Origin of the sequence: Mycobacterium sp. SMC-8, from assembly GCF_025263565.1 — a bacterium.
Classification (GTDB): Bacteria; Actinomycetota; Actinomycetes; order Mycobacteriales; family Mycobacteriaceae; genus Mycobacterium.
This window is the reverse complement of sequence record NZ_CP079865.1, coordinates 4,580,361-4,635,797: the sequence shown is the minus strand read 5'-3', so window position 1 is coordinate 4,635,797 and position 55,437 is coordinate 4,580,361. Positions and strand designations below refer to the sequence as shown.

The 55,437-nt window shown below is 67.3% G+C and carries 53 protein-coding genes, 1 tRNA gene and 10 pseudogenes (2 of these 64 running past the window's edge); 21 read left to right on the top strand and 43 right to left on the bottom strand.

Translation table 11 applies throughout. The features are described from left to right. On the bottom strand, positions 1–109 hold the beginning of the coding sequence (locus KXD97_RS22480; protein WP_260752526.1) for an energy-coupling factor ABC transporter ATP-binding protein. 587 nt of this gene lie to the left of the window's left edge; 109 of the gene's 696 nt are visible here — the first part of the coding sequence; the start codon lies at positions 107–109; the stop codon falls past the left edge of the window. Further along, positions 102–711: pseudogene (locus KXD97_RS22475) on the bottom strand (biotin transporter BioY). Before KXD97_RS22475 ends, KXD97_RS22480 begins: the two are co-directional and overlap by 8 nt. Before the next feature lie 86 nt (positions 712–797). On the opposite strand from KXD97_RS22475, the gene KXD97_RS22470 reads away from it, so the two are divergent. The 4 genes and pseudogenes from KXD97_RS22470 (at position 798) to KXD97_RS22455 (ending at position 3,846) form a co-directional block, all read left to right on the top strand. Beyond that, positions 798–2,321, top strand: coding sequence for an HNH endonuclease signature motif containing protein (locus KXD97_RS22470; protein ID WP_260752525.1), 1,524 nt, complete (start codon positions 798–800; stop codon positions 2,319–2,321). 175 nt (positions 2,322–2,496) lie between these two features. Next, positions 2,497–2,820: a DUF2795 domain-containing protein gene (locus tag KXD97_RS22465; protein ID WP_260752524.1), complete on the top strand. Its 324-nt coding sequence runs from the start codon at positions 2,497–2,499 to the stop codon at positions 2,818–2,820. Positions 2,821–2,860: 40 nt separating this feature from the next. Further along, a pseudogene (locus tag KXD97_RS22460) lies at positions 2,861–3,083 on the top strand (IS481 family transposase); the annotation flags it as partial. Positions 3,084–3,159: 76 nt separating this feature from the next. Then, the gene (locus KXD97_RS22455; protein WP_260752523.1) at positions 3,160–3,846 is read left to right on the top strand and encodes a TetR/AcrR family transcriptional regulator; all 687 of its coding nucleotides are present in this window, start codon (positions 3,160–3,162) and stop codon (positions 3,844–3,846) included. Here KXD97_RS22455 and KXD97_RS22450 read toward each other — a convergent pair. Further along, positions 3,829–4,347 (bottom strand): annotated as a pseudogene (locus KXD97_RS22450) (thiolase C-terminal domain-containing protein); the annotation flags it as partial. The gene KXD97_RS22455 and the pseudogene KXD97_RS22450 sit on opposite strands and share 18 nt — an antisense overlap. A gap of 156 nt (positions 4,348–4,503) precedes the next feature. After that, positions 4,504–4,842, bottom strand: coding sequence for a DUF3024 domain-containing protein (locus tag KXD97_RS22445; RefSeq protein ID WP_073683274.1), 339 nt, complete (start codon positions 4,840–4,842; stop codon positions 4,504–4,506). A gap of 58 nt (positions 4,843–4,900) precedes the next feature. On the opposite strand from KXD97_RS22445, the gene KXD97_RS22440 reads away from it, so the two are divergent. After that, positions 4,901–5,152 carry a hypothetical protein gene (locus tag KXD97_RS22440; protein WP_260752518.1) on the top strand — a complete coding sequence of 84 codons (252 nt, stop codon included), beginning with the start codon at positions 4,901–4,903 and terminating at the stop codon, positions 5,150–5,152. A 318-nt stretch (positions 5,153–5,470) separates the two neighbouring features. Here KXD97_RS22440 and istB (KXD97_RS22435) read toward each other — a convergent pair whose 3' ends face one another. From istB (KXD97_RS22435) to KXD97_RS22395, 8 genes and pseudogenes are all read right to left on the bottom strand, one after another. Beyond that, positions 5,471–6,262 (bottom strand): IS21-like element helper ATPase IstB, encoded by a 792-nt coding sequence (istB, locus tag KXD97_RS22435; protein WP_073683276.1) that lies wholly within the window; start codon positions 6,260–6,262, stop codon positions 5,471–5,473. Continuing rightward, a pseudogene (gene istA / locus KXD97_RS22430) lies at positions 6,259–7,841 on the bottom strand (IS21 family transposase). Before istA (KXD97_RS22430) ends, istB (KXD97_RS22435) begins: the two are co-directional and overlap by 4 nt. A 170-nt stretch (positions 7,842–8,011) precedes the next feature. Then, positions 8,012–8,254 (bottom strand): annotated as a pseudogene (locus KXD97_RS22425) (transposase); the annotation flags it as partial. A 46-nt stretch (positions 8,255–8,300) separates the two neighbouring features. After that, positions 8,301–10,232 (bottom strand): annotated as a pseudogene (locus tag KXD97_RS33185) (tyrosine-type recombinase/integrase). 20 nt (positions 10,233–10,252) lie between these two features. Further along, positions 10,253–11,308, bottom strand: a complete 1,056-nt coding sequence (locus KXD97_RS22410; RefSeq protein WP_260751332.1) for a tyrosine-type recombinase/integrase — start codon at positions 11,306–11,308, stop codon at positions 10,253–10,255. A 102-nt stretch (positions 11,309–11,410) separates the two neighbouring features. Further along, positions 11,411–12,427: pseudogene (locus tag KXD97_RS22405) on the bottom strand (IS256 family transposase); the annotation flags it as partial. A gap of 66 nt (positions 12,428–12,493) precedes the next feature. Continuing rightward, positions 12,494–13,237 carry a hypothetical protein gene (locus tag KXD97_RS22400; protein WP_260752513.1) on the bottom strand — a complete coding sequence of 248 codons (744 nt, stop codon included), beginning with the start codon at positions 13,235–13,237 and terminating at the stop codon, positions 12,494–12,496. After that, positions 13,234–13,644, bottom strand: coding sequence for a Zn-ribbon domain-containing OB-fold protein (locus KXD97_RS22395; RefSeq protein ID WP_260752512.1), 411 nt, complete (start codon positions 13,642–13,644; stop codon positions 13,234–13,236). Before KXD97_RS22395 ends, KXD97_RS22400 begins: the two co-directional genes overlap by 4 nt. A gap of 135 nt (positions 13,645–13,779) precedes the next feature. Here KXD97_RS22395 and KXD97_RS33180 point away from each other — a divergent pair, with 135 nt between their 5' ends. From KXD97_RS33180 to KXD97_RS22385, 3 genes and pseudogenes are all read left to right on the top strand, one after another. Then, positions 13,780–14,604, top strand: coding sequence for a cytochrome P450 (locus KXD97_RS33180; RefSeq protein WP_396884545.1), 825 nt, complete (start codon positions 13,780–13,782; stop codon positions 14,602–14,604). 12 nt (positions 14,605–14,616) lie between these two features. After that, a pseudogene (locus KXD97_RS33380) lies at positions 14,617–14,976 on the top strand (cytochrome P450); the annotation flags it as partial. Between the two features lie 314 nt (positions 14,977–15,290). Next, entirely contained in the window at positions 15,291–15,431 is a 141-nt protein-coding gene (locus KXD97_RS22385) for a hypothetical protein (protein WP_260752508.1), read from the top strand. 32 nt (positions 15,432–15,463) lie between these two features. On the opposite strand, the pseudogene KXD97_RS22380 reads toward KXD97_RS22385, so the two are convergent. The 3 genes and pseudogenes from KXD97_RS22380 to KXD97_RS22370 form a co-directional block, all read right to left on the bottom strand. Further along, a pseudogene (locus tag KXD97_RS22380) lies at positions 15,464–16,238 on the bottom strand (ExeA family protein). A 38-nt stretch (positions 16,239–16,276) separates the two neighbouring features. Next, complete coding sequence (locus tag KXD97_RS22375; RefSeq protein WP_260752507.1) at positions 16,277–17,767, bottom strand: DDE-type integrase/transposase/recombinase; 1,491 nt, start codon at positions 17,765–17,767, stop codon at positions 16,277–16,279. An 89-nt stretch (positions 17,768–17,856) separates the two neighbouring features. Continuing rightward, a complete protein-coding gene (locus KXD97_RS22370) occupies positions 17,857–18,291 on the bottom strand; it encodes a helix-turn-helix domain-containing protein (protein ID WP_260752504.1) in 435 nt (144 codons plus the stop codon). Here KXD97_RS22370 and KXD97_RS22365 point away from each other — a divergent pair, their 5' ends adjacent. After that, a complete protein-coding gene (locus KXD97_RS22365) occupies positions 18,292–18,468 on the top strand; it encodes a hypothetical protein (protein ID WP_260752502.1) in 177 nt (58 codons plus the stop codon). Positions 18,469–18,509: 41 nt separating this feature from the next. Here the strand turns inward: KXD97_RS22365 and istB (KXD97_RS22360) are convergent, their stop codons facing one another. Both istB (KXD97_RS22360) and istA (KXD97_RS22355) read right to left on the bottom strand, forming a co-directional pair. Further along, positions 18,510–19,310, bottom strand: coding sequence for an IS21-like element helper ATPase IstB (gene istB / locus KXD97_RS22360; protein ID WP_260751888.1), 801 nt, complete (start codon positions 19,308–19,310; stop codon positions 18,510–18,512). After that, positions 19,307–20,836, bottom strand: coding sequence for an IS21 family transposase (istA, locus tag KXD97_RS22355; protein ID WP_260751889.1), 1,530 nt, complete (start codon positions 20,834–20,836; stop codon positions 19,307–19,309). Before istA (KXD97_RS22355) ends, istB (KXD97_RS22360) begins: the two co-directional genes overlap by 4 nt. Positions 20,837–21,257: 421 nt before the next feature. Between istA (KXD97_RS22355) and KXD97_RS22350 the strand changes: the two are divergent. Further along, positions 21,258–21,671, top strand: a pseudogene (locus KXD97_RS22350) (enoyl-CoA hydratase/isomerase family protein); the annotation flags it as partial. Between the two features lie 298 nt (positions 21,672–21,969). Here KXD97_RS22350 and KXD97_RS22345 read toward each other — a convergent pair. From KXD97_RS22345 to KXD97_RS22320, 6 genes are all read right to left on the bottom strand, one after another. Continuing rightward, on the bottom strand, positions 21,970–22,488 hold the full coding sequence (locus tag KXD97_RS22345; protein ID WP_260752497.1) for a hypothetical protein: 519 nt from the start codon (positions 22,486–22,488) through the stop codon (positions 21,970–21,972). Positions 22,489–22,634: 146 nt separating this feature from the next. After that, positions 22,635–24,029, bottom strand: coding sequence for an IS1380 family transposase (locus KXD97_RS22340; RefSeq protein ID WP_260752496.1), 1,395 nt, complete (start codon positions 24,027–24,029; stop codon positions 22,635–22,637). Positions 24,030–24,290: 261 nt separating this feature from the next. After that, complete coding sequence (locus tag KXD97_RS22335) at positions 24,291–25,694, bottom strand: IS1380 family transposase (protein ID WP_260752495.1); 1,404 nt, start codon at positions 25,692–25,694, stop codon at positions 24,291–24,293. Between the two features lie 778 nt (positions 25,695–26,472). Further along, complete coding sequence (locus tag KXD97_RS22330; protein WP_260752494.1) at positions 26,473–27,288, bottom strand: hypothetical protein; 816 nt, start codon at positions 27,286–27,288, stop codon at positions 26,473–26,475. Positions 27,289–27,294: 6 nt separating this feature from the next. Further along, positions 27,295–27,993 carry a hypothetical protein gene (locus KXD97_RS22325; RefSeq protein WP_260752493.1) on the bottom strand — a complete coding sequence of 233 codons (699 nt, stop codon included), beginning with the start codon at positions 27,991–27,993 and terminating at the stop codon, positions 27,295–27,297. Continuing rightward, positions 27,990–28,235, bottom strand: coding sequence for a hypothetical protein (locus KXD97_RS22320; RefSeq protein WP_260752491.1), 246 nt, complete (start codon positions 28,233–28,235; stop codon positions 27,990–27,992). Before KXD97_RS22320 ends, KXD97_RS22325 begins: the two co-directional genes overlap by 4 nt. 434 nt (positions 28,236–28,669) lie before the next feature. Here KXD97_RS22320 and KXD97_RS22315 point away from each other — a divergent pair, with 434 nt between their 5' ends. Genes KXD97_RS22315 through KXD97_RS22300 form a run of 4 tightly spaced genes read left to right on the top strand, consistent with a single transcriptional unit; the run spans position 28,670 to position 29,935 of the window. After that, entirely contained in the window at positions 28,670–28,906 is a 237-nt protein-coding gene (locus KXD97_RS22315) for a hypothetical protein (protein ID WP_260752490.1), read from the top strand. Continuing rightward, on the top strand, positions 28,903–29,091 hold the full coding sequence (locus tag KXD97_RS22310; protein WP_260752488.1) for a hypothetical protein: 189 nt from the start codon (positions 28,903–28,905) through the stop codon (positions 29,089–29,091). Before KXD97_RS22315 ends, KXD97_RS22310 begins: the two co-directional genes overlap by 4 nt. Continuing rightward, the gene (locus KXD97_RS22305) at positions 29,088–29,243 is read left to right on the top strand and encodes a hypothetical protein (RefSeq protein WP_260752482.1); all 156 of its coding nucleotides are present in this window, start codon (positions 29,088–29,090) and stop codon (positions 29,241–29,243) included. Before KXD97_RS22310 ends, KXD97_RS22305 begins: the two co-directional genes overlap by 4 nt. Next, a complete protein-coding gene (locus tag KXD97_RS22300) occupies positions 29,243–29,935 on the top strand; it encodes a recombinase family protein (RefSeq protein ID WP_260752480.1) in 693 nt (230 codons plus the stop codon). The genes KXD97_RS22305 and KXD97_RS22300 overlap by 1 nt, the downstream gene beginning before the upstream one ends. A gap of 150 nt (positions 29,936–30,085) precedes the next feature. Here the strand turns inward: KXD97_RS22300 and KXD97_RS22295 are convergent, their stop codons facing one another. Genes KXD97_RS22295 through KXD97_RS22285 form a run of 3 tightly spaced genes read right to left on the bottom strand, consistent with a single transcriptional unit; the run spans position 30,086 to position 32,177 of the window. Beyond that, positions 30,086–31,693 carry a terminase large subunit domain-containing protein gene (locus tag KXD97_RS22295; protein WP_260752479.1) on the bottom strand — a complete coding sequence of 536 codons (1,608 nt, stop codon included), beginning with the start codon at positions 31,691–31,693 and terminating at the stop codon, positions 30,086–30,088. Further along, entirely contained in the window at positions 31,690–31,923 is a 234-nt protein-coding gene (locus tag KXD97_RS22290) for a hypothetical protein (RefSeq protein ID WP_260752478.1), read from the bottom strand. The genes KXD97_RS22295 and KXD97_RS22290 overlap by 4 nt, the downstream gene beginning before the upstream one ends. Next, the gene (locus KXD97_RS22285; RefSeq protein ID WP_260752476.1) at positions 31,920–32,177 is read right to left on the bottom strand and encodes a hypothetical protein; all 258 of its coding nucleotides are present in this window, start codon (positions 32,175–32,177) and stop codon (positions 31,920–31,922) included. The genes KXD97_RS22290 and KXD97_RS22285 overlap by 4 nt, the downstream gene beginning before the upstream one ends. Positions 32,178–32,279: 102 nt before the next feature. Between KXD97_RS22285 and KXD97_RS22280 the strand changes: the two genes are divergently transcribed. Next, positions 32,280–32,567, top strand: coding sequence for a hypothetical protein (locus KXD97_RS22280; RefSeq protein WP_260752474.1), 288 nt, complete (start codon positions 32,280–32,282; stop codon positions 32,565–32,567). Between the two features lie 65 nt (positions 32,568–32,632). Here KXD97_RS22280 and KXD97_RS22275 read toward each other — a convergent pair whose 3' ends face one another. The 5 genes from KXD97_RS22275 to KXD97_RS22255 form a co-directional block, all read right to left on the bottom strand. Next, positions 32,633–33,025 carry a flagellar hook-length control protein gene (locus tag KXD97_RS22275; RefSeq protein ID WP_260752473.1) on the bottom strand — a complete coding sequence of 131 codons (393 nt, stop codon included), beginning with the start codon at positions 33,023–33,025 and terminating at the stop codon, positions 32,633–32,635. Beyond that, positions 33,022–33,426 (bottom strand): hypothetical protein, encoded by a 405-nt coding sequence (locus tag KXD97_RS22270; protein WP_260752471.1) that lies wholly within the window; start codon positions 33,424–33,426, stop codon positions 33,022–33,024. The genes KXD97_RS22275 and KXD97_RS22270 overlap by 4 nt, the downstream gene beginning before the upstream one ends. 589 nt (positions 33,427–34,015) lie before the next feature. Then, positions 34,016–35,977, bottom strand: a complete 1,962-nt coding sequence (locus KXD97_RS22265) for a phage/plasmid primase, P4 family (RefSeq protein WP_260752469.1) — start codon at positions 35,975–35,977, stop codon at positions 34,016–34,018. Positions 35,978–36,199: 222 nt separating this feature from the next. After that, positions 36,200–36,409, bottom strand: a complete 210-nt coding sequence (locus tag KXD97_RS22260; protein WP_260752468.1) for an AlpA family transcriptional regulator — start codon at positions 36,407–36,409, stop codon at positions 36,200–36,202. 112 nt (positions 36,410–36,521) lie between these two features. Next, positions 36,522–36,743, bottom strand: coding sequence for an AlpA family transcriptional regulator (locus tag KXD97_RS22255; RefSeq protein WP_260752467.1), 222 nt, complete (start codon positions 36,741–36,743; stop codon positions 36,522–36,524). A 94-nt stretch (positions 36,744–36,837) separates the two neighbouring features. Between KXD97_RS22255 and KXD97_RS22250 the strand changes: the two genes are divergently transcribed. Further along, positions 36,838–37,437 carry a hypothetical protein gene (locus KXD97_RS22250; protein WP_260752465.1) on the top strand — a complete coding sequence of 200 codons (600 nt, stop codon included), beginning with the start codon at positions 36,838–36,840 and terminating at the stop codon, positions 37,435–37,437. Further along, positions 37,434–38,840 carry a site-specific integrase gene (locus tag KXD97_RS22245; protein ID WP_260752464.1) on the top strand — a complete coding sequence of 469 codons (1,407 nt, stop codon included), beginning with the start codon at positions 37,434–37,436 and terminating at the stop codon, positions 38,838–38,840. The genes KXD97_RS22250 and KXD97_RS22245 overlap by 4 nt, the downstream gene beginning before the upstream one ends. A 129-nt stretch (positions 38,841–38,969) precedes the next feature. Here KXD97_RS22245 and KXD97_RS22240 read toward each other — a convergent pair. Then, a tRNA-Pro gene (locus tag KXD97_RS22240) sits at positions 38,970–39,046 on the bottom strand. Positions 39,047–39,260: 214 nt separating this feature from the next. On the opposite strand from KXD97_RS22240, the gene KXD97_RS22235 reads away from it, so the two are divergent. Beyond that, complete coding sequence (locus KXD97_RS22235; RefSeq protein ID WP_260752462.1) at positions 39,261–39,614, top strand: hypothetical protein; 354 nt, start codon at positions 39,261–39,263, stop codon at positions 39,612–39,614. 416 nt (positions 39,615–40,030) lie between these two features. Then, positions 40,031–41,521 carry a cryptochrome/photolyase family protein gene (locus tag KXD97_RS22230; protein WP_260752461.1) on the top strand — a complete coding sequence of 497 codons (1,491 nt, stop codon included), beginning with the start codon at positions 40,031–40,033 and terminating at the stop codon, positions 41,519–41,521. On the opposite strand, the gene KXD97_RS22225 is transcribed toward KXD97_RS22230, so the two are convergent. Together KXD97_RS22225 and KXD97_RS22220 are read right to left on the bottom strand one after the other, a co-directional pair. Then, the gene (locus KXD97_RS22225) at positions 41,501–42,415 is read right to left on the bottom strand and encodes a sulfite exporter TauE/SafE family protein (protein ID WP_260752460.1); all 915 of its coding nucleotides are present in this window, start codon (positions 42,413–42,415) and stop codon (positions 41,501–41,503) included. The genes KXD97_RS22230 and KXD97_RS22225 overlap by 21 nt on opposite strands. A 210-nt stretch (positions 42,416–42,625) precedes the next feature. Further along, on the bottom strand, positions 42,626–43,393 hold the full coding sequence (locus KXD97_RS22220) for a sulfite exporter TauE/SafE family protein (RefSeq protein ID WP_260758115.1): 768 nt from the start codon (positions 43,391–43,393) through the stop codon (positions 42,626–42,628). Between the two features lie 109 nt (positions 43,394–43,502). On the opposite strand from KXD97_RS22220, the gene KXD97_RS22215 reads away from it, so the two are divergent. Then, positions 43,503–46,256, top strand: coding sequence for a hypothetical protein (locus KXD97_RS22215; RefSeq protein ID WP_260752457.1), 2,754 nt, complete (start codon positions 43,503–43,505; stop codon positions 46,254–46,256). On the opposite strand, the gene der is transcribed toward KXD97_RS22215, so the two are convergent. The 6 genes from der to KXD97_RS22185 are packed head-to-tail and all read right to left on the bottom strand — an operon-like array spanning position 46,240 to position 51,544. Continuing rightward, positions 46,240–47,652 (bottom strand): ribosome biogenesis GTPase Der, encoded by a 1,413-nt coding sequence (gene der, locus KXD97_RS22210; RefSeq protein WP_260752456.1) that lies wholly within the window; start codon positions 47,650–47,652, stop codon positions 46,240–46,242. The genes KXD97_RS22215 and der overlap by 17 nt on opposite strands. After that, positions 47,649–48,335: a (d)CMP kinase gene (gene cmk, locus KXD97_RS22205; protein ID WP_260752455.1), complete on the bottom strand. Its 687-nt coding sequence runs from the start codon at positions 48,333–48,335 to the stop codon at positions 47,649–47,651. Before cmk ends, der begins: the two co-directional genes overlap by 4 nt. Next, a complete protein-coding gene (locus KXD97_RS22200) occupies positions 48,332–49,075 on the bottom strand; it encodes a pseudouridine synthase (protein ID WP_260752454.1) in 744 nt (247 codons plus the stop codon). Before KXD97_RS22200 ends, cmk begins: the two co-directional genes overlap by 4 nt. Positions 49,076–49,077: 2 nt before the next feature. After that, positions 49,078–49,809 carry an SMC-Scp complex subunit ScpB gene (gene scpB, locus KXD97_RS22195; RefSeq protein WP_260752452.1) on the bottom strand — a complete coding sequence of 244 codons (732 nt, stop codon included), beginning with the start codon at positions 49,807–49,809 and terminating at the stop codon, positions 49,078–49,080. Between the two features lie 8 nt (positions 49,810–49,817). Next, positions 49,818–50,645: a segregation/condensation protein A gene (locus KXD97_RS22190; RefSeq protein WP_260752450.1), complete on the bottom strand. Its 828-nt coding sequence runs from the start codon at positions 50,643–50,645 to the stop codon at positions 49,818–49,820. Next, positions 50,642–51,544 carry a ParA family protein gene (locus tag KXD97_RS22185; protein WP_260752449.1) on the bottom strand — a complete coding sequence of 301 codons (903 nt, stop codon included), beginning with the start codon at positions 51,542–51,544 and terminating at the stop codon, positions 50,642–50,644. Before KXD97_RS22185 ends, KXD97_RS22190 begins: the two co-directional genes overlap by 4 nt. Positions 51,545–51,668: 124 nt before the next feature. On the opposite strand from KXD97_RS22185, the gene KXD97_RS22180 reads away from it, so the two are divergent. Next, a complete protein-coding gene (locus KXD97_RS22180; RefSeq protein ID WP_260752448.1) occupies positions 51,669–52,403 on the top strand; it encodes an O-methyltransferase in 735 nt (244 codons plus the stop codon). A gap of 13 nt (positions 52,404–52,416) precedes the next feature. Here KXD97_RS22180 and xerD read toward each other — a convergent pair whose 3' ends face one another. The 3 genes in view from xerD to KXD97_RS22165 are tightly spaced (each overlapping or abutting the next) and all read right to left on the bottom strand, a layout consistent with a single transcriptional unit that may run on beyond the window. Continuing rightward, positions 52,417–53,370, bottom strand: a complete 954-nt coding sequence (gene xerD / locus KXD97_RS22175) for a site-specific tyrosine recombinase XerD (protein ID WP_396884544.1) — start codon at positions 53,368–53,370, stop codon at positions 52,417–52,419. After that, positions 53,367–54,002 carry an NUDIX hydrolase gene (locus tag KXD97_RS22170; protein ID WP_260752447.1) on the bottom strand — a complete coding sequence of 212 codons (636 nt, stop codon included), beginning with the start codon at positions 54,000–54,002 and terminating at the stop codon, positions 53,367–53,369. Before KXD97_RS22170 ends, xerD begins: the two co-directional genes overlap by 4 nt. After that, positions 53,995–55,437 carry the 3' portion of a CTP synthase gene (locus KXD97_RS22165; RefSeq protein WP_260752446.1) on the bottom strand. 315 nt of this gene lie beyond the right edge of the window, so the window shows 1,443 of its 1,758 coding nt (coding positions 316–1,758); its start codon lies off the right edge, out of view; it ends in the stop codon at positions 53,995–53,997. The genes KXD97_RS22170 and KXD97_RS22165 overlap by 8 nt, the downstream gene beginning before the upstream one ends.

Sequence of the window (55,437 nt, the reverse complement as noted above, 5' to 3'; positions counted from 1 at the left end):
CGACTCGGTGCTCGGCGAGGGTCAGCGAGATGTCGCGCAGCACGGGTCGGTCGCCGAAGGAGTGGGAGACCCCGTCAACGACGATCGCGCCTGCCGGATCCTCAGCCATGGCTTCGCACCGTGCGCCGAGGCGTGATGAGGCCCGGACGAGCGCGATGCACCTGGGCGGCGACAAAACCGCACACCACCGCTTTGGCGATGTCGCCGGGGAGGTAGATGCCGTTCGTGGACAACGCGGCCCACCAGGACAAGTCAGTGCGCAACATCAACCCGGCTGTGCCGAAGAGGTAGATGACGACCATCCCGCCGACGATGTTGATGGCGATGCCCCACAGCACGCGGTAGCGGGGCATCATCAGGGGCGGTCAGCAGCCCGATCACGATGACCGCGGGCATCCAGCCGACGAAGAAGCCGGCCGTCGGTGAGGACAGCGACACCAGCCCGGTGCGGCCACCGGCCAGGATCGGCAACCCGGCGACGGCCAGGATCGTGAACAGAGCGATCGCCAACGCGCCCTTTCGGGCGCCGAGGATCGACCCGGCGAGCATTACGCCGAAGGTCTGCAGCGTGATCGGCACACCGGTGGGTCCGATGGTCAGGGTGCCCGGGAGCCCGAGGGCGGCCAGCAGGCCTGCGAAGACCGCCGCCTGGGTCAGGTCGCGGGATTCGACGCGGCCGAACCGGCGGAGCTTGGAAGTCTGAGCACTCACCCGAGAATTATGGTCGACACCCCGAAGAGCGCCGTGCCTCCCCTGCGTGAGTGGCTGCACCAGAGGCATGTCTTGTCGGTGGTCGAATGTATGTTCGAACTATGTCGGGCGACGACTTGCGGGCCGCGGTGAGCGGGTTGCGGGCTGCCGTTGATGCGGTGGCGGCCTGTGAGGTCGACCTGCTGACCCGGCCTGATCTTGTTGCGGCCCTGGATGAACTGGAGACATTGTCGTGCCAATTGCCGGCGGTGGGTCATCGGTTGCTGGCGCGGTTGCAGACTGAGGCGACACCGCAGCAGATGGGTGCGAAATCGTGGAAAGAAGTGTTGACCGTCCGGTGGCGGATCTCGGCTGGTGAGGCCCACCGCCGGCTGACCGAGGCCGCCGTGTTGGCGCCGCGGCCGTCGTTGACCGGCCCGGCCCTGCCGCCGGTGCTGCCCGCCACGGCGATCGCCCAAGCGCACGGGCTGATCAACGCCGAACACGTCGACGTGATCCGCCGATCGCTCAACAAGGTGCCGGGCTGGGTCGACACCGCCACCCGGGAGCGCATCGAGATCGATCTGGTGCGTACTGCGGTGGGGAACGGCCCCAAGGAACTCAAGGACTGCGCGGAGCGGACGTTGTTTCTGCTCGATCAGGACGGCCCCGAACCCGATGACAGCGAACGCGCCCGCAAACGCGCGGTGTCGAGGTCGCCCCAGCGTGGGGACGCCATGGTGGATCTGCGCGCCACGCTCACTCCGGAGGCGTGGGCGGTGTGGGAGCCGATTTTCGCCCGGTTGGCCGCACCGGGGATGTGTAATCCCGACGATCCCGAGCCGTGCACGTCGGGGACGCCGTCGCAGGCCCAGATCGACAACGATCAGCGCAGCCTGGCCCAGCGCCAGCATGATGCGCTGGTCGCGGCCGGGCGGATCGCCCTGATGAGCGGCCAGCTCGGGCAGCTCAACGGGCTGCCGGTGTCGGTGATCATCCGTACCACGGTGCAGGATTTGCAGTCCCGGGCCGGGGTCGGTGTCACCGGCGGGGGCACGGTGGTGCCCATCGCCGAAGTGATCCGCATGGCCGGGCACGCCAACCACTATCTGGCGGTGTTCGACCGGGCCACCGGCTCAGCAATGGATTTGTTCCGCGCCAAGCGCATCGCCTCCCCGGCACAGCGGATCATGCTGATCGCCCGTGACGGCGGGTGTACCAAACCTGGCTGCACCGTGGGCGCCTACGGGTCTCAGGTCCATCACGTGGTCGCCGACTGGGTCGATGGCGGGAACACCAACGTCGATGAACTCGGCCTGGCGTGCGGGCCGGATAACCGCAGCGTCGACCCCGACGGCGGTGGGTGGTCGACCCGGATGAACGCCCGCTGCGAGGTGGAATGGATCCCACCCCCGCAGCTGGACACCGGTCAGGCCCGGCTCAACTACTACCACCGACCCGAACGGCTGCTGCGACTCCCCGAGGATCCGCCACCGCAGAGCCAGAACACCAGTGCGCCAACCCAACCCGCCAACAATGCGACGGTCGACGCCGAGCCGGGTCCGCCGACACCGGCCGATGACCCCGGCGAACCCGGCGGCCCCGCACCACCCGACAACCAAGCGGCCTGACCGCCGCGCGGGGAAGTCCGACGCGCCAAGTAGCTGAGCCTCGACGGGCATCTCGTCCGGATAGGTCATGATCGGCCGCCCGGCCCGCGGTGGAGTATTCGCTTGTTCGCGGCGGTTTGCGGCCCGTCGTGCCGGGCATTCGGCACCGAGACAACCGCGCACAAGGAGGAGCATCATGTCCGCAGCCACCACGTGCCGCCGACTCCGCGAATGCCTCGACGATGTCGACTTCCCAGCGGACAAGGTGACTCTTCTCGCAGCGGCGGAACGCCGTTCCTGCGATGACGACACCATCCGGGCGCTGCGCTCGATCCCGCCCGAGACGTATGCCGGGTTCGCCGAAGTGCTGGCATCCGTGCCGCTGACCGACGACGTCATGACCGATGGCGAGAGGGGTGCCGCGCACCGGGTGCCCACCAAGCCGGGTGTCACCGAGAGGGATAGAGACGTGCCACCGAACCCGATCGCCGAAGTATTGGGTGAGAACCGCAAGAAGTGAGCGCGCTAAGTCTCTGAGCTCGGTGCACGTCGACGTCAAGAGTTCGGGACGGCGCGACATGTACGGCAACCCGGTGCGGGGATATGCCTTCATCCACACCGCCGTAGATGCACACTCACGGCAAGGGATCACGGCCCGAAAAAATGTGACCGACAACGGTTCCTGCTACCGATCACACGCATTCCGCGACGCGCTCGGCGAGGTCGAGCACCGTCACACTCGCCGACGAATGGGCCTACACCAGCGACGCCGAGCGCTGTCAGTAAACCTAGATCAGGTCCGCGTGGTTGCGCTGTTGCTAACGTTCGTTCATCGATTGAAGGTCGCATGGAGGGTGGCGTGGGCAATCCGAGCGGGCAGGCGCCCGACAAGCTGGGCCGACCACGCCACTTCGACGACGACACCGAACGGAGCATGGTGATGGACGCCGCGGTCCGCCTGATGGCCGACCAAGGCTATACGCGACTGTCGGTCGCCGCCATCTTGGCTGAGGCGCACCTGTCGACATCCAGTTTCTATCGCCACTTCCCATCCAAGGACGCGCTACTGACCGCCATCATCCGCCGAGATGGCGAATCGGCCCGGCGCGCGCTCCAACACGCCATAGCGAACGCATCTGGGCCCGTGGCCGCGCTGGAAGCGTGGCTCGACGGGCTGCTGGATCAGTTCTACGAACCGACGAAGGCCGCACGCACGGCGCTTTTCCTGACTCCGGAAATCCTGAATTCTTACCAAACAAACACCGAGTTGATGGCTGACATGCGCTGGCTCCTGTGCGAGCCCGTCATCAACGTGCTGCGCGCTGGGCACCGAGCCGGATTTATGTACTCCCCGAAACCCGAAGCCGATGCCGTGAGCATGTTCGCTCTGGTGAGCGCCGTGGCCACATCGCCGCACGCCTACCCGCGCAGCAAGAAGTCGGCACGCGCGCAGGCCGTCCGGTTCATTCGGCCGGCGCTACAAATCGCCTCCGAAACGACAACCAGTAGTGGTACCCGCAAACCCCGTTCACGCCAGCCGCGTTAGCAGCATGCACCCCGAGATGGGGCCGCCGCCGTTCGACACCACCGCCACCTCAGGTCCTCGCGGAACCTGCCGCGCACCAGCCTCTCCCCGCAGCTGCAGAACCGCTTCGTGAATGTAGCCGAATCCGTGCAATCGGCCGCCGGACAGCTGCCCGCCGTTGGTGTTCAGTGGCAATTCGCCGTCCAACGCGATACGAGTGCCGTTCTCGATGAACGGACCGCTTTCGCCGTGTCCGCAGAAACCCAGCGCCTCCAGCCATGACATCTTCAGCCAGCTGAATCCGTCGTACAACTCGGCGACGTCGACATCGGCGGGACGCAGGTCGGTGCGCGCCCACATGTGCTCGGCCGAAGTCCGAGCAGGCATCGTCGCCAGATCCTCCCATTGCTCCCACGAGGGCCGTCCACGCAGTGCGGTGCCGACCGCCTCGAACTGCGCAACCGGATGGCCGACGTGCGGTGCGTGTTCGGCCACCGACACCACCAGTGCGGTCGTGCCGTCGGTCAAGTCCAGGGAGGTGGTGTACGACGTCGTCGGGTGATTCTTCGTGGTGATGGTTCAGGCGGTCAGTGCCGCCGGGTGGCAATGTCAACTTGTAGTGGCCCCACTGTGACGGCCAGTTTCGGCCCCACTTCGCGGTGCGTTGGGGGTTGGCGTTTAGCCCCAGAAGATGCCTGAGGGGTTGTGGTCGATTTCGGTGAGCACATCGTGGATGTGCGGTGTGGGGTCGATCATGTCGTAGCGGTGAAATTTGAGGTGTCGGTCTCGCCAGTACAGGGTCCAGGTGTTGGTGGTGGCGGTGTAGCGCAGTCGTGCGATCGGGAAACTGGTCCAGTCCGGACCGTAGTCTGCGCGCCACGGCGCTCGTCGTTCGACGATGGTCAGGTGCCGGGCAGCGACGTCGCATTCGACGCGGACTTGGTGACGCGCATGTTCGGGCACTCTGGCCGCGCACCACTGTTGCACGCGTGCGACATCGAGTTCGGGTAGGGCCATCGGGTCACCACCGGGGCGAGTTGGTGGCGGCGGTCAAGGTGTCGTAAGCGGTGTCGAGTTGGCGTTGACGGCGGCGGTTGGGTTCATGATTGGACTCGGCAGCCACCGCATCGATCAGATCATCGAGTTCGTCGCCGGTCATCGTGAGGTGAAGCTCGCCACCGTGGGCGAACACCGCGAAAACCGCTCTCTGACAGTCGCTGTCGAGGAAGGGCAGGGTGCGCAGGATCGCTGCGGTGTCAGCGTCGATGGGAATGTCGCGCAGCGGTTGGGCTGCGGTCAGTTGCTGGCGACGCAGATCGTAGATTGATGCTGCCCAGTTGCTGATGGTGCCGTCGTCGCCACAGTGGCTGCATTGCCAGCCGATGGGTTGCTCAGCATCGCCGCGGACGACCGTGATGCGGCCCGGGCAGCGGCGGTTGGCGGGTCGGCGCCGACACGGCAGCGCGGTTTCCCACCGGGTGTGAGCGTCGCCGGCCGATGCTGCGGAAACGATGCTGCCCAGGTGCTCGGCGAGCGCACGGGCCGGCCCGGGGTCTCGGGGCCCACGTCGAGGAAGTGCTGCAGATCGGCGACCAACATGACCTGGTCACTGTATCGGCTGCAGGCAGCATCAGCGGCGTGTGAGTTACTGCGCGGTGCTGGTGCGGCGGGTGCGGGCATGGGCGAGTCGGTAGGAGGTGGTGCCGGTTTCGATGATCTGCCCGGCGAAGGTCAACCGGTCGACGATGGCCGCACACAGTCGCGGGTCGGTGAAGGTCTTGGTCCACGCGGAGAACGGCTCGTTGGACGCGATCGCCACCGAGGCGCGTTCCTCGCGCTCGGTGAGCACCTGGAACAGCAACTCCGCACCGCGGCGGTCCAATTGCAGATAGCCCAGCTCATCGATGAGCAGCAGATCCACCCGACCGTAGCGGGTGATCAACTTACTCAGGTGGGCCTCGTCGGCGGCCTCGACGAGTTCATTGACCAGCTTGCTGGCCAGGGTGTAGCGGACGCGGTAGCCGGCTTCGGCGGCGGTGGTTCCCAATCCGATCAGCAGGTGAGTTTTGCCGGTCCCGGAGTCGCCGATCAAGCACAAGGGTTCCCCGGCTTTGACCCAGGCGCAGGTGGCCAGGGTGCCGATGACTGCGGGGTTGATCGCGGGGTTGGCCTCAAAGCTGAACTCGTCGAGCCGCTTTGGCCGAGGGAACCCGGCGTCATGAATGCGGCGCTGCGCCCGGCGGCGATCCCGGTCCTCGCATTCGGCGATCATCAGCTCCGATAAGAACCCCAGATAGGACTGCTGTTCACGTTCGGCCGCGGCGGCGATCTCGGCGAAGCGGTCACGGATGGTGGGCAGCCGCAACATCCGGGCACCTTGTTCGATGGCCGCGACCGCGGCCTGATCGGTGACGGTGTGACGTGTCGTGTTGGTCATGAGCTCTGCTGACCCAGCAGAGTGTCATAGTGGGCCACCGACGGCAACGGCCGCTCGTCGGCGATCAGGCGGTGCCCAGCCAGCCGGAGCACCTGGGTGCCGTCACAGCCGGGTGCTGAACCGAGGCCGGCGCGCTGTTCGGCGGCCCGGCGGGCTTCCAGCGCCACCACATCGGCATTGACCGAGCCCACCGACAGCGCAGCGCTGATACCGGCCAGCACATCAGCGCGGTCGAGGTGACGGTGCAGCAACAGGACTTCAACCAGCACACGCGTTCCGCCAGCATCCCCATGAACCCGCCGGGCTGCAGTCCACCACGCGTCGTGTTCGGCGGTGAACAGTTTGGCCGCCCGCGCTTGAGCCAGTGCGGTGGCCCCCGGCAACGCGCCGGGTTTGCGGGCCAGGATCTCCAGATAGTGGTCCAAGTCCAGCACCTTGGTGCCTTTGCCGACTGCCCGGGGATGACGTGCCACCACCGTGGTGCGGTCATACACGGTGACATGCGACGCCGACAGTTTCACCCGCACCCGATGCCCGATGAACCGGGCCGGCACCGAATACTGATTGCAGCGCACCATGATCTGGGCGTACCGATCCACCCGCGGAGTCAGCGTCAACGCCGTCTCAAACGGCTGATCAGCAACAGGCTGCAGGAACTGCCGCTCGGTTTCCCAGTCCTGGCCAACACTGTTGGCGCGGTCGGCGATCCGACGACGATCGTCGGCGTCGTCAGCAGCGGCCAACAACGCGTTGAGCTCGTCGAGGAGTCCACCACCGGCATCGGCACGCAGTGATTGCGGCGGAACCGGCCACCTTCGCCTTCGACGCCGCCCTTTTCGTGGCTGCCGTCGTGACCGGGCTGGCAATACCACGCTTCAAAGCCGTAGTGCGAGCGGAACGCGATCCAGCGTTCATTCTCCTGACGGGACCGTCCGAACAACACCTGCTTGACCGCACTATTGAGATTGTCGTAACGGATCTTGTCAACCGGCACCCCGCCCAGGCGGTTGAACCCATGAACGTGGCCCTCCAGGAACGCTTCCTGGCCCTGGGTGGCGAACGCCCGATGCGCTGCTCGACCCGAGAACGACAACCGCATCGTAAACAGTGCGGTCTTGGTTTTCACCCCGGCCAGCACCACCCACAGATCGTGGAAGTCGACCTCGGCTTCAGCGCCCGGGCGGTAGGTCTGCGGCACAAATCCCGCCTCCAGCGCCCGGCCCGCCTCCGCAGCGATCTGCGGGCGACGTTTGCGGATGTGGTCGCGCACCGTCGAATACGACAACCCGGCAGCGTCATGCTCATCGACCAGCCGCGCCAACACCCGTCGCGCGGTATGGCGTTGCTTTGTCGGGGCATCCAGATCCGAACGCAGCATCTCATCGATGGCCGCCTTGAACGGCTCCAACCGCGGCGCCGCTCGCGGCCCGGTCTTGCGCGGCGGCGGCACCGCCGAATCCAACGCTTGGCGCACCGTGCGTCGATGCACCCGGTACTTATCTGCCAGCGCCCGGATCGACAAACCCTCAACCCGACGATCCCGGCGGATCGCTGCGAACTGCTCCACCCGTGTCCTCACCTTTCCAGCCACCAACCCTTCACCAGCGATCCGGGCCATCCGGAACCGCCTGTGATCACTGTCAGGTGGGGCCAATTCACGTCGTCCTAACCGACGCGGAGTGTCGTCAAGGTGGGGCTAACTCAGACCGTCACAACAGCACACCCGCGACCACACAGGTGGGGCCACTTTCAGCCGCCCACCCGGGGCCAAATCAGGCTGTCACAGCCAGCCGGGGTGTCCTCCTGTTCTGTTGGGGTGTCGTTGACGGCGCGTGATTTGCTGAGGACTTCCAGGCCGAGGTAGCGCCGGGATTCGGCCCATTCGTCGTGTTGTTCGGCCAGCACGGCTCCGACGAGGCGGATCAGGGCGTTGCGGTCGGGGAAGATGCCCACGACGTCGGTGCGTCGCCGGATTTCCTTGTTGAGTCGTTCCTTTAACCGGCCCTCGGGGTCGGATCAACTCTCGGTGGTCGATTGGTCAGCGGTCGAGGCGGTGCAGGTGGTCGGTCAACGCCTCGGCGACACGGTGGTGACGGGCGGCTTCGTCGAGCCAGCCACGGGCGCGGGCATCTGCTTCGAGAGTCTGGATGTCGGTGCGTTGCGCTTCGAGTGCGCCTCGGAACTCGGGGCCGGTGACGAAGTTGTCGCAGGTTTCGCAGATGTTGGCATAGGGGCAGGCGCCGGCACTGTGGTGGCGGGCGCAGTAGCCGTGGGCGACACGTGTTTTGAGCATCTCACTACCGAGCCAGCTGACCGCATCGGGGACGATGGGTTTGCCGACCGGAGTGAGAGTGAACTGTCGTCGCATCTTTCCCATGGCCTGGTCATAGGCATCGCGCAGCGTCGGTGAGGCCAAGGTGGCGTAACGCAAAGTCATCTGCGGGGTGACATGTCCGAGCAGTGCCATCAAGGCCTGCAGGCTCATGCCTGCGTTCGCGAGCTCGGTGGCCCATGTGTGGCGTAGCTGATGCGGGGTTACCACCAGCGGTGCGCCGCCGGTCCCGCGCAGCCCGCAGGACTCGATGGCGGCGAGCAGGCCATTGCGTAACCGCGTCTGTCCGAGACGGCGGCCGTGCGCAACGAACAGGAAATCGGTAGGCGCTCCGGTACGGGGATGCGGCAGTGGGCGGCAAACACCACGTCTGCTGGTCCACTGGTCCAATGCGGCAATGGTGTTGGCCGAGAGCGGAACCATGCGTTCGGTGGCGAGCTTGCCCAACGGAACTTTCAACCAGGTGCCGGCGGGTCCGTAGTCGACGACGCTGCCGAGTTCGAGGTCGAGCAGCTACACGATCCGCAGCCCTGCCCCGCGAAGCACTGTCAGCCCGACGCGGGCGAACGTATCCTCCAGCTGGGCAACCGCGTTCATCACCGCGGCGTCGATATCAGGTGGTAGGGCCTGCGGCAGGGGTTGATCGAGTTTCGGGATATCGACGGCGAAGACCAGACGACGCGGCGGTGCCTGCTCCCAGCCCCATTCGGTGATGTCGTCGAGTAGGTTGCGCACGCTCAGTACCGTCGATTGGATCACGGCCTTGGAGATGGTGCGTCCGGCGCCGGCGGCGGCGCGTTGTCCACGCCAGGTGCGGGCGCGATTCCAGACCAGGAAACCCTCGATGTGACTGCGATCCAGATCCCCGAACGAGGTGAGCTCGGGATGAGTGGTGGTGAGATAGTCCGCGAACGGCAGCAAATCGTTGATCAACGATTCGACGGATTTCGGACGCAGCACCGATGCCCGGACGGTGACATAACGCAGCAGCGTCTCCCGGATCAGGTCAGTCATCGCCACGTCGGCGAAGCGTTGGGCGTAGCTGCGGGCCCAACGCCGCCGCCGTGGTGGTGTATCGACGATGCGAGCCTGAAAAAGCATCTGCCGCAACCCGGCTATCCGGTTGCGGTAGGCGCGCCTCGACGATGCCGGAATCGATTGTGTGGCAGCCAGCGCGGTGTCGAACTTGTCGACCGTGCCGTTGTCGACATCGTCGACGAGTCCGCCGTGCCAGGCGAGCAGCACCGCCAGACATTCACCCAAGACCGTCTCGATCCACTGTGGTGTCCAGCCCAAGGCCAGCCCGGCGGTGCGCACGGCGGCGAATCCGCCCGGGTCACGGTCCTCGACGGCTCGTCCCAGACCAGTGAGGTTCTTGACGGCCGCGAGTTCGAGGTCGAGGCGCAACTCGCCCCGGCCAATGACATGACACAGCAGTGGCCAGGCCCCGTTGTTGCGCAGATCGGCCAACCGCTCGACCGCCGGTCTGGTCATCCAGTCCCGCAGATCCGGGTGCTCGGTCAGGAAGGTGCTCGCGCCGCGGGTGCGGCCACGCACCGACCTGCTACTGAGACCAAGGCTGGCAACGTGTTCGAGATAGTCGTCCAGCACCGCATCCGGGTCAGCCAGCAGGTCCATCGATGCGAGCGTCTGGGTGGTCATCGTCGTGTCCCGGCAAGGCTGGCGCGAGCCGCACCGTATTCGGCGGCGAGTTGCTCGACCGACAGGTGCACATATCCGGCGGTGGTTTCCGGGGACACGTGGCCCATCAACTCCCGCAGCGCCATCAGATCGATTCCAGCAGAGGCGAGTTCGGTGCCGTAGGTATGGCGCAGCCGGTGTGGACGTACCCTCGTCGCACCAGACAGGTCTCGGTGCCGCCGAAACAGTGACCGCAGTCCGGCCTCGGTGACCGGGGCCCCCGCGGAGGGTCCGCGCAGCACCACGAAACACTCCTCGGTCGTCAACCCTGGTGGGCGTTCGAGGCGCAGATAGGCCGACAGTTCGGTGAAGAATGCTGCATCGACCGGTACCACCCGCTCCTTCGAGCCTTTACCAAGCACCCGCACCCGCCGTCGACCGAAGTCGATGTCGGCCAACCGCAAGGACCGCACCTCGGCGCTGCGCAGGCCCCCAAAGAGCATCGCCCACACCATCGCCCGATCCCGGTGGGTTCGCAACGACGCCACGAACCGCTCGACTGCATTGGCATCGAGAGACTCGGGCAGTAACCGCGGTTGCCGCACCAGCCGGCCTCCGGCCCGAGGCCGACCCGGGCCCAGATGCCCGAGCAGTCCCCGCGCCACCGGTCTCAGCCCCTGCCCGCGCCGCGGTGAGGGCACCGGGTTCTCGGAGCGCGTCCCGGTCATCACCAGGTACTCGAAGAACGCCCGCACCGCCGAGACCCGCCGGTTGACCGTCGATGCCGCCGCGCTCCCGCCATTCCTTCTCGCCGGGCTGCGCCGGTGGTCACGGCGCACATCCTGCCAGTCGATCCACTCGAACACCTCCACCGGCGTCACCGCCGCCACCGCGAGATCACGGTCCAGCAGGAACCGAGCCAGATTGAGCACATCGAACGCATACGCCCGCACCGTCGCCGCACTGAACCCGCGTCCGGCCAGATGCACCAGGAATGCGTTTGCCGCTGCGCACCCCTCCCACGGGCCATCGATCACATAGCCGTCACTGCTGGTGCGCACCCGAACAGTCATCGCCTACCCCTCTCGGCCCCGCCAGCATGCGCCACACATGACCCGCGGCCTCGAACCTCACGCCGCATCCACAGTCGTGTCGTGGGAGGGCCGGTTAACCGATCGCGGGTTGTTGGACCAGATCTGGCGCCAGATCTGCTTGGGGAACGCGGTGAACGCCAGCAGATCCGGCCGTGCTGCTTCGAGGTGGTCGGCGACCTTGGGTAGTTTGTCGGTGAGCGCCTCGATGATCCGATCATATTGGGCAGCAACCGATTCGGCATCAGGCTGGTCGAACACAGAGTGCAGCAGGGTGCGCACCCAGGGCCACGAACTCTTGGGAGTGACCGACATCAGATTGGTCGTGTAGTGGGTTCTGCAGCGCTGCCACGTTGCTCCGGGCAGGGTGGCGCCGATCGCGGCGACAAGCCCGGCGTGCGCGTCACTGGTAACCAGTTTGACCCCAGACAGTCCGCGGGCGGTCAGCGAGCGCCAAAAGGTCAGCCAGCCGGCGCCGTCCTCGGCGGTGGTGACGTCGATGCCGAGGATCTCGCGGTAGCCCTCGGCGTTGACCCCGACGGCGATCAGGGCGTGCACGTTGACCACCCGCCCGCCCTCGCGGACTTTGAGCACCAGGGCGTCGGCGGCGACGAACGTGTAGGGGCCGGCGTCCAGTGGCCTGGTGCGGAAGGCTTCCACGGCGGTGTCGAGTTCCTTGGCCATCACCGACACCTGCGACTTCGACAACGAGGTAATGCCGAGCGTTTCGACGAGCTTGTCCATCCGCCGGGTGGACACCCCGAGTAGGTAGCAGGTGGCGACCACGGTGGTCAGGGCCCGCTCGGCGCGTTTGCGGCGTTCCAGCAGCCACTCCGGGAAGTAGGAGCCGTGTCGCAGTTTGGGGATCGCCAGGTCCAATGTGCCTGCTCGAGTGTCGAAGTCGCGGTGTCGATACCCGTTGCGGGAGTTGGTGCGCTCGGCGCTGCGCTGGCCGTATCCAGCGCCGCACAAGGCGTCAGCTTCGGCGCCCATCAACGTGTGGATGAACGTGGCGAGCAGCTCGCGTAACACGTCGGGATGGCAGGTGGTGAGTCGTTCGGCCAGCACGGCAGGCAGGTCGATATTGTGGGCAGTGGTCATCGCGTTGATTCCTAAGCTCCGAGTGACTTTGGTCGGTCTCTCGAAGAATCACGCGATGACCTTCAATCACTCGGCTACGACACGCCGGTACCGCTGATCAGGTCCCGACTCGTACACCACCTTGGTGGACGCAACCGAGCCGTCCACGGGAACATCGCAGTCGTACAGGCGGAACGGCGTGGTCACCACCTTCGACGCGAGATAGTCCTCGAGGGTCAGCGGCGCGCGAAAGACTGCTGCCGGGTTGAGCGCAGCATTGCGACGTGCATTCAGAGCAATCTGGGCCATGTGCTTTTCGGTCGTTCCGTACTCGTGAAAGTGTCGCTGGGCGTAGAGCGCCAACCAGTTCGCCGCTGAGTAGGCGCGGAATGGAAGCAACCACTGCTGGAAGCCATCGACTTCGCTGCGTCCAACTCCGATGCCGGGACGCCGCCCCGCGCCCTGTGCCGTCGACTCCGTGACAGTTCGGTACACCAGAACATGTCGCGCCAACCCCATCGATACGGCCATCACCGCGTTGACCACCGCCTGCAACTGGCCAGGACCCTCCGCGCTACCGCTGTGCCAGGCCAGCGACAATCGCAACCCGTCCTGCACTTCCGGTGAGCCGGGACCGGAGAACCCGGGATGACCGGTAACCGCACCCGGATATGTCGCCAGACCGTCGATGTCGGCAACGGTGAGCCCTGCATCGGCGATGGCCGCAAGCGCGGCGTCGATAGTGAGATCCAGACCGTCGCGGCCGAGTCGACGTCCCACCTGCGACTGACCAATGCCGGAAATGACGGCCCGGCGTTCGGCAGCAGTCATGATGCCACTGGCCGGAACAGCGGAAGATACACCGGATCGTGGTTTTCGAACACCACCTCGACGGCCATCCCGATCCGTACGTCTTCCGGAGCGACATCAACGAGGTTGGTGGCCAAGCGAAGTCCTTGCTGCTCGTCGATCTCGACTACCGCGATGATGTACGCGTCGCCGTTGCCGTCCCAGGGCTGATGGTTCACCGTGAAGGAATAGACCGTGCCGCAACCAGAAACGGCCTGCGGTGCGCCACCACGACCGCCGCAGCGTGGACAGTACGAGGTCGGGGGATGAATGAAATACGAGCACGCCTCACAGCGCAGGAAACGCAATCGGCCATCGGCGCCTGAAGTCCAGAAGAACCCACTGGGCCCTTGTGTCGTGGGAAGTACACGGCCAGCTGAGGTGGTCATCGTGCTCCATCCATTTCGGCGCGCTTGCGCAATGAACGCTACGTACTATACAAATAGCATTTGATAAGTCCCCCGCTTTGGCGCAAGTTCGGCGAGACCTACCAGCTCGGCGGTACTTAAATGACGGGGGGATCCATGACCCAGGAATCAACGGCTTCTGGCCTCAACCTGTTGGCAGCCCCCGAATTGACCAGGCACCCCCAGCCCACCTACAAGATGATGCGCGACTTTTCACCGGTCATGCGCATCGACGGTATCGGCGTGCTCGTCAGCACCTGGGAGCTCGTCGATGAGGTCTTGCACAACCCCCAGCTGTTCTCCTCGGCATTGACCTCGGGCGTCCTGAAGAACGAACGCCCGCTCATACCACTGCAGGTGGACCCGCCGGCGCATGGGAAGTTCCGCAAGATCTTGGACCCGTTGTTCGCCCCCAAACAGATGAAGGCGCTCGAGACGTCCATCGCAGCGCTGGTCAACCGGCTGATCGACGGGTTCGTCGACAGAGACGAGATCGACTTCGCCAAACAGTTCTCGGTGCCGTTCCCCACCCAGGTGTTTCTGACGATGTTGGGCCTGCCGCTTGACGAGACGCCCAGCCTGTTGGCGATGAAGGACGGGATCATCCGTCCGCACGAAATCACCGGCAAGCCGCTCGGGCACCCCGACACCGACGCTCACCAAGCCGCGACCGCGCAATCAATCTACGGCTATTTCACAATCACCATGCAGGAGCGCAAGCAGCAGCGCCGTGACGACCTGTTGAGCTGGTTCCTCGAGGCGGAGATCGACGGTGACCGCCTCAGCGACGAGAACATACTTGATATCTGCTTCCTGTTCCTCATTGCCGGCCTCGACACCGTATCGGCTTCGCTGGACTGCTTTTTCAGCTACCTGGCACAACATCCCGACGCTCGCCGAGCCATCGCTGACGACGAATCGAACATCCCGTTCCTCGTTTAGGAACTCCTCAGGTACGAAACACCGGTAATGGCCGTGGCGCGCGAAGCCACGCAGGATACCGAGTTGGGCGGATGCCCCATTCACGCCGGCGAACAAGTCCTGGCCATGCTTGGTTCGGCGAATACTGACGAAAACAACACGCCTGAACCAGAAGTCGTACGATTGGACCGTAGGGTAAACCGCCACTTGGGCTTTGGTGGCGGAGTGCACCGGTGCCTGGGTTCGCACCTTGCTCGCGTCGAACTTCGCACCGCTTTGCGGCTGTGGCATCAGCGCCTGCCCGACTACGAGATCAAGCCGGGTGTCGAACTCGACTTCACGCCCGGCGTTCGCGCTGTGTCGACGTTCCCGCTGGTGCTACACCACGGATGAGCATGTCGAGCGAATACCGAACCAGCACAGCGTCGTTCACCCCCGGCTTTCAGGCGAGCAGATGATTGACGAGCGGCGAGACGGCTTCGTCACGTGGCTGACGTTGGACCGCCCCGAGCGTTTGAACGCCTTCACTGTCGACGGCTACCGAGAACTGCGCATCGCGCTGCAACGTCTGGCCGTCGTTCTCAGCGGGTGCCGACCGATCCCTGCTCGACGGAGATTCGTCCGCGCTCGACCGGCAGAGGGCCGGCGAGGAATTCAGTCTTTTTCTGCAAGCACTCGCCGGCTTCGCGAAGCCACTGTTTGCCGCCGTGAACGGTCTGTTGCCCGTCGCTGTGGATGAGGATATGGGCATCATCGAGTTTGGTGACGAGTGGCCGATGGGAACGGCCCCGCTCGGTGTGGTGAGCGGGGCCGTGGTCGTCGTCGTGACGGGGTCGTCGTCGTGGTGACGTGGTGTTCGTCGCGGTGAAGCGACTTGGGTTCAGTCGGTTGCTGTTTCGCTGATGGCGATGCGTGCGGCTTTCTCTCCGACGATGGAGTGACCGGCGGCGAACGCGGCGGTCAGGGCGTGCAGGGCGAGGTTGTTGACCGCGCGGGGGTGCCCGCGCGAGGCATTGTGGATCAAGGTGATCGCGTCGTCGGCGAATAGGTACGTCGGAGCGGCCGGCGATTTTGGTGTGGTGGTTGATGTAGTCGGCGGTGTCGTCTGGTGTCATGCCGGGCAGGGTGTAGCGCACTGCGATGCGCTGGTCCAGGGCGGCCAGGACTCCGAGACGTAGCCGGTGGCGCAGGGTGGGTTGGCCGACGAGTACGACGGCGAATGGGGATCCGGAGTCCATGTCGTGGTTGGTCAGCAGCCGGATCGCTTCTAGTTGATGGTTGTCGAGCAGGTGGGCTTCATCGACGACCAGCACGGGGCTGCGGCCGCGTTCGGCGTGTTCGGCGGCCAGAGCGTCGGCGGCCTGGGGTGCCAGTCGGGCGGTGTGAAAGACCGGGGTGTGTCCGAGGGCAGCCACGATGTGGGTGAGCATGCCGCGCACGCCGATGGTGGGGTTGGCCAGGTAGATGATGACGTGTCGCGCCGGATCCAAGGAGGTGGCTGCGGCGCGGATGGCCACGGTTTTGCCGGCACCGACTTCGCCGGTGATGACTCCGATGGCGCATTGGTCCACACACCAGGAGATCCGGGCGATCGCTTCGCTGTGTCCGGGATAGCGGTGCAGCATCGAGGGGGCGAGGTCGCGTCCGAACGGCATCCGGGAGAATCCCCAGTGTGATTGCAGTCGTTGAATACTCACGCCGAGGCCTCACCTTCATGGTCAGAGTTCTCGGCACCGAGGTCGGTCAACGCGAGCTGTCCGAGGACCTGGTCGTTGACCACAATGTCGTCGGTGGCTGTGACCTCGGTGCCGTAGAGGGCGTGGTAGCCGATGCGTTCATCGTCACGCAGTTGGGCGTGGTGGGCGGCGGCGGTCAATGCCAGGTAGTCGATCCCGGTCGCCGCCGGCGCAGGCGCTGGGCCAGCGGCCTCGGGTCGGGCTTTCGGGTGAGCGTGGCGGGTGATGGTGTGCGGCGCCGCGGCGCCGAAGCTTTGATCGCGGTAGCGGACCTCGATGGTGTGCAGGTCGAACGGGGAGAACACCAGCTCCACGCGGCGCCCGGCCAGGGCGGGGTCGACTCGGTAGGTGTTGGAGTGCAGCGACACGGTGGCGGTCTTGGTCACCACGCGAAACTCCGACCACAAGAACGCTTCGGTCAGATCCGCGGCGGTCGGCAATGCCGGTGACCCGCCGAGCCGGTCGAAGCCGGCTTCCCACCGTGCCAGTGGTGCCTGTTCGGTCTCGGAATGAGTCCGTCGGTGGTATTCGGTTTCGACCCAGGCCATGAACAGCCGGTTGAGTTCCAACAACGCCGCGGTGTGGGCGACCCCGGCCGCTGTGAGGTCCTCGCTGCTGGTGTCGGTGACCTCGACGAGGAACTGTTCGCGCACGGTGCGGAAGAACCGTTCGATCTTGCCTCGGCCTTGCGGGCGCCCGGGCGCGGAGTGCACCAGCCGGATCCCGAGTTTCGCGCACGCCCGCAGCAGCCAGGCATCGACGAACGCCGAGCCGTTGTCGACATAGATTCCGGCGGGCACTCCGCGGGCGGCCAGCGCGGGTTTGAGCGCGGCGGCCAGGCGCACGGTGTCTTCGGCGAATCCGAACCGGTGCCCGACGACCAGCCGGGAATGGTCGTCGAGGAAGGCGAACAGGTAGGTTTTGCGGTCCCCGACCCGCGGGCCATGCAAAGCGTCGCCGACCCACAGTTCGTTGGGGTCAGCGGCTTCGAACCGGCCGAACACCTCCGTGCTCTGACCTGCGGCCGGGCCCATCAGCTCGCACCGATGGAAGTGGCGCAGCAGGGTCGATTCCGAGGGCGCCCACCCGGTCGCGGTGCGCAGGATGCGAGCCACCTGCGCGGCGGTGCGGGCCGGGTTCTCCCGCTTGAGCGAGGCGGCCAACTCCAGCACCCCGACATCGGTGCGGGTGGCTAGCCGGCGCGGCTCAGGCACCAGCGCTTCGAACCCGCCACCGCGGTAACGCCGGATCCAGCGATCCAGCGTCGCGCGGGCGATCTGGACCTGGGAACCGAACGGATCGATATGGCGGCGTTCGGCGATCTCACGGACCACCCGGCCGCGCTGGCGGGTGGAGAGCCCCTCTTCCAGCGCGGGGCAGATCACCTGATAGCGGAACAACCCGATCGCATTGGCCCGTTCCCGACGCTTGTGGTCCTCCAACGACACCGCAGTGCCCTCCTCGCAGTCGATGGCCCCACCCGAAACCGGTGCCGGACAGGCGCCCTGGCGAGGATCACCGATCACCTGACAGCGCGTCAGGGGCAACTGGTGTTGTGTGGCACCGCCGATGACATCGGCGGCCACCCGGGCGCCAACAACCGGCCGCCGCTGACGGCCACCATCACCAGCGCCGGCGTCACCACGCCCAGCAACCCGGCCGACCCGAACCGCTGCCCGATCGCCGACGCGGCGACCAAGACCGCCGCCTCGACGTCACGCCAACCACAGCCGAGTCCGTCGGGGATCGTCACATCGATCCCCGTACGCACCGCCACCGTGACAAACCACGCCCGCATCGACTCCAGACGCTGCCCAGCCCGCCGCAGCCAGCCCCGCACCGTTGACGGCGGTACCTGCAACCGGGCAGCGATCCCGCGATGCCCTACCCCTTCAGCCCGCGCCGACAGCGCCATCCAAATCCGCTCGGCTGCATATGCTCTGCGCAACAGCATGGTGACCGGCAACAACACATGAGTGACCAGACAAGAGCGGCACCGGGCCCGGCGCGGCCGCACCGGATCATCGAGCCCCTCGACGTGGCGGGCGCGGGCATACCCCCAGCCGCCGAGCACACCGTCCAGGCAAGCCGGACAGGCGATCGCCCCACCAGCCAGCCGGGACTCGACGCGGTGCGTTTCGTCAAGTGATTTGGCCCCACCGTCGTCATGAATTTTGGCCCCAGCTTGGGTCAGTCGGCGCGTTTGGCTCGGGTGGCGGTTTTGCTGGTGCGTAGTCGGTAGGACTTGGTGCCGGTTTCGAGGATGTGGGCGTTGAAGGTGACGCGGTCGACGATGGCAGCAACGAGGCGGGGGTCGGGGAAGACGGTGCCCCACTCGCTGAACGGCAGGTTGGTGGCAATCGCCACGGACGCGCGTTCTTCGCGTTCGGTGATGATCTGGAACAGCAGTTCTGCTCCGCGAGGGTCGATTTGGACGTATCCGAGTTCATCGAGACAGAGCAGATCCAGGCGTCCGTAGCGGGCAACGACCCGGGACAGGATGCGCTCGTCGGCGGCTTCGACGAGTTCGTTGACCAGTTGCGCGGTGGTGACGTATCGGACTCGACGGCCCTGCTCGCAGGCCGCCAGCCCCAGCCCGATGAGCAGATGCGATTTGCCGGTTCCGGAGTCCCCGAGCAGCACAACCGGCTCGCCGGCATCCATGTAATGCCCGGCGGCCAGCTGCCCCAGCAGCGCCGGGGTGATGCCGGGTACGGCGTCAATGTTGAACTCCGCCAACCGTTTCAGCCGCGGGAACTTGGCGTCGTTGATGCGCCGGGCGCGGCGCCGTTCAGTGCGGTCGTCGACTTCGGCGGCCAGCACCTCGGCGAGGTAGCGCAGATGGGTGTGGCGTTCCCGGTCGGCGATCTCGGCCAGGCGGGCGGCTTCGGTGCGCACCGTGGGCAGGTGCAGTTCGCGTGCCGCGGCGCCGATGGAGGCTTGCGCGGCGGCATCAGCGGTCGCCGGCTTGGTGGTGGCGGTGGTGGTCATGAGTCACTTCCGGTCAGCAGGTCGTCGTAGTCGGTCAGCGAGGGTGCGGGCCGGTCGTAGCGGGCCAGGGCACCGATCGCAGCGATCGGCGCCTGCGGGGTGGTGTCGCGGCGGGCTTCGATGATCACCGCCTCGGGATCCAGGCATCCGGAGGTGACCGCGCGGTCCATCGCGGTGATCAGCGCGGCCGTCGGCAGGCTGCGGTGCGCCAGCAGCACGGTGATCAGAGCGCGGGTGCCCTTGGCGTCGCCGCGGGCGGTGCGGGCGGCATCCCAGTACCGCTGATGGCTGGTGGTGAACACGCCGCGGGCCTTGGCCTGGGCCAGGGCGGTCGCCCCGGGCAGCGCCCCAGGTTTGGTGGCCAGGACCTCCAGGTAGTGGTCCAGGGCGAGGACTTCGACGTAGCGTCCGGCGGCACGTTCGTGGCGGGCCACCAACCGGGGACCGTCATAGATCTCGACGCTGCGGGCGGCCAGACGCACCGGTAGACGCCGCCCGGCGTAGCGGGCCGGCACGGAGTAGAAGCATTGCCGCACAGACACTCTGGCCCGATTATCAACCCGCGCGTGCAGCAGCCTCGCGCAGTCGAACCCCTCAGCCGGCAGCCCCATCAACGCAGCGGCCTCGGCGGCGAACGCCGCCCCGACAGTGATCGGGCGCCCGGTAATCACCCGGTCGTCGTCGAGGACGTCGGCAGCGGCGATCACCTCGTTGAGCTCGGCCAGGGAGGCGACCGTGGGGACCGGGACGAGGTGGCGTCGCCGGAACCGGCCGATCTCACCTTCCACACCGCCCTTCTCATGCGCTCCCTCGACGCCTGGGCGGCAGAAGAACGAGTCGAACCCGTAGTGACTGCGCAGCGCGGTGAACCGTTCAGACTCGGTACGGTCGCGACCTTTGAGGACCCGGATCACCGCCGGTTTGAGGTTGTCATACCGGATCCGGGCCGGCACCCCACCGAAGTACTCGAACGCCAGGACGTGGCCCTCCAGGAACGCCTCCTGGGCCTGGGTGGCGAACGCGACGTGAAATGCTTTGCCCGAGTGGGACAGTCGCATCACGAACATCCAGCACTTCACCACCAGACCGGCGATCGTGGCGTAGAACTCACCGAAATCGACCTCCGCCTCGGCACCGGCCTCATGGGCCTGCGGGACCGACACCTCCTGCTGGTCCAGGCCCAACTCGACCCGCCGACGCGCGACATACCGCGACACCGTCACCTCCGCACACGTAGCCCCATGCTCGGCGACCAGACGCTGCCAGATCCGCCGAGCGGTGTGGCGTTGCTTGCGCGGAGCCTGCTTGTCGGCGATCAGCCAGGCGTCGATCACCGACACCCACTCATCGATCGCCGGCCGGGGCCGCGCCGGATAGGCCTTGCGCGGCGGGGGCACCGCATCAGCGAGTGCCTGGCGCACCGTCCGCCGATGGGTGCCATGGCGATCTGCTAACTCACGGATCGACAAGCCCTCGCGCCGCCGGTCCTTCCTGATCTTCTCGAACAGCTCCACGCGTGACCGCATCCTGACCGACCTCCCTGACGACCGCCAGGGACGACGGTGCGACAGGAAAGATCTGAACGAGGGTGGGGCCAAAATTCGTGACGACACACCGCCCCACCCGGCCGGAAACGCTCACCCACCCACCGGGGCCAAAATTGGTGACGAACACCGACCAAAGTGGGGCCAAGTCAGGTGACCACACTCAACGCGGACAGAATCGACCTCTACCGTCACCATCAGTGCCTCCGAGCACTACAGCGCGGCACCTCGCAAGCCCGCCAAGACTTCAGCGAGGTGCCGCGCACCCATCAGTTCCTCGTCACACTGACGGTGCACACGAACAAGATCAATTCGACAACGGCGGCACAGGCCACATCAGCACGCTCAATGACGTCCACATACCCCGTGATCGTCATCCCGAGAGACGGTCAACAACGGTCTTGCGGTCGGCATCGGCGCCACCATGCTGTTGTACTGCGACGTGGTGTTGATGGCAGAAGGCGCTCGCGTGCGGTTGCCATTCACCGCGCTCGGCATTGTGCCGGAAGCCGGCAGCTCCGTTCTCCTGCCCGCACGCGTCCGCTGGGCCGACGCCATGTGGGCGATGCTCTCAAGCGACTGGATCGACGCCACGGCGGCACACCAGATGGGGCTCGCCACGCGGCTCGTGCCGGACGGCGCCCTTGTCGAGCAGGCAGCGGCCGCGGCGGCGACGGTCGCCGCCCACGACCCCCTGTCGGTCGCCGCGACAAAACGTCTTATGACGAGCAGTCGGCAGGAGCTTGCGCGCGAGGCGATCGCGCGCGAACTCGCAGAGATGGCGACTTTGACAAGCCGAACCGACAAGCGAAGCTGACAAGCAGAAGGTGCGGGTGAAGGCCGCCCACCGGCGCTGCGTCTGCAGGTGGAACCGGGGTCAAAAAGGCGGTCCCCGTAAGGGAACCGCCTCTGACCTGCGTCGGGCTGACAGGATTTGAACCTGCGACCACTTGACCCCCAGTGCATCGGACTTTGTGCACCTGTGTTCGATCACGTCCAGTTAGTGCAGGTCAGACCCTGGCAAAGGTCCAGCCTGTACAGGTGCAACAAGGGCTGTCCGTGCGCGTCTTGGCAAGCTCGTGGCAAGTTGGCGAACGGGTGTTCGGCTGGCAGAACTACGCCGTCACGGGCTGCGCACGCCGTGTGCCGCCGGCCCGGATCGCGGCGAGCTGGGAGCTGCCCGGCCCTCCCCCATCGGTGACGCCGAGGGCGGCGAGCACGTCGCCGTGCCCGACTTCCTGGCCGCGCATCATCTTCGCGGCCAGCGTGCCAATGCTGCGCCAGCACCTCCTCACGACGGGCAGCGCGGCCCAGAGCTGTTCGTCTGCCGTCGAGTAGCTGTGCAGCCCGGCCAGGCGCAGTTCTTCGCGGTCGCCAGCGCCAAGGTGGGCGTCGATCTGGTGCAGCGTCACTCGGTCGCTGTGGTGAAAGATCGCCGCGGCTGCCGGCCCTGCGGCGGCGACCAGGGCACGGCGGTAGCGGGTGTGGTCGTGAGCGAAACTCTCCGCGGTGAAGTCGCACGAACCGTCCGTGCCGCCCTCGGTGAGGGTCGCCCGTTCGACGGTGCCGCCGTTGAGGACACCGACGACGGCGTGCGCGGCTTCGTGGACGCACAGCCCTAAGCCTCGATCCACCGATCAGCTGTTTGCGTGGTGATGAGTTCGATTGTGCGGCTTGATTCTGGTGTGTGCAGTGGTGTGCGTACCAGGGATCGCCCGGCCTCGCTGTCGGGTTGTTCCTGTTGGTCTTTCGCGTCGCGGGATGGGTTGAGAGGACCTGGTTAGGCGATGATGGGCCGATTTTGGTGAGACAGGCTGCCGAACAGGGTGTTCCAGGCATGTTCCCAGGGCCAGTCTCGTGGTAGGTGCAGGGTCAGCCGGCGGGCTGAGGACGCGATACGGGCTGGGACGCTGATCAGCGTTCGGCGGATGGTAGCGGTGCGGGCTTTGGCCAACGGTCCCCTGGTAAGGGTCGCGGCGGCGCGGGTGAGGTTGAACGCCATGGTGGCCATGACCAGCCAGGCGGCGTTGGCGGTGAATTTCCCTGAGGGCAGGTGAGCCAGGGCGGAGTTCTTCAGGTCGGCATGAACCTGTTCGATGATGGCGTGGCCGCGGTGGGTCTTGTCGGCGGTGACGGTGTCCAGATCAGTGGTGGTGAAGAACGCGTGGAAGCGCCAGGTGTCGAACAAGGTCTGCTGCCCGTCACTGCCGGTGGTGTTGAGGTCGGGGATGCGGCGCACCACCAACCGGCCGGGCACCTGCTGGCTGGCTTTCTTGGAACTGAACGCGGTGAATCCGATCTCGGCGACCTCGGCGCGGGAGATCCATCGCTTGGTGGGTTCGTCGTATATGGCGTCGGTGTACTCGATCGGTGTCCACGCGTCGTCGGGGATCTGGGCGATCGCGGTTTTGACTTTGGTGTCCATCCGCACCGTGATCGATACCTCAGCGCCGCCGCGCAGTGCTGCAGCGACGGTGGGATGGCCGTAGAAGGCTGAATCGGCTCGCAGCAGCGGCTTGCCGGTGGCTTCGGGGCTGCGCAGACGGTTCACGGTGGCCAGGGTGTCGGCGATGATCCGCTTGGCTCCCCGTGGTGAGCCGCACGATCCTTTGCGCAGACGGGCACCGGTGATCACCGGCGCACCGGCGGTAGTGGTGAGCGTGGCGATCAACGCGTTGAGCCCGCGGACCCGGGTGTAGCCGTATCCGGATCCTTGTTTGGCATAGCCGTGGACTTCGATGATGGTGTCGTCCAGATCGACCAGGATCGGGCCGTCGATCCCGGCCAGCAGCGGGGTGCGGGCATGCAGGCCCGCCAGGAACCGGGAGGCCACCGCGTCGAGTTGGCGGACATGCCCGAAGGTGAATGCGCGCAGGAACGACCCCAAGGTCGAGGGTGCATACGGGCGGTCGAACACGGTGCCCATCGCCCCGTGCCGCAATAAGGCCATGTCATCGATGCTGTCGGCTCCGGCCACCATGCCTGCGACCAGGCAGGCGACTTTCGCGCCACTGTTGGAGCCCTTGTCGGTCGGGACGCTGAGATGCTCATCCGCCAGTGCGGCCAGGCCGCACTGGCCGGCCAAGGCGGCCATCGGGACCAGCCCGGCGCACGACACCAGATTCGGGTCATCGAAGACTGCTGAGGCTACGGGCCGGGTGTGAGATAGTTGCATCTACGAGATGCCCTTCGTTGTGGCCGAATGTGATCTTAGAGAAATCTCATTCTTTCACCACGACAGGGCATTTCGGCGTTACAACCCACTCCGCGCCGCTACCTAATCGGTGTATCCAGGCTAAGCCTCAATCCGTGGATCGGCCTTCCTGATGGTGGCCGGGGGTAATTTCGGTGGCTGGGTTTGGTGCGGGCAGGTGGGATCCGCTGGTCTGCCCAGCTTTTCCTGTGCGCTCCGGTAGGGGCCTGTTCGGCCGGGTGGTCAGGGTGTTGCCGGTTGTGGTGGGCTGTAGCCGATGGTGTTGCGCCACAGGGTGAGCCAGTGCTGTGCCCAGGGCCAGTGGCTGGGTAGATGCAGAACGGGGCGGCGTTGGGGTCGGACCAGTCTGGCGGGAATGGTGATGATCTTGCGGCGCAGGGTGGCTCCCCGGGCCACTGCGTGGGCGCCGCCGGCGAGCACGCCAGCGGCACGCAGCAGGTTGTGGGCGATCGCAGCGCACAGGATCCACGCCGAGTTCGCGCCGAATCGTCCCGAGGGCATGTGCGCCAGGGGTCCGTCGATCAGATCGGCGAACACGGTCTCGATGATCGCGTGGCGGCGGTGGGTGATGTCGGCCGCGGCGGTGGGTTCGTCGGTGTCGGTGAAGAACGGGTGATACCGCCACACCGGAAACAGCGCATCGGGGAAGCGGGCGTCTTTGACCCGTCGCACGATCAACCGTGCGGTGATCGGGCTGTCGGTGGAGGTAAAGGCGGTGTGGGTGATCTCGGCGACTTCGGCATCGGAGATCCATGCTCCGGTGTCGGGATCACGAATCGCGCCGGGATATTGCACGGGAATCCAGGCGTGCTCGTCGATGGATGCGATGGCCGCCGTGACAGCGCGAGTTTTGGTCAGCACCAACGAGAACTGAGCACCGGCGCGGCGGCAGGCGGCGGTCACGGTGCTGTTGCCGTAGGCCGAGTCGCCGCGTACCAGGATCGGGCCGGTGACCCCGGCGGCGCGGGCGGTGGCGATGGCTTGGGCGACCATCCGGGCTGCGCCCTTGCCGGAGTTGGTTTTGCCGGCTCGCAGCCGGGCGCCGGCGATCACCGGCGCGCCGGTGGGGGTGCTGATTGTGGTGATCAACGGTGACAGGCCTTTGCGCAGGATCTGTTTGCCCGCGATTTTGGTGTGTCCGTAGGAGGCGCCCTGTTTGGCGTGTCCGTAGACCGGACGTAGCAGTGAGTCGATGTCGATGAACGCTCGGTCGTCGGCGCCGGGAAGCAGATCGGCCCGTGTGCAGAGCCCGGCCAGGTGCTCGCGCAGCACGGACTCCAGTTGCCGGGCGTGTCCGAAGGTGAACTCCCGCAGCAGGGTTCCGATAGTCGAGGGCGCGTACACCCCATTGAACAGGGTTCTCATGCCGCCTGATCGCACGACGTCGAGGTCGTCGATGCTGTCGGCGCCGGCGCACATCCCGGCAATCACGGTGCTTAGTTTCGGTGCAGGGTTGGCCGACCCGGATTTGATCCTCGGTTCGACGATGAGCACCTTGTCGGTTAATAGCTGCGGCAAGGCCGTCTGGGCGGCCAATGCCATGACCGGGACCAATCCGGCGCAGGACACGAGATGCTCGTCGTCGAAGACGGCCGCCGAGGCAGTGAACCTATGGGACACTTTCACCGGAAGTGCCTTTCTGAAGTTGTGCCGATAAGTGCGTAAGGAACACTCATCATCGCAGCTCAGAGGGCACTTTCCTCATATCAACACTCGCCTACCAGGCAATTCATCGGTGGATTCAGGCTAAGCGCTCACGGTCGGCGGGTGTCAGTCGGTAAGCCCTGCCGGTCTTGCTCATCGAGTGCTCCTCAATCTTCGTCACGACGTATCCGCGGGATAGGTTTCTGGTTCCCCGAAGTGTTTCCGTCCGATGAGCCGCGCGGCTGATACCGGCGCAGGACGCCGACGACTAGGGCTGCAAGAGTCGCAACCCCGAGGACGATGACGAACGGTGTTCTCTCGCCCCGGGCCGCGGCGCATGCGTCCACTTGCTCAGTCGACGTGGGATCACCGGCGTAGCGGCCCCCGAGCAATGAACTGCGATACGCGTCCATAGCATTGTCACTACTTTGCGAGGCGTCTGCCGACTTTGCCCACGAGTCATTCGGGAACATCCACCCGCCGCAGGCGATACCGTCCCTGTTGTCCACATTCCACAGTGCGAATAGAGCAGTAGCCACGAACAGCACAGCAGCCACCGCAAGAACGCCATTACCGGGTTTCATGTTTGCCACCGCGCGAGCTTAACGACCATCTGCGGGCATTGGGTCGCGTTCGGTCGTCGTGGTGGCGGTGCGGTCCACGGCCTGTCCACCGCCACCACGACGCCTGGCTCCCGCTGTGGTGTGGGAGAGGCTGCGACGGCCTCGTGTGTGTCGCAGCCCCTCCCGCACGACGGCGGTCATGGGGTGATCACCGCGGCGCCGATGACGGCCTCGTACCCGACTACGACCGAGCGTTCGGCGACGGCCAGGAACTGGTTCCTCCACGGGTCGAGCGCTTCCCGTACCGCGATCTCGTCGCGCCACCCGTAGGTGGGGGTGGTACCGATCAGCCGCTCACCCAGCGGCGTCGCGTACCCGGCGCCGAACACCCATCGGTGACCGGCCGGGGTCTGCAGGACACCCGGCGTCCCCGGATCGCGGACGACCAGGCGCAGATGCTCGGCCACGGCGAGCAATCCGACGCGGGCGTGCACGAGCCCAACCGTGCCCGTGGTCGCGAACGCCTGCTCGAGGTGACCCACCGCCGCGACCAGATCGTCGGCAGGGGTGGGGCTCGGGGCGTCGGCGAGCAGCCGCGCAGTGAACTCAGTCTCGACGGCAAGCGGTTCGGTGAGCGCGAACGTCTGTTGGGCGCGTTCGACGGCCTGTGCCCGGTCGAACGCCGAGAGGTTGCCACATTCCTGCAGCCGGTCGGATGCCCAGACCGTCATGGCGGTGAACGGGTCGGGGTCGTCGTCTCCGACGGGCGGGCCCGCCTTGAGGTCGTCGGGGGCCAGGTCGTCGGGGTCGACGCACCACGGCGCTCCCCAGACACCGGACGCCGAGGTGGGGCCATGGGCGAGACGGCGGAATTGGACACCCGCGGGCAGCCACCGCCGGGCCTCCTCCGGCGACGCTGTTTCGATCCACGTCGTGGCGGCGTCCAGGCCCAGCGGGTGCGTCGGCGCGGCAACCGGCGGTGTGAACTCGACGGGCAAAAGCGCTGTGGTCATGGTGGATCAGACCTCGATTCCGAGTTGTCGGAGTTCGGCTCGCTTGGCCTGCTCCGGGGTGAGTGACGCCGCCGGTCCTCGGCGCTGCGCGGCCTGGTCGGCCTTCTCGATGCGGATCTCCAGTTGCCTTGCGGCGGTGTCGACTTCGCGCAAGAGGTCACACAGCCTCTCGCTCCGCGATGCCGACGCACGCAGGTTCGGGTCTCCGGGTGGCCGCGACCGGCCCAGCAGAGCGGCCAGCGGGGCCGAGTACGGACGCGCCATGTCGACCAACGCGCCCGCCCAACTCCCCGACGCCAGCTCATCGGCGCCAACTGTCGGGGCCGGCGGTCGGGGCGCGAGGTCGGTCAGGTGCCGCACTGCCTGCTTTCGGCCGGCCGAGTCCAGGTGTGCACCTTCGCGCTGGACCCGTTCGGCGGCGTCGATCTCGGCCAGCCACCCGACGATGGTGGAGACCAACTCGCCGTGCACGGCGTCGATGAGATCCGCGACGCGGGGGCCGAACATGTGCGGCGGGTTGCTCTGCCTCGCGGCCCGTTCAGCCAACGGCCCGATGATGTCGGCAATCTCGGCGGTGAGGTCGAACTCCCCGGTGTAGACGGCCGAGAGTCCGGCCCGGCGCCGTGCGCGCAGTTCTGTCTGTGAATACACCGCGGCGTTCGGTGCCGTGCTCGCACCGCGCCGGGTCATCGTGCGCGTGCTCATCGGCGCACCGCCCCGGCGTGCGCGTGCTTGAGCATGTCGGCCAGCGCCGGGATGTGCTCGGGCGAGAGGTTCCCGCGCTCAGCGTCGATCACCCGGCGCACTCGCCAGTACGCCAGCGCGTCCCTAGCTTCGACGATGCGCGGGTCGGTGTCGGGCACACCGCGCGACTTGAGAACGGCCAGCGTGGACGACCAGCTCGACGCTGATCGTGACGCCGGATCGGTTGCTACGAAAGCACTCATGGCTCTAGCAGAGCACATGGTGGTGCGGCGCTACGCCGTTGCGACGTGCTACGGCGTGTCGAATCATGTTTGACTGCAACGTCTTTCACGGCAAAGTCATCGTTTCCAGAGTCCGATTCTGCAGAAATTTTGGGCACGGTTGGCCCCCTGTACCTGTTAGCTCTGACACGCCGTGGTCGGACGGTATTTTCAGGCCATGCGTACACAAATCGGTCGAATACTGTTCAGTGCCATTGCTATTGCTGTCGCGCCGGTCGCGTCGGCGGCGCCGCTCGCGGCGTCTGACACCGTTTGCTCAAGCCCGTGCGCAGCTGTGTGGGCGCCCGGTACCGGCCCGGGCGCTGACGCCGCGGATGACGTGCTGCACCTGTCCGGCATCGAGTACCAGTGACCACCCCGCCAACCACCGACCCACCACGAGAGGACTGACCACCATGACCGCCACCGTCTACCACGTCTGCGATACCTGCGCCCCGGCCATCGTCAACGATGACTACTCCGCGTTCGACCTGCAGGACGTCGACACCGATTACGAGCGGGTCACCGCGTTCGTCGAGCTGGTCGGCTACCTCTGCGAGGCTGGCCGCGTCAGCAAAGCCGGCTACTGGGAGTGCGAAGCGTGCTCACAGGTCTGCATCGGTTCGGCCTACGCGCTGGAGACCGTGGCATGACCGCCGGCATGGGCATCGTGTCGACTGGCGTCGCCGTCCTGCATCGAGCGTCCGGTCGTGAGTTCGGGCTGTGCACCGACCACACGCACGCGCTCGATGACGCCGAAGGCATCGTCCCGATGGGTCCGCTGTTCGGTGAGTTCACCTGCGTCGTCTGCCATCACCAGGCTGGAGACGCCCAGTGAGCACCAACGCCTACGAACCCAACCCGCGCCGGGTGCTCACCGCCCGGTTCCTGTTCTCCAACCCCGAAGAGGCCGCGCGCGCCGCCGCGGTGCTCGATGACCTCGACCTTGGCCAGCTTGCCGCCGAGACCGTGATCGAAGAGAGGATCTGATGGCACGCCGCACCGCCCCGGCCGGGACCGTCGTGGCCTACATCCGCGTAAGCACCGAGGAACAGGCCACCAGCGGCGCCGGGCTCGATGCCCAGCGCGCCGCCATCACCGCCGAAGCCGACCGCCGCGGGTGGACCATCGTTGCCTGGCACGCCGATGAGGGGATCTCAGGCGGCAAGGGCATCGAGCACCGACCCGGCCTGGCCGGCGCCGTCGCCGCCGTCGAGCTCGGTGACGCCGCCGGGCTCCTGGCCGCAAAGCTCGACCGGATCTCCCGGTCGGTGCTCGACACGGCCAAGCTGATGGAACGCGCCCGCCGGGGCGGGTGGGAGCTGGTCACCTGTGACCTGGCCATCGACACCAGCACACCGGCCGGTGAGGCCACCGCCTCGATGATGGCCGTGTTCTCCCAGTTGGAGCGGCGCCTGATCAGCCAGCGCACCCGCGAAGCCCTGGCCGTCAAGCGAGCCCAGGGTGTGCGACTCGGCCGTCCGTCGAGCCTGCCGACCGAGGTCGTCGAGCGCATCCTCGCCGCGCGAGCACGCGGCATGGCCCTGCGCGCCATCGCCGCCGACCTGACCGCCGACAACGTGCCCACCGCCACAGGCGGCAAGTGGCACGCCTCAACGGTGCGCGTCGTGCTCGACGGCCAGGACGCCGCGCGGCTACGTGCCGAGGCAGTCACCGCCTGACCCGACTTCCGTTCTGCCCTTTGACAACTCCACAGTGAGCCCCCAAATCGGCGATCAGCACCGGGCGCCGACACGGGCAGGCCTTCAACAGCGACGGGGCCGACCGCGCGCACCATCTTGCGCAACGCCGGCCCCGTCACGAGCCCACGATCAGAAGCTGCGTCGCGTTGTCCTCTGGTACCCGAGCGGGTCATACCCGCCACCGCTGATGCGCCGGGTCAGCCGCGGATTTATCGGCGTCACGCTGGCCAGACCGGGCCGCCCGCCGAGCCGCTGCTCAATCGGAGATCGGGTGTCGCCGCGGTCCCGCAGACCGCCCCGCGCAGCCGGGTTGGTGAAGGTCACCTGCTGGGCAAGGCTGTGCACCAACACGTCATGCGCGACCACCAGGGCGGCGAGCTGGTCAGGCTGATGCTGGCCGACCTGCCATCCCACCGCGGCGTCCTCCAGCTCGGGCAGGTGACCCGCGATCCGCACCGTGCCGACCTCCAGACCTTGCAGCAGCGCAGATGAGCGCGCCAGCGCATCGCCACCGCCCCGGCCGCTGCCCTTCGGTGGCCACGACGTGACCCTGATCGGGTGGTTCATCCGGTATCGAGCCAGCGCATCCTTGACCACCCGCACATACGTCTCACGAGCTGCGAACCCCTCAACCGCGATCTCCGACGCGCCGGTGTCGATGGCCAGCTCGACCGCAGCTCTGGCCCACTGCTCAGAGGTGAGCGGCGCGCTGGCATCAGCAATCACCGCCACCGTGCCGTCAGAGCTGATCGACGCCGCCACGATGCCGCACGAGTCGCCGCTACCCGAATCTGACGGGTCGACGCCCACCACAGTCCTGATCGGCCGCGGCGGGGCCGCGGGCAGACGCCACGTCTCCAGCCAGTCGGCCCGAATCAGCGTGCCCTCGGGGGTGCTCGGTACACCGAGGTAGAGCGCAGCCCACGCCCGCGAGCCCACCGCCCGCCTGATCTCCTCGAAGTCGCCGACGCTGCGCTCACCGAGCGCCGTCGTCATACCGACGCCGGGCTCACGGTCCAGGGCGTCGGGCACGCCAGGCGTGCTGATCGCGGGCACGTTGACGTGCTGCCAGCGTGTGCCATCCTCGGCTAGCAGCTCGCCGGACAAGTCCTCTTCTGCCCATCTCGTGGCCACGATCACCACCGAGGCGCCGGGATGCAGGCGGGATAGCAGCGACGCGCGAAACTCCGCACTCAATCGGCGTCGGTACGCGGCCGAGTCAGCCTCAACACTGTTCTTGATCGGGTCGTCCACGATCAACAGATCCGCGCCGAATCCGGTTGCACCGGACAGGATGCCACCGGCCAGCAGACCACCGCGACGATTCGCGAGCTGCCATCGGCCGACACTGGCCTTCTCCGTCGACAGCGCGACGCCGAGGACGCCGCCGTGATCCTCGATCAGCCGCCGCGCTGCACGCGAGTGCTCCTCAGCCAGCGAGTCCGAGTACGACCGCAGGATGATCATCGCGTCCGGGTTGCTCGCCAACGCAAACACGGTGCCGACCTGAGAGGTGAGCACGCTCTTGCCCGTGCGCGGCGGCGTGCTGATGATGTAACGCCGGTCAGGGTTGGCCACCGCGTCAGCGATGGCATCCGAGATGAGCGCAATCGTCGGCGTGATTCGGTAACCGGGGATCATCCGTTTGGCCAGCTCGGCCGGTGTCGTCGGTCGGCGTCGGGCACGGTGTGCGGCCAGCGCACGGATGCCGACCAGGGTGCGCAGTGCGGTGCTCATGCCGCCGGCCCCAACGTGATGGCCAGGCATATGAAGTCGCGGCCACCGATCTTGGTTGTGTGCACCTGGCCGCGCTCCACCAACCGGACCAGGCTCTTGATCGGTGGCCAGAACGTCGATGCGGGAAGCTGAGACCGGATCTCGGCCCACCACGCGCAGCCGTCCGGCGTCGCGTGGAGCGCATCGAGAATCGCGGTGTCGAGTTCGTCCGCGGTCGCTGTCGTCGTCACGGTGCACCGCCTTCTGCGGGTAGTTGGTTGATCAGCGATTCGGCCCGGCTCTCGGTGAGGAACCCGCGCTCGGCCTCTGCCCTGATGGCATCGGTGAGCCGGTGCCAGGACAGAGCCACCTGCGCCTCCTCGACGCGCGGTCCCGTCGTCTCGCCACGCGAGGCGAGGACGCCGAGCGTGCCGCGCCACGACGACGCCGGTCGGCTGCTCGGGTGGGCGTATCCGACACAGTTGTCACGATCTGTCGTAGTCACACGCTCAGCGTGTCAAAGAGGGCGGAAATCACCGGGCGGCGAGTAACGCCCAGCACTAGCGGGAACGATGTACGTCGGGAACGTCATCGACAGGGGGATTCAATGAAGATCAGACTTGCGCTCGCCGTAACGGCACTGGCCGCGACCGGGACGGGTCTGGCCGCGACGGCCCACGCCTGGCCGACACCACCGCCTCCAGGGTGCGAGCAGCGGCCGATGATCTCCTACTGCGATGGTCCCATCCAGGCAGACGGGTCATGGCAACGGTGCTTCGAGAACCAGCCGATGTGGAACCAAGGTGTCGGGTACGTCGGCGGGTCCAACTGCTACCAGACCGGCCCCGGTCCCGATAGGTACCCGTGGGCGCCGCAGTACCACATAGGCGGATAGCCGCACTGGCATCGACTCGCCAACGACTCTGCCGTCGAACCATGCAGAGTCGCAACACTTCTCAGTTACAGACCCGTCTCAGGGTGCGCGTCAGGACCGCCGGAACCGGGGCTGAGTGACCCGCTCGCTGACGTTTCCGGGTCGGCAGGCACATCGGGACCACCGCGCGGCTGAGAGCCGTCTACGGTCCCCACAGCCCCGTTATGTTGCTCTCGACGTTTCAGGACAGCGGCCCACTCGGCTACCTCCGCAGCGGTGAGCCCACCGGCCGCGAGCACCTGGCGTGCGATGTCGACGTGCAACGGCCACAACGGATCGTCTGGCCCGGCGACGACGCCGAACAACGCGCGGCACTCGTCGGCCACCGCCTGGTCCAGGTCGGCCGACGACAGCCGGCCTTCGGCGGCATCGCGCGCGACGGCTGCCGCCGACTTGATCACGTCCTCGGTGGTCGTCATGACTCGATCACTTCTCCTTCGATTACGTTGCCCGGCTGCAAGGTCTGCGGCTGACGGGCGCTCAACGCCAACAGCTCAGCCTCCATGCGGTCGATGATTGCCGTCGCCGACTGGTGCACGGTCACGTCAAGCTGTTGGGCGACGGGCACATTGAGCCCGTTCAGCTTGGCCATCTCTGCTGTGGTGTTCCGCAGCTCGCGCATCAAGGGCACGAGCCTGTCGTCGTCACCGCTGGCCCGCGCGTCGAAGATCCGCTCGGCGAGGATCTGCGCCGAGATCTGCAGACGCTCGGTCGCCGACTTGCGTGCACCCTCCACGGTCTCGGGCGGCGTCCGCTCCAGGTGCCGATTCACCGCCGACTGCGCCGCTCCTGCACTGCGGTACCCAAGATGGTCGGCCACCGCTCTCCAGGTGTATCCGAGCGCACGCAACCGGAACGCTTGCTCAGCACGGGCTCGACTGTCTCGATGGGGCATGACGGGTGCCATGTACGCAATTAATACGCATGAGGGGGGAAGCGAGGGCGCGAGCGCGGGTTCGTGCACGGGCGCCCACCGAGGAAACCATGTTGCAGACGTTTGCTGACCGCCCGTTCCGGAAGCCCATGTCGGCGAACCCGGCAAGAGGCTGTGTGTCACCGGTAACGCAGGTAACGCGGATAACGCGCAAAACCTCTCTCCTATAGAGAATTTCTTATCACAATGTTTCAGTCAGTTTTTCTGCGTTACCTGCGTTACCTGCGTTACCTGCCGATGAACAGCCGGCCGCAAACATCACACAGCCTGCGCCTTTGCGCCGCCGATGCCGCTCTCCCGCTTCGCGCTCAAACTGCGTTACCTCTGCGTTACCCCCCCTTGTTACCGCCCTCAAAACGCACCGGGTGCGCGCGGCGAGCCTCAAGCACGCTCGTGGTCAACGCCCGAATCGGTACGCGAAGGGACCGGTAACACGGGTCGGGACGGCAGGTAACGCAGTCGGTAACGCGGTCGGTCAGCCAGCCTTACGCTTGAACGGATCGCCTTCTGCCGTGAGGCCTCCGGTACTGATGGTCTTTTGCTGATCGCCGCCGAACCGGTCCCGTTCGACGTAATCGCATCGGGCACCCATGATTCCTCGGACTACTCGCTCGCCGGTGCCCTTCTTCTGTCCAGGCCTGATCGGGTCATGGTGCATCGCCATGAGCGCCTTCCGAAATGCGTTTTGGCTCATCCGTTCACCCGACTTGTTTTCGATGGCCCACTTGCACCAGACGCGGAACAGCTCAGCGAGCAGCACGTAGTCGTCCTCAGCCCCGATCTCACAGCACTGCGAAACGAACTGGCGCACGTTAGAGAACTCGTCGGCCACCTCCTCGGCCAGCTCCTCAGCGCGGGCACTGACGGCGAACACCCCGCCGGACGCGTTGAGCTGCGCCAGACCGTCTACTGCCCACCGCAGCACTGCACCGAGTTCCTCGGTGACGATCCGGTGTTTGAGGCCGGGATCGTCGTCGTCGGTGCCACGGAACACCCGCGAGGTCTCCAGAATCAGCAGACGGCTGCCCAGCGCGCCGCTGTGGTCGGACAATCGCGGAAGCTCGTTCGCCGATCCGTGCAGGCGCACCGGCAGTTTGACCGACACCACATCCTTGTACTTGCGGTCAATTTGGACCGTGTCGCCGCCGGTGATCGCCAATAACCGGCTCACCGCCAAGCTGGTATCACGCGCCCCGAAGCGCATGTCGGCCATGACCGCGAACGTGGCGCCTCGGTCGTAGGCGTCAGCTAGACCGAACTGCGAGTTGAGAGCCGCGAGGCCCAATTCGACCGAGCTACCCATGAGCGCCTCGGCCACATCGGCAATCAACGACTTCGCACTGCCTTTTGGGCCGACGACGAACATGAACTTCTGCAAGTCGTTTCGTCCCGACAGCAAGTATCCGAACCACTGCTGCAAGCAGATGATCGCGCCTGGATCGTTGGGCCATTGCGCGGTGAGCACACCCATCCAGTCTGTGTCAGCCCAGTCGACCTGATGGCTGTAGTCAGCCTCGATCATCGTCAGCGAGAACCACAGTGGACAGTCCGGCAGCACCTTTCCGCTGGCCACATCGAGCACGCCGTTACGCACACGCACCCAGACCTGACGGTCCGCAGTCGGGTAGGCAGTGCGCTGATCGCCGTACGCGTCGGGTAGCTCCCGTGCACTCGTGCCGGTCCCGGCCGAGAGCAGATCGGCCAGGGCATCCTCCACCATCTTGAGGGTGCGCGTGTCCGGGTTCCAGGCCTTGAGCTTGTCGTAGATCGTCTGGCCCGCCGCGGTGCGCGCCTTCAGGTACCAGAGTCTGGCGAGCGCACCCCGGAGCTGCCCACGCAGCCACTCCGAGTCGGGGCGCGCAATCCACCGCGCCGGCCCGCCGGTCTCGGGGACCGAGTAGTGGTACCAGGTCTGGTCAACACGTACCAGCGTGCGCATCCACGCCCGGCGGGGCTGTCCAGGGATCCGTAGGCGCACGGTGAATAGATGCCGGATCAGCCAGCGGGCGACGTAGGTGGGTGCCTGGGGCGGCGCGATGACCAGACCCTCGTGCACCTTGCGTTGCGCATCAGGCTGCAGCATCTCGTACACCGACCGCGGCACACCGCAAATCCGTGGCTCCGTGGGGGTCTGCGCACTTGCGGCAAGATCGGGGTCGACTACTTCGCGGGCACGCCACAGCTCGAGCTCCGGGTCGATGCCGTCGCCGCCATCCGCGAGATCCTTCGCGATCCAGTCGCGGAACTGTGCGCGGGTGGGCAGGTCGATCCCGCGGTCAGCGACGAACTCAGCGATGGGTTCGACCGGAATCGCCAACAGGTCTGCCACACAAGGGTTCGGCGTCTCTTGACCGTTGTGATCGAGCGGATAGCGGCCGTGTCCGATCTGCTGACGGTTCCATGTCACCAGCGCGTCGGCGAGGTCGCGACCGAACAAGTCGTTGACTCGAATCGTCCCGGGAGTGTCAGTGACGTCAAGCAGGTATGGCCCACTGAGGTGTTCGGCGAGCCCTTCCGATGCCTCTGGTGAACCGGCGCAGGTGACCTCGGAGGACGTAGTATTCACTGTGTTCCTGTTCTTTTGCGGGGATGGGACATTGGGTTAAGTCGCCGCCGGTCTTGGTCAGGGACCGGCGGCGAACCTGTCTCTGGGGGTGGTTCAGTCCTGGTCGCCGGTCGTCACGCGCAGCCCGTCGAGCCAGGCGTCGAGATCAGAAACCCGGTAGCGCACACGGTTGCTCGCGACGCGGATGAACGCCGGGCCGGTACCGGTGCGGCGCCAGACGCGCATCGTCTCCGGGCTCATGTTGATGTAGCGCGCCGCAGCGGGCGGGTCCAGCAGATGGATAACGGTCACGGGATCGGCCACAGCGGGGCTCCTTTGTTGCGGGGGCAGGTAGCGCGCACGTTACTCGGCAGGGCGGCAAGCGGGATGACTGCGCAGAGCTGAAAGGTGTTGTCATACAACGCTCTTGGCGCGACTACTCGCCCTCCAGCATCGCCAGCAGCGCGGCGCTCTTGACCTTCACCCGGCGTGAGCCCAGCTTGACCACCGGCAACCGGCCCTCTTTGGCCATCGTGTAGCCGAACGCGCGGCTCACCCCCACGTACTGCGCCGCGCGCCCGACGCTGATCAACGGCGGCTCCCGGCGCAGGTCATCGAGAGTCGGAACGGTTGGCGAATGTGCAGGCTGTAGTGTCATACCCACCAGCGTGCCTACTTGTGTGGCGAATGTCCAGGACATACACTCGCCATCTCACGCACTGCGAGGCGAAATAGACGAGGAGACCGCCACGGTGACCAAGACACCACCGGCATTACAGCGCGGCGACGTCGAGTCCGTTGACTATGCGGACCCGCCGAAGAAGGGCACAAAGCCGCGCTACCGGACGCCGAAACCTGATGAGCGCGTGGCGATTCGGCTGCATGATCACCCATATACCTACGTCGTTCGGGTCACCGCCACCAAGGGCAACGCACCCGCGCTCGCGGAGCTGACCATCGTGGCCGACGACCCGGGCTCCGAGCCTGTCGACTATGAGGCGCTGCGCTCCGTCCCGGCGCGTCGCCTGGCCTACTCAGCGCGGCAGTGGATCTCCCGCGGCGGTGGCGCGTTCGCGATGCCCGACGATCAGCGCGACACCTTCACCCAACCTGACAACGCTGACGACCGCTTGGTGAAGCTGCCCGACCTGATCGAAAACGCGATTATGAACGGCCTGCCGGTGCGGCCCACTGTCGCCGCACAGCTCGGGGTGGGCACGCGCACCTTGGACCGCATGATCGCCAAGGCCCGCACCGAAGGACTCCTCGACGGCATCGAGATTCCGCGCAGGCCGTCGCCCAAGCAACGAGACACACTCACCGCCCGCCGCAACCAGGAGAACAATCTATGAGCGCTGCCGACGCCGACCGTTCCAAGCGCACCCGCCGCGCGGCGCCGATCACCAAACACACGGCGCAGAACGGGACCAAGAGCTATTGGTTTCAGGCCGACGTGGGCACCAAGCCGGACGGCTCTCGCGACCGCCGCAGATTCACCTACCGCACCCTGACGGAGGCCCGGAAAGAGTGGCACCGGATAACTGCCGAGGTGGCCGCAGGCACCTACGCCAAGGCAACGACGCTGACGGTGGACGAGGCATGTGACCAGTGGCTTGCCGGTCGCCGGGGCGTGCGTCGAGTCACGTTGGAGGGCTACCGCAACGACCTCAAGCCGGTGCGCCGTCACCTCGGCGGCAAGAAGTTGCAGCAGCTCACTAAGGCTGACGGTGACAGCTTGGTCGAATGGATGCTCACGGCCGGTCGGCAGTCGCCACGGCACTACCGCCCTGAGTCGCTGGCCGGTCGGGTGGCAGCCGTTATCGCGGCCCACCCCGAAGGCATCTCGTCGCGCGAACTCGCGGCGGCGTTCCCCGCTGATGACGTACATACGTGCCTGTCGGGGCTGGTTCGCGCCGGCCGGGTCGCGCGACCGCGACGGGCTGTTTATGTCCTGGCCGCACAGCCCCCAGGCGGTGAGTCCGACGACCTCGGCGGCGTCGGTGTGGTCTCGGTGCGCTCGACGCTGACCCGGTTCACCGCGGTCGTGCAGTCTTTCGTAGATCAGGGCGTCCTCCCCCGCAACGTCATCGCCCTGGTCGAGCGCCCGAAGGACGGCCATCGGGATGACAGCCAGGCCCGCGAAGTCGGCGAGTGCGAGCGCACCGCGAAGTCGTGGACTGTGGCCGAGGTGCAGCAGTTCCGCGAAGCGGCGCGGGGTCATCGCCTCTATGCCTGCTGGCTGTTGAGCATGTACGGGCTGCGGCGCTCCGAGGTGCTGGGACTGCGGTGGTCGGATATCGACGGGGAGATCCTGCGCATCCGGCAAGGCCGGGTCGCGGTAGGTACCGAGACAGTCGAAGGTGCGCCGAAGTCGCGGCGCTCTCGCCGGGATCTGCCGCTACCCGGCGAATTGACCGAGGCTCTGCGCAGTCTCAAGACTCGTCAGAAGTCGGAGGCGTTGGCGCTCGGCGTCGAGTGGTCTGATGACCGCCTGATAGCGGTGCAACCTGACACCGGGCCGGTGCGTCACGAATGGTTCTCCGATGAATTCCACCGCCTGCGAAAGGCAGCGGGGCTGCGCCGAATCCACCTCAAGGGGCTGCGCAATACGTCGGTGTCGCTGATGCTCGACCAGCACCACCCGGTGCACATCGTGGCCGCGTGGCACGGCCACGATCCGGCGGTGTCGCTGTCGATCTACTCCGACGCCAAGGCCGATGAGCTCAAGGCGGCGAGCACTGCCCTGTTCGGCTGATCCGCCTTCCGGCACGCTGGCGGCAACCGCCGAAACACCTTGGCAAGTTATTGGCAAGCTGGCGTCATAGTGAGTCTCGACTCCTAGAGCGAGAAACCCGCTCCGACACTGGTCAGAGCGGGTTTTCGATGGTCGGGCTGACAGGATTTGAACCTGCGACCACTTGACCCCCAGTCAAGTGCGCTACCAAGCTGCGCCACAGCCCGCGGTGCCTTCCGGGATCGCCGGCAGGCGGACGAAACTCTACCTCAGCCCCACGCTGAGATCCCAACTGCCCGGCCGTCGAGTGCAAACCATGTGGTTGTCCCACTTTCATTTGACTTTGACAGCGCCCCGGAGAGAACACCTCATCAGCCCTATTCGTCGGCATCCGAGCGGTCGATAATCGACGACTAGGGGGGTCACGGAAGGGGAAGGAACATGGCCGAGGCCGCTCTGTGCACAGTTTGGGGAGAGCCCGTACCCGGACGGGAGAAGCTGGCCCTCGAAGTCTACGGCGACTCGATGAAGTACTGGGCCCGACTCCAGAAGGAAGGGAAGATCGAGGGCTTCGACATCACGGTGCTCGCGCCGACTGGTGATATCACTGGATTCCTTGTGGCCAAGGGAACCACGGACCAGATCGACGCGGTGCGCCACACCAAGGAGTTCCAGCAGATGCTCAGTCGAGTGCGACTCGTGGTTTCACACCTGCGGATCGCCGACGCATTCGTCGAAGACGGACTTGCCCAGATCATGACGCAGTACCAGGAGGTGGTCGAAAAAGCGGAGTGACGGCGTACCACTTGCGCGGAACTGACGGAGGTGGCGCCTCCTCCGCACGCTGCCGCGGTTACAGAGCCTCTTTCTGTAGCTCCGGATGCAGCCCGTACAGGCAATCCAAACAGCAGAAACGGTCGCTGCCGGCGACATACGGCCAGCGCTTCCCATTTGGGGGAACGCGGCGGCAGTTCGCGCACCGGCTCATCGGCCCCAACAACACGACACTCATCACTACTCCAGGCACGCTTTCACCACCACAGGCCTCCTGTGATGGACGGGGGTCTGCGATCGGGTGACGCTCTGCTCTGCACACCGCGCACGGCCCATGACTGTTCGCTGGCATACCCTCGCGTGCGGTAGTTAATCACGCGGTTGTCAATCACGCTGAGAACGCGTTGCCGCGCGCTTTCGGCCGTAGCCTCGATGCGGTGGCCCCCGCGCGCGACGACACTCCCCTGTGGCTGTTCGCCGACCAGCTCGGGCCGGCCGTGCACGGCGGCGAGCACGCCCACCGCGAGGTCCTGCTCGTCAAGGCCGCCTCCGCGTTGCGCAAGCGTCGTTACCACCGCCAGAAGCTGCACCTGGTGCTCTCGGCACTGCGGCACGCCGACCGCGACCTGGGTGAGCGCGCCACGCTGGTGCAAGCCGACACCTATACCGATGCGCTGAAGCGCTTCAAACGACCGGTGCTCGTCCACCAGCCCACCTCGCACGCCGCCGAGAAGTTCGTCCACCGCCTCAAGGAACAGGGCTTGGTCGCCGATGTGCTGCCCACGCCGACCTTCGCCCTGTCGCGCAACGACTTCCAGGAGTGGGCCGGGCAGCGCACCCGCTTCCGGATGGAAGACTTCTACCGCGACCAACGCCGCCGCTTCGACGTGCTGATGAACGGCGCCGAACCCGTCGGCAACCGGTGGAACTACGACGAGGACAACCGGGAACCTCCCCCGAAGAAGCAGCCCACCCTCGGCGCGCCGGCACCGTACCGGCCCCGCGAGGACGACATCGACGAGCAGGTCCGCCGCGACCTCGACGGCATGGACCTCGACACCGTCGGCGCGGACGGGGCCCGCCTGTTCGCCGTCACCCCTGCCGAGGCGAAGCGGGCGCTGTCCCGGTTCATCGAACACCGGCTGCCGCTGTTCGGTCGCTTTGAGGACGCCATCATGGGTGAGGACTGGGCGATGGCGCACTCACTGCTGTCGGTCCCCCTCAACCTCGGCGTTCTGCATCCACTGGAGGCGGTGGAAGCCGCCGAGCGCGCTTACCGGGACAAGCGGGCGCCGCTGGCCGCCGTCGAGGGATTCATCCGGCAGATCCTCGGCTGGCGCGAATACATGTGGCACCTGTACTGGCACTTCGGCCCCGACTACACAGACCACAACGAGCTCAAAGCGCGCACCCCGCTACCGGCCTGGTGGTCGGAGCTCGACGCCGACGCCGTCACTGCCCGGTGCCTGCACCACGCGCTCAAAGGGGTTCGCGACCGTGGCTGGACGCACCACATCCAGCGGCTGATGATCCTCGGCAGCCACGCGCTGCAACGCGGCTACCGGCCCGACGAGCTCACCGAGTGGTTCGCCACCGCCTACGTCGACGGCTTCGGATGGGTGATGCCCACCAACGTGGTCGGAATGAGCCAGCACGCCGACGGTGGGCTGCTGGCCACGAAGCCGTACACCTCCGGCGGCGCCTACATCAACAAGATGAGCGACCACTGCGGCGACTGTGCCTACGACCCCAAGAAGCGGCTCGGAGACGACGCGTGCCCGTTCACCGCCGGCTATTGGGCATTCAGCCACCGGAACCGCGACCGGCTGGCCAAGAACATGCGCACCCGCCGTGTGGTGTCGTCGATGGAGCGGCTCGGCGACCTCGAGTCCGTCATCGAGCAGGAATCAGCGCGCGACCGGTTCTGACGCCGCGTCGGCGGCCGCCGTCTCCGGTGCGAACCTCGGGCCCCGCGACGTGCGCCACGCGTAGATCACCAGGGACGCCCATGCCACCACGATCACCGAGTAGATGGCCGTCGACCACGGCCACTGAATGTCGAAGAAGTGCACCAGTTTCTGGCTGTTGGTCAGCACGATGACACCGCCCACCGCGCTGCCCAGCAGCGCCGGGCTGACTTTGGTCACCAGCCACGCCGCGAACGGTGCGGCGATCACCCCGCCGACCATGAGTCCGACCACCACCGGCCAGTTCTCCAGGAACTCCTGCCGCAGCCCGATCAGGAAGCCCAGCGACGCCGACACCGCCACCAGGAACTCCGACGCGCTGACCGAGCCGATCACCGTCCGCGGCGCGGTCTTGCCTTGCGACAGCAGCGTGCTGGTGGTCACCGGACCCCAGCCGCCTCCGCCCGACGCGTCGATGAACCCGCCGAACAACCCCAGCGGGGCGAGGAACTTGACGCTGTGATTGGTCCCCCGCGCCAGCGTCAACGGGGTGCGCAGCGAGAACCGCAGCAACACGTAGGCGCCGATCGCGACCAGGATCGCGGCCATCAGCGGCGCCGCGTGCTCGGTGGACAGCGAGGAGAGCACGGTGGCGCCGAGGAACGCGCCGACCGCGCCCGGCCCTCCCAGCTTGGCGACCAGCGCCCAGTCGATGTTCTTGAACTTCCAGTGCGACACCCCGGAGGCGAACGTGGTGCCGACCTCGGCGAGATGGATCGCGGCGCTGGCCTGGGCGGCCCCGACGCCGGACAGCACCAGCAGCGTCGTGGCGGTGACACCGAACGCCATGCCCAGTGCACCGTCGACCAGTTGGGCGCCGACACCGACAAGCGTGAAGATGAGAAGCGAACGCATGGCTGCTTTCGGAAGCTGCGGTCACCGCGTGACCGGACGGACGGGTGGGGGCGTCAGGGACGCGGACAACACCACTCGTCGAAGGCCATCAGCCGACGCGACGGCCAGAAGGGCTCGAGCGCGGACACCTCGGACGGCGCCGGTGCGCACAGCACACGATCAACCATCGAGGATCCCATCGTCGAGTTGTACTCCTAAGCTCCGCACAGGTTACACGGTCAGCAGTCGATACAACCCGACGAGGCCCACCACGACGATCACGGCGCGCAACGCGTTCGGCGACAGCCGGCGCCCATAGTGCGCGCCGAGGAACCCGCCGACCAGTGAACCGATCGCGATCAACCCTGCCGCGGCCCAGCTGATCCGGTCGAACGCCACCACGGTGTAGGCCACCGCGGCGACGATGTTGACGATCAGCGACAGCAGGTTCTTGGCCGCGTTCATCCGCTGCATGTCCTCGGGCAGCAGCGCGCCCATCGCGGCGATCAGAAGGATCCCCTGAGCCGCGGTGAAATAGCCGCCGTACACCCCGACCGCGAACGTCGCGGCCACCAACGCGGCCATCCGCGCTGCCGACACGTGGTCGGCGGACCGGCCAGCGGCCTCGGCGCGCTGCCTGGCCCAGTTCTGGATGCGGGGACCGACCACCACCAGCGCGAGAGCCACCACCAGCAACACGGGAACAACCGTGGTGAACACTTTCTCCGGCAGGTGCAGGAGCAGCCACGCCCCGCCGGCCGCACCGATGAACGAGGCCGGGATCTGCCAGCGCAGCCGGTGCCACTGCCCGCGCAGTTCGCGCCGGTATCCCCAGGTTCCCGACACTCCGCCGGCGACCAGGCCGACGGCGTTGGACATGGTCGCCGTCACCGGCGGGAAGCCCAGAGTCACCAGCGTCGGGAACGTGATCAGCGTCCCGGAGCCGACGATGGCGTTGATAGCGCCGGCGCCGACCCCGGCAAGCGCGATGAGGACCATGTCGAGTGCGGACACTGGGCTCACCCTAACGGCGGGGCATCCGGCCAAACCTGCGCAGTGCCGCGGCGGCGTCAGTACAGTCCGAGGCGGCTGCGACTTTGGGGGAAGCATGGCCGAGGACCGGTGGTTGCTCGAGCTGCGAATTCACGGCGTCAACAACACCAAGCCGGAGGCGATGCTCGGGCTCGACCTGCGCGACGTCGAGAAGGTCGCCGGTGACAAACTCGGCAGCTTCTGGCGTCCGACGGCCGCCGGGCGCGCCAAGTCGCACTTGCGCGCAGACATCGAGCGCGAGGCCTACTCGTGGGGTGAGATGGCCCGGACCTCACTGGGCGCCGGTTCCGGCGTCAGCCGCGTCGCCGGTGCGCTCACGCGGACGGGTTGGGCGCTGCTGCTGCCGTTCGGTCTGGTGAACGTCGCCTACTGGACCCGGCGGGTCGACGACGGGCCGAACGACCGCACCGACGGACAGCCCCAGCGGCGCAGCCGGTGGGGCCACGGCGCCGCCACGCTGCGGGTCGCGGCCCTGCTGCTGACCGTGCTCATGGCGGTCACCGCGTCGACCGTCGTCCTCGACCTGGTGGCCGTGCAGTGCTTCGTCGGTCAGACCAAGGTGTGCGGGGGGCTGCCGACATTTCTCGATGTGCTGGCCCGGCTGGGGCAGCCGCGAAGGCTTGCCGTGCTCAGCCTGGTTCCGGTCGCGCTGATCGCGGGGCTGCTCGCACTCAGCGCCGCGACGCGGGTCCGCTACGAACAACCCGAGTCCATCGGCCCGGTGTCGCACGACCGGATCGGCGTCACGCCGGCGAGCCTGCGCACTCCCGGGGCGCCGGGGCGGTCCGAGGCCGAAGCGGCGACCGCGGAACCGGGCTGGCCGTTGCTGTCGGTGGCAGGGTTCTGGAGCCATCGCCGGATCACCGGGGTCACCGCGCGACTGCATGTGGCCGCCACCGCCACGGTGGTGTCCATCGCCACGGCGATGCACATGCTGTTCGGCGTCGACTCCCCACCGCATCCCGCAGTGCAGATCGCGGTCGTCGTCGCGGGAATCGTCGTGCTCATGCTCATCGTGGTGAGCCTGATCAAAGCCGGGGACTACGCGGTGGACGTCCGGGTCGGGCTGGGTCCCGGACGCGACGGGACGCGATCCTGGCCGCAGTGGCCCGCGGTGATCGCCGCGCTGTTGTTGTTCGGGTGTCAGTCGACGGTCCTGGCCACGGTGTACGGACACACCGAACCCGAGATCCGGCACCTGTTCGGAAGTTCGGCCGTGCCGACGCTTCTGCTGGCCACCCTGATCGCGATCGGACTGGCCGCGTCGTTGTGGCGTCTCACCGCGGCGACCGGCCGTCGGCACCTGCCGTCGGTGGCGGCTCTCGTCCCGTTGGCGCTACTGGTCTGGATGATCTTGGAGCACAACGATTTCCGGCGCACCATCGCGGCTGCGCTGATCGTCGTGTCGCTGGTCGCGTTCCTGGCGGTGAGGTCCTGGCTGATCGCGCACCCGCCGCCGGACCGCGGCCCGGCCCCGAGCGACACGGCGTGGAACGGTTCGGCGCCGGGGGTCTTCCTGCTGCTGGCCACGCTGGTCGCGATGCTGCTGTCCAGCGCCGTGGCCACCGCGGCGGGCAACTGGCTGAACGGCGCCAACACCGCGGCGTCACTGGCCGACGGCGTGAAACCGGTTCGCGGCCCGGCGGATTCACCCCTGCCCTGCTGTTCCGCCGAGTTGGCCTCGCCCAACCTGGAGGTGCCGCTGCCGTATGTGTGGTTCGGCGCCGCCTGCCTGCCGATGCTCCTGGTGCTGCTCGTCGGGGTGATCCCGCCGGTGTGGACGTCGTTGCGCTGGAGTGCCCTCGAACCACGCGAGGGAGGGCATCCCGCGTCCGCCACCGCCGAACCGCCCCGGCCCTCCGTTCTGCAACGGCGTCGGACCGCCGCCATCGCTCACCGCGCGGAGGGCTACGTGATGCTGCTGGTGCTCACCGGTACGAGCGGAATGCTCGCCGCGATCGGGGTGTCGGCGTGGCGGGGGCAGAACGTCGCCGCGCTGCGGACCGCCCTCGACCTCGGGATGCTGGTGCTCGCCGGCAGTGGGGTCACCCTCGTCGTGCTCACGGTCGGCGGAAGCCTGCTGGGCGGAGCCCGTCCGCTCGGGCTGGCGTGGGATCTCATGTGTTTCCTGCCGCGCGCCGGGCACCCGTTGGCGCCGCCCTGCTATGCCGAGCGCGCGGTGCCGGAACTGATCGAGCGGTGCCGCGTCTGGCTGACCTCACGCGAGGCCCCGGCCCAGACCGTCGCCGAGCGGCAGATCGTCCTGTCGGCGCACAGCCTGGGATCGGCGCTCGCGGTGGCAGTCCTGCTGTCGCCGCGGATCGCCGACAAGTCCCGCATCTCGCTGCTGACCTACGGCAGCCAGCTGCGCGCGTACTTCAGCCGTATCTTCCCGGAGTTGCTCGGCCCGAACGTGCTCGGCGTCCAGGCGTGCGCGTCGAGCAGCCTGTGGACACCGGACCCGTGGTCGCACGAGATCGAGGCTCACCCGCGTCGGTTCGGCGCCGACGAGGTCATCGGCGCCTCGCGCAGCGAGTCCGTCGTCGGCCGGCTCTCGGCGGACGGCAGGCTGCGGTGGCGAAACCTGTGGCGCCGCACCGATTATCTCGGTTTCCCGGCGTACGGCTACCCCGCCAATCCGATCGACCGGTTCGCGGAGGAAGTCGTCCGGGTCGACTACCTCGCCGAGGTGCAGACCCACAGCGACTACCCGCGGGCGCCCGCCTACTGGGCCGCCCTAGCCGAACTGCTCGCCGACGAGCCGGCCCCACCGCTGCCGGACGTCACCGACGTCACCGGCGGGACTTAGCGCCCCTCTTCTCCCGGACGCGCACATTGATCCTGATCGGACTGCCCTCGAACCCGAACGTCTCACGCAGTTTGCGTTCCAGGAAGCGGCGATAGCCGGCCTCCAGGAACCCGGTGGTGAACAGCACAAAAGTCGGCGGACGCGCGGTCGCCTGGGTGGCGAACAGGATCCGGGGCTGCTTACCGCCGCGCACCGGTGGCGGCGTCGCGGCGACGACCTCCTTGAAGAACGTGTTGAGCCGGCCGGTCGGCACCCGGGTGTCCCAGGACCGCAGCGCGGTCTCCAGTGCGGGCACCAGTTTCTGCACCGCGCGGCCGGTCTTGGCCGAGATGTTCACCCGCGGCGCCCACTGCAGTTGCGCGAGCTGCAGATCGATCTCACGGTCGAGCAGGTAGCGACGGTCTTCGTCGACCAGGTCCCACTTGTTGAACGCCAGCACCAGCGCCCGCCCCGCCTCGATCACCATCGACAGCACGCGCTGGTCCTGTTCGGTCAGGGGCTGCGACGCGTCGACGAGCACGATCGCCACCTCGGCGGCGTCGATCGCGCCATGGGTGCGCACCGAGGCGTAGAACTCGTGGCCGCTGGCCTGCCCGACCTTGCGGCGCAGACCCGCGGTGTCGACGAAACGCCAGAGCTTGCCGTCCATCTCGATCAGCGAGTCGACCGGGTCCACGGTGGTTCCCGCCACGTCGTGCACCACCGACCGCTCGTCGCCGGACAGGCGGTTCAGCAGCGAGGATTTGCCGACGTTGGGCTTGCCCACCAGCGCCACCCGGCGCGGACCGCCGCCACCGGCGCCGGCCACCTCGGAGATGGTGGGCAGCGCGTCGACGACGACATCGAGCAGGTCGGCGACGCCGCGGCCGTGCATGGCGCTGATCGAGTGGGGCTGTCCCAGCCCGAGCGACCACAGCGCCGCCGCATCCGCTTCGCCCCGCTCGTTGTCGACTTTGTTCGCGGCCAGGAACACCGGTTTCCCAGAGCGCTGCAACAGTTTTGCGGCGGCCTCGTCGGCGGCGGTGGCGCCGACGACGGAGTCGACCACGAAGATGATGGCGTCGGCGGTGCGCATCGCCACCGAGGCCTGCTCGGCGACCAGCTGCTGCAGGCCTTTGGCGTCGGGTTCCCAGCCGCCGGTGTCCTGCACGACGAAACGCTGACCGGACCAGCTCGCGTCATAGGACACGCGGTCCCGGGTCACGCCGGGGACGTCCTGCACCACCGCCTCGCGCCGGCCCAGGATCCGGTTGACCAGCGTCGACTTTCCGACGTTGGGCCGCCCGACCACGGCGATCACCGGCGGCGGCGCGGAAACCTCCTCGATCGCGTCCGCGACCTCTTCGGCGCCGATCTCCCAATCGCTCTCCTGCGACCAGGTGCCGTCCTCGCTCATCGGGTGACCCCAGCTTTCTGTTCGACGAGCCCGGTCAGGTAGGTCACGACCTCGGACTGGTTCATGGTGCTGGTGTCCACCACCAGCGCATCGTCGGCGGCGCGCAACGGCGACACCGCACGGGTGGAATCCAGGTGGTCGCGGCGCCGGACGTCGGCGAGCACCGCCTCGTAGTCACCGGGCAGACCCGCGGCGACGTTCTGGTCGTGACGGCGCCGGGCCCGCTCCTCCGCCGAGGCGGTCAGGAAGATCTTGACGTCGGCATCGGGCAGCACCACGGTGCCGATGTCGCGGCCCTCGACCACGACACTGTCCGGCGCCGAGGCCAATTCACGTTGCAGTGCGACCAGCCGGGCCCGCACCGCCGGTACGGCCGAGACCGCCGACACGGCTTTGGTGACGGCGTCACCGCGGATCTCGAGCGAAACGTCCTCGCCTGCCAGATAGGACCGGTCCTGAGCCGGATCGCTGCCGACCGCCAACTCGACGGTCTGCGCGACGGCCCCGACGGCCGCCGCATCGGCCGGATCGACCCCTGCGCGCAGCACCGCCAGCGTCACGATGCGGTACATCGCGCCGGTGTCGAGGTAACGGGCATTCAGCGAAGTCGCCAAACCCCTTGCCACCGTGGACTTTCCGGTCCCGGCAGGCCCGTCGATCGCGACCACCACCGAGGGGCTCACAATCCCACCGCCTTGTACAGTTCGCCGATCTCCTTCTGGGTCAACGGCCGGATGCTGCCGGGACGCTGATCACCGAGGGTGACCGCGCCGATGTCGGTGCGCACCAGTTCCTGCACCGGGAAGCCGACCTCGCCCAGCAGCCGCCGCACGATCCGTTTGCGGCCCTCGTGCAGCGTCACCCGCACCAGCGTACGACCGGGCACGGTGTCTACCACCGCGAAATCGTCGAGCCGGACCGGCCCGTCGTCGAGCTCGATCCCGTCACGCAGCTTGCGGCCCAACCCCTTGGGCACCGAGCCGAGCACCGTCGCGACATAGGACTTGGGCACCTCGAACGACGGGTGCATCAAGCGGTGCGCCAGTTCCCCGTCGTTGGTCAGCAGCAGCAGGCCCTCGGTGTCGGCGTCCAGCCGCCCGACATGGAAGAGCTTCTTGTTGCCGCGCACCCGGTGCTCCACCAGGTCGCCCACGCAGGGTCGACCGCGGTCGTCGGACATCGTCGAGTGCATGCCGCGGGGCTTGTTGATCGCCAGGTGCACCAGGGTGTCGTCGATCGAGATCCGCGATCCGTCGACCCGGATCACCGAGGCCGCGGGATCCACCCGGGTTCCGAGCTCGGTGACGATCTGCCCGTCCACCTCGACCCGGCCGTCCCGGATCATCTTCTCCGCTACTCGGCGGGATGCAATTCCGGCCTGGGACAACACCTTCTGCAGGCGGACCCCGTCGTCGTCTGTCATTCTCAGTCCTGATCCACATCGATGGCGGCCGGCGCCTCGGGGGCGGACGCGCCGTTGAGTTTCATGAAACGCGGCTCTTCGCTGAGGGTTTCGCTGATGTCGTCGATCACGTCGACGTCGGGAAGCAGAGGTGCGATGTCGGGCAGGTCGGTCAGCGACGTCAGCCCGAGCCGCTCGAGGAACAGCTCGGTGGTGGCGAACGTCGCCGCCCCGGAATCGGCGTCGGTGCCTGCCTCGGTGATCAGGCCGCGGGCCAGCAGGGTGCGCATGACCGCGTCGACGTTGACGCCGCGGACCGCGCTGACCCGGGCGCGGGTGACCGGTTGCCGGTAGGCCACCACCGCCAGGGTCTCGAGTGCGGCGCGGGTCAGCCGGGACCGCGCACCGTCGAGGAGCAGTTTCTCGACGTAGGGGGCGTACTTCGAGCGCGTGTACATCCGCCATCCGCCCGCCGCCTCCCGCAGGTCGATGCCGCTGTCGCGGGCGGCCAGCGCGGCCGCGAGCTGCTGCAGCCGCTCGGCCACGCGCGTCGACGGCTGCTCGGTGACGCCGGCAAGTGTGTCCACTGTCACCGGGGTGTCGACGACCAGGAGCAGCGCTTCGAGCACCGAGTCCAGCTCGTCGTCGTCCAATTCGGCGGCCGGAACCTCGTCGCTCTCGTCGGTCGCGTCTGTTCCGGGGTCGACATCGGTTACCGCCTCAGGCGCAGTACCGGTCGAAATGTCGTCTGTCATAGTCTTTTCTATTCCGCGTCAGCGGTCGCCAACTGTTGGCTGCTCGGCCGCTCTCCGGTCCATGAGATCTGGAGCACGCCAAGCGCCTCTGGCTGCTCGAATGTTACCGCCCGCGCCCGGTACAACTCGAGGAGCGCGAGGAACCGTCCGACGATTTCCATCGGTACCTGGCAGTCGGAGACCAGTTCGGAGAACGAGGCCCACTGGCCGATCCCCCGCTGTTCGAGCAGCGCGATCAGGTTGGCGGCCTGTTCGGGCACAGAGACCGACACCTGGTGCAGATGGTCGGTGCCGACCGTCGGAACGGGGCGGGGCGTGAACGCCGCCGCCGCGATCTCGGAGAAACGGGCGGCGTCGACGCCCAGCATCACCTCGGGCAACAGGTCGGAGTAGCGGTCCTCCAGCGACACCGCGCGCGGGTAGCTGCGCAGCGCCGCGCTCTCCAGCTCGGCGAACATCTGCGCGACGTGCTTGAACGCCCGGTACTGCAGCAGCCTCGCGAACAGCAGGTCGCGCACCTCGAGCAGAGCCAGGTCCTCCTCGTCGTGGATCTCGCCGGCGGGCAGCAGCCGGGCCGCCTTCAGGTCGAGCAGCGTCGCGGCGACCACCAGGAACGAGGTGGTCTCGTCGAGGCCCAGCTGCGGTCCGATCTCCTTGGTGTAGGCGATGAACTCGTCGGTCACCTTGTGCAGCGCCACCTCGGTGACGTCGAGCCGGTGGCCGAAAATGAGTTGCAGCAGCAGGTCGAACGGGCCCTCGAAATTGCTCAGGCGAACCTGGAAACCGGCCTGGGTCTTCGCGTCGGTGGGCTCCTGCGGGGTCCTTGTCTCGCTCACGCGCCGAACCGGTGGATGACCTCACGCGCGAGCGCTCGATATGCCTCTGCACCAGCAGATTTCGGTGCCCACGTGGTGATAGGCTCGCCGGCCACACTGGTCTCCGGGAAGCGCACGGTGCGGGTGACGACGGTGTCGAACACCAGATCGCCGAACCGCTCCACCACGCGGGCCATCACCTCCCGCGAGTTCACGGTGCGGGGGTCGTAGCGGGTGATCAGGATCCCGCTGATCGACAGCTTCGGGTTGAGCCGGTCGTGCACCTTGTCGACAGTGTCGGTCAGCAGCGCCAGCCCGCGCAGCGAGAAGAACTCGCACTCGGTGGGGATGATCACGCCGTCGCTGCACGCCAGCCCGTTGACGGTCAGCAGACCCAGCGAGGGCTGGCAGTCGATCAGCACGTAGTCATAGCGGTCCAGCACCGGATACAGCGCGCGGGCCAGGGTCTGCTCCCGGCCCACCTCGTTGACGAGCTGGATCTCAGCCGCCGACAGGTCGATATTGCTCGGTACCAGATCCAGGCCCGACACCCGGGTCTTGATCAACACCTCATCGATCGACACCCTCGGCTCGACCAGCAGGTTGTGCACGGTGTGCTCGAGCTCGTAGTGCGGCACGCCCAGGCCGGCTGACAGCGCGCCCTGCGGGTCGAGGTCGACCAGGAGCACCCGCCGCCCGTACTCGGCGAGGCTGGCCCCCAGGTTGATCGTCGACGTGGTCTTGCCGACTCCGCCCTTCTGGTTGCACATCGCGATGACCTTGGCCGGTCCGTGCGACGTGCGGGCCGCCGGTTCGGGGATCTGCCGCGGGAGGCGGCCGGTCAGACCTGGGGCCGGTTCGGGATCCGGGGCCAGCGGGGCCCCAGGTGCGTCCACGGGACCGCCCGTCGGGTCGGTCATGCCGGACCTTCGCTGGTCAGGCAACCTGCAGGCATGGCGGACATCCGGGCAAGTTTAACGGGGAGCGACGAATCGGTGAGGCAGACCCGCAGGCAACCTCGGATCTGTCGCCTAATCTGACCGCATGAACGCGCTACAGCGGTGGGCGCGGCTGGCCCGGGGCATGCCGTCGTTCGTGCGCACCGGCCAGATCGGCGACGGCCGCGAGAACGCCTGCGCGGCCTATGTCGAGGCCCACGCCCCACATGGCGACGTCGATGCGGCGCTCGCCGCGATCGACACCTTCGCCCGACGCGAGGCGATGCTGGTCAACATCGGTGACGAGAAAGGCGTACTGCTCGACGCCGCGGTGCACCGGGCCGCGCCGACTCTGGTGCTCGAATTGGGCACATACTGCGGCTACAGCGCTCTGCGCATCGCGCGCGCTGCGCCGTCGGCGCGCGTGCTGTCAGTCGAGTTCTCGGCCGCCAACGCCGAGGTCGCGCGGCGGATCTGGGCCCACGCCGGGGTGGCCGACCGCGTCACCTGCGTGGTGGGCACCCTCGGCGACGGCGGGCGCACCCTCGACGCGCTCGCCGGCGAGCACGGGGTCTCCCCCGGCAGCGTGGACCTGTTGTTCATCGACCACGATAAGAAGGCGTATCTAGCGGACCTGCTCAGCGTCGAGCAGCGCGGGTGGCTGCACCGAGGCTCGATCGTGGTCGCCGACAACGTGCGCATCCCCGGCGCCCCCGGCTACCGCCGCCACATGCGCGATCATCAGGGCACCCGCTGGAACACCGTGGAACACAAGACCCATGTCGAGTACCAGACGCTGCTTCCCGACCTGGTGCTGGAGTCGGAGTACCTCGGCGCCTGACCGGCGCCGGCCGCTACCGCGCCCGGGGGTGGGCGCCGGCCCACACCTCGCGCAGCGCATTAACGGTGACCATGGTGTAAATCTGCGTGGTGGTCACCGACGCGTGCCCGAGCAGTTCCTGCACGACGCGGACGTCGGCGCCGCCGTCGAGCAGATGGGTGGCGAAGGAGTGGCGCAGCACGTGCGGGGACACCGTCGCGGTGATGCCCGCGCGTTCGGCGGCGTCCTGCAGCACCTGCCACGCGCTCTGCCGGGACAACCGCCCGCCGCGGGCGTTGAGGAAGATCGCGGGGGTGCCGCGGCCGCGCCGCGCCAGGTCGGGCCGGGCACGCACCAGGTAGGCGTCCAGCGCGCCGACCGCGGGCCGCCCGATCGGGATCAGCCGTTGTTTCCCGCCTTTGCCGCGCAGCAGCACCGACCGGGCCTCGGTGTCGACGTCGTCGACATCGAGGCCGACCGCCTCGGAGATGCGGGCGCCGGTGGAGTACAGCAGCTCCAGCAGCGCCCGGTTGCGCAGGGTCAGGGGGCCGTCGGCGTCGCTGTCACCGCCGGCGGCCTCCAGCAGGGCCAGCACCTCGTCGATGCTCAGGCTCTTGGGCAGCCGGCGACCGGGCGTCGGCGGCTTCACCTCGCGGGCGACGTCGACCGTGGTGATGCCTTCGGCGGCGGCGAACCGGTGCAGGCCGCGGACCGCGATCACGGCGCGGGCCGCCGACACCGCCGACAGTGGCACCACCCCGTTGTCGGGATCGCCGCGGCGCAGCGACACCAGGAAGTCGGTGACGTCGGCCTCGGTCACGCCGGCCAGGTCGGTGACCCCGCGCGACGCGAGGTGCTCGGCGTAGCGCCGCAGGTCGCGACGGTAGGAGCTCAGGGTGTTCGCGGCCACCCCGCGCTCGATCGCGAGGTGGTCCAGGTAGCCCTGGAACTGATCGTCGAGCGCCGCCGGCTCCACCCCGGTGGTCATGGATGCCCCATCCGGCGGGCGAACGCCCGGGGCCGGTCCACCCACGGGGCGTCAACCGGCCGCAGCACCGAGGGGTCCGGCATCGTGTGCGCGGCGAGGATGCCGGCCACCGAGATCGAGTTGACGATGTCCCCGGAGAACACCCTGGCCACCGCGTCGGCGAGAGGAACCCGCTCCAGGGTCAGGTCGGCTTCCTCGTCGTGGGCCTGCGGCCGGTCGACGTCGCTGAGGCCGGTGGCCAGGAACACCCGCACGCTCTCGTCGCAGAACCCGGGCGCCGAATCGAGGTCAACGAGGGTGCGCCAGGTCTGCGCCGCCTGGCCGGCTTCCTCGGCGAGCTCCCGCGCCGCGGTCTCGTGCGGCGGCTCGCCGCCGAAGTCGAGCAGCCCGGCGGGCAGTTCCCAGAGCCGGCGCCCGAACGGATGCCGGTACTGCTGTATCAGCGTGATACGGCCGTCGTCGTCGAGCGCCACGACCGCGACCGCACCGAAGTGCTCGACGACCTCGCGCCGTGCGGTGCCGCCGCCGGGCATGCGCACCTCGTCGGCGCGCAACGCCAGGATCTTCCCGACGTAGATCGTCTCCGAAGAGACCGTGGTGAACTCGTGACGCCCGCGCTCACCCTCAGCCACGAGCCGGGGTGTCCTCGAGAGCGTGCTCGGCGCCGTTGGGCCGCAGTTCGTGCTCGGGAATCTCCGGCATCTCCACCGGCAGGCGCTCGGCGTTCTTGTAGTCCAGCGACGCGCCCACGAACGCGTCGAACAGCGGATGCGGACGGGTGGGACGGCTCTTGAGCTCCGGGTGGGCCTGGGTGCCGACGAGGAACGGGTGCACCTCGGGCGGGTACTCGACGAACTCGACGAGGTGGCCGTCCGGTGAGGTGCCCGAGAAGCGGAGCCCGCTCTCGGCGATCCGGTCCCGGTAGGCGTTGTTCACCTCGTAGCGGTGCCGGTGCCGCTCCGACACCTCGGTCGCTCCATAGGCTTGCGCGACAATCGAATCCGGCTCCAGAACGGCGGGGTAGGCGCCCAGCCGCATGGTGCCGCCGAGGTCGGCGTCCCCGGCGACCGCGTCGCGCTGATCGGCCATCGTCGAGATCACCGGATCGGGTGTGGCCGGGTCGAACTCCGCGGAGTTCGCCTCGGTCAGCCCGACCGAGCGGGCCGCTTCGATGACGATGCACTGCAGACCCAGGCACAGGCCCAGCACCGGCAGGCCGCGCTTGCGCGCATACCGGATGGCCCCGATCTTGCCTTCGATGCCGCGGATGCCGAACCCGCCAGGGATCAGCACACCGTCGACATCGGCCAGTGCCACCGCGGCCGCGGCGTCGGTCTCGCAGTCGTCGGAGGCGATCCACTGCATCTCGACCTTCGCGTGGTGGGCGAACCCACCGGCGCGAATCGCCTCGGCGACCGACAGGTAGGCGTCGGACAGATCGATGTATTTGCCCACCAACGCGATTCGCACGGTCTCGCGGGGCTCGTGCACGCGACGCAGCAGGTCGTTCCACTGGGTCCAGTCCACGTCGCGGAACGGCAGGTTCAGCCGCCGCACCACGTACGCGTCGAGTTCCTCGCGGTGCAGGACCTTCGGGATGTCGTAGATCGACGGGGCGTCCGGGGTGGAGATGACGCCGTCGATGTCGACGTCGCACATCAACGCGATCTTGTTCTTGAGCGGCTCGGGCACGTCGCGGTCACAGCGCAGGATCAGCGCGTCCGGCGTGATGCCGATGCTGCGCAGCGCGGCCACCGAGTGCTGCGTCGGTTTGGTCTTGAGCTCACCGGACGGCGCCATGAACGGAACCAGCGAGCAGTGCAGGAAGAAGCAGTTCTCCCGGCCGACCTCGTGGCGGACCTGGCGGGCCGCCTCGAGGAACGGCAGCGACTCGATGTCGCCGACGGTGCCGCCGATCTCGGTGATGATCACATCCGGCCGGTTGCCCTCGTTGTCGGTGGCGTCCATGGCCAGGATGCGGCGTTTGATCTCGTCGGTGATGTGCGGGATCACCTGGACGGTGTCGCCGAGGTACTCGCCGCGGCGTTCCTTGGCGATGACCGTCGA

Coding starts and splice junctions, on each gene's coding strand:
- KXD97_RS22470 (WP_260752525.1), top strand. CDS start 798: ATGTATGTTCGAACTATGTCGGGCGACGACTTGCGGGCCGCGGTGAGC.
- KXD97_RS22465 (WP_260752524.1), top strand. CDS start 2,497: ATGTCCGCAGCCACCACGTGCCGCCGACTCCGCGAATGCCTCGACGAT.
- KXD97_RS22445 (WP_073683274.1), bottom strand. CDS start 4,842: ATGGCCCTACCCGAACTCGATGTCGCACGCGTGCAACAGTGGTGCGCG.
- istB (WP_073683276.1), bottom strand. CDS start 6,262: ATGACCAACACGACACGTCACACCGTCACCGATCAGGCCGCGGTCGCG.
- KXD97_RS22410 (WP_260751332.1), bottom strand. CDS start 11,308: ATGACTGTTCGGGTGCGCACCAGCAGTGACGGCTATGTGATCGATGGC.
- KXD97_RS22400 (WP_260752513.1), bottom strand. CDS start 13,237: ATGACTGCTGCCGAACGCCGGGCCGTCATTTCCGGCATTGGTCAGTCG.
- KXD97_RS22395 (WP_260752512.1), bottom strand. CDS start 13,644: ATGACCACCTCAGCTGGCCGTGTACTTCCCACGACACAAGGGCCCAGT.
- KXD97_RS33180 (WP_396884545.1), top strand. CDS start 13,780: ATGACCCAGGAATCAACGGCTTCTGGCCTCAACCTGTTGGCAGCCCCC.
- KXD97_RS22365 (WP_260752502.1), top strand. CDS start 18,292: ATGAGTGACCAGACAAGAGCGGCACCGGGCCCGGCGCGGCCGCACCGG.
- istB (WP_260751888.1), bottom strand. CDS start 19,310: ATGACCACCACCGCCACCACCAAGCCGGCGACCGCTGATGCCGCCGCG.
- istA (WP_260751889.1), bottom strand. CDS start 20,836: ATGCGGTCACGCGTGGAGCTGTTCGAGAAGATCAGGAAGGACCGGCGG.
- KXD97_RS22340 (WP_260752496.1), bottom strand. CDS start 24,029: ATGCAACTATCTCACACCCGGCCCGTAGCCTCAGCAGTCTTCGATGAC.
- KXD97_RS22330 (WP_260752494.1), bottom strand. CDS start 27,288: ATGACCACAGCGCTTTTGCCCGTCGAGTTCACACCGCCGGTTGCCGCG.
- KXD97_RS22325 (WP_260752493.1), bottom strand. CDS start 27,993: ATGAGCACGCGCACGATGACCCGGCGCGGTGCGAGCACGGCACCGAAC.
- KXD97_RS22320 (WP_260752491.1), bottom strand. CDS start 28,235: ATGAGTGCTTTCGTAGCAACCGATCCGGCGTCACGATCAGCGTCGAGC.
- KXD97_RS22315 (WP_260752490.1), top strand. CDS start 28,670: ATGACCGCCACCGTCTACCACGTCTGCGATACCTGCGCCCCGGCCATC.
- KXD97_RS22310 (WP_260752488.1), top strand. CDS start 28,903: ATGACCGCCGGCATGGGCATCGTGTCGACTGGCGTCGCCGTCCTGCAT.
- KXD97_RS22300 (WP_260752480.1), top strand. CDS start 29,243: ATGGCACGCCGCACCGCCCCGGCCGGGACCGTCGTGGCCTACATCCGC.
- KXD97_RS22295 (WP_260752479.1), bottom strand. CDS start 31,693: ATGAGCACCGCACTGCGCACCCTGGTCGGCATCCGTGCGCTGGCCGCA.
- KXD97_RS22280 (WP_260752474.1), top strand. CDS start 32,280: ATGAAGATCAGACTTGCGCTCGCCGTAACGGCACTGGCCGCGACCGGG.
- KXD97_RS22275 (WP_260752473.1), bottom strand. CDS start 33,025: ATGACGACCACCGAGGACGTGATCAAGTCGGCGGCAGCCGTCGCGCGC.
- KXD97_RS22255 (WP_260752467.1), bottom strand. CDS start 36,743: ATGACACTACAGCCTGCACATTCGCCAACCGTTCCGACTCTCGATGAC.
- KXD97_RS22245 (WP_260752464.1), top strand. CDS start 37,434: ATGAGCGCTGCCGACGCCGACCGTTCCAAGCGCACCCGCCGCGCGGCG.
- KXD97_RS22235 (WP_260752462.1), top strand. CDS start 39,261: ATGGCCGAGGCCGCTCTGTGCACAGTTTGGGGAGAGCCCGTACCCGGA.
- KXD97_RS22225 (WP_260752460.1), bottom strand. CDS start 42,415: ATGCGTTCGCTTCTCATCTTCACGCTTGTCGGTGTCGGCGCCCAACTG.
- KXD97_RS22220 (WP_260758115.1), bottom strand. CDS start 43,393: ATGGTCCTCATCGCGCTTGCCGGGGTCGGCGCCGGCGCTATCAACGCC.
- KXD97_RS22215 (WP_260752457.1), top strand. CDS start 43,503: ATGGCCGAGGACCGGTGGTTGCTCGAGCTGCGAATTCACGGCGTCAAC.
- der (WP_260752456.1), bottom strand. CDS start 47,652: ATGAGCGAGGACGGCACCTGGTCGCAGGAGAGCGATTGGGAGATCGGC.
- KXD97_RS22200 (WP_260752454.1), bottom strand. CDS start 49,075: ATGACAGACGACGACGGGGTCCGCCTGCAGAAGGTGTTGTCCCAGGCC.
- scpB (WP_260752452.1), bottom strand. CDS start 49,809: ATGACAGACGACATTTCGACCGGTACTGCGCCTGAGGCGGTAACCGAT.
- KXD97_RS22185 (WP_260752449.1), bottom strand. CDS start 51,544: ATGACCGACCCGACGGGCGGTCCCGTGGACGCACCTGGGGCCCCGCTG.
- KXD97_RS22180 (WP_260752448.1), top strand. CDS start 51,669: ATGAACGCGCTACAGCGGTGGGCGCGGCTGGCCCGGGGCATGCCGTCG.
- xerD (WP_396884544.1), bottom strand. CDS start 53,370: ATGACCACCGGGGTGGAGCCGGCGGCGCTCGACGATCAGTTCCAGGGC.